Consider the following 57239-nt stretch of genomic DNA (forward strand, 5'->3'; position numbering starts at 1 on the left):
AGAGCCCGTATATAAGCACGCATCTTATGCTATGACATCGCAAAACTATTGAACAATACGAGGAGTCCATATAAGCGTCAGTAATGGCGCGATATTGAGCACTCTTTATCGCTGAATGACTTAAGCTCCTACTTATTGAGTATTCGCAGTAAAGCACCAGTGATAACGCACGCTTCATCGCGGAATAAATTCCTCGCCTAAGATTTGTTGAATAACGCTCTTAAATTCGCTATTCCTTTTTGCCCTTTCTCTTGTTTTTGCTCTTTGGTTTGCGTTTGTTGGCCGTTTTTTTCCCATACCACATCATCCTGTGGTAGCTCATGCAGGAAACGACTTGGCTCAGGGCGCAGTGACTCACCATATTGACGACGTTCACGGCACAAGGTGAAGGTCAGCTCTTGTTGAGCCCGAGTGATCCCAACATAAGCGAGGCGACGCTCTTCTTCGATATTGTCTTCATCAATGCTGGTTTGATGGGGCAAAAAGCCTTCTTCCATGCCTATCATAAACACAAACGGGAATTCTAAGCCTTTTGAAGCATGTAACGTCATCAGTTGCACTTGATCAGCTTCGTCCTCGCCTTCGTTGCGCTCCATCATGTCGCGCAGCATTAAACGGTTAACCACTTGCGGCAAGGTGAACGGCTCTTCTAAGTCATCGCCTTCTAACCAACCAGTGACCCAGCGAAATAGCTCGGATACGTTTTTCATGCGCATTTCCGCCGCTTTGGGGCTAGGGCTGGTTTCGTAAAGCCAATCTTCATAATGAATTGTACGTACCATATCACGTACCGCATCCACCGCACTGCCACGCTCGGCTTGATCTTTAAGCTCCACTAACCAGCGGCTAAAGTTGCGCACCGACTGCAGGCCGCGCCCGGTTAAGGTTTGCTCTAGCCCTAATTCAAAGGTAGCAGCAAACAAGCTGATGTTACGTAGGTTGGCATAGTTACCTAGCTTCTCTAACGTGGCAGGGCCGATTTCTCGGCGTGGTACATTTACGATGCGCAAAAAGGCATTGTCATCATCATGGTTCGCTAACAAGCGCAGGTAGGCCAACATGTCTTTAATTTCTACCCGTGAGAAGAACGAAGTACCACCACTTATTTTGTAAGGGATGCGGTTGGTCATCATGGCTTTTTCTAAAACGCGGCTTTGATGATTACCCCGATACAACACCGCATAGTCTTTAAAGTTGGTGTTGTTCATAAATTTGTGGCCCATTAACTCCGCCACCACACGCTCTGACTCATGCTCTTCATCTTTGGCATACAGCACTCGTAGTGGCTCGCCGTAATGCAACTCACTAAACAGTGCCTTTTCATATTCGTGAGGATTATTGGCGATCAAGATATTGGCTGATTTGAGAATTCGCTGGGTCGAGCGGTAATTCTGCTCTAATTTAATCAAACGCAAATTGGGGTAATCGGTTTTCAGCAGCACCAAGTTTTGCGGCCTTGCCCCGCGCCATGAATAAATTGATTGGTCATCGTCGCCCACCACGGTAAAGCGCGCGCGCTCACCTACCAGTAATTTAACCAATTCATATTGGCTGGTATTGGTATCTTGATACTCATCCACCAGCAGGTATTGAATTTTTTGCTGCCAGCGTAACCGCACTTCTTCTTTAAACTTAAGCAACATGGTTGGCATTAAGATCAAGTCATCAAAATCGAGTGCATTATAAGCCGTTAGATGACGCTGATATTTTTCATAGGCTTGAGCAAAGATGATTTGATCGGCGCCGCGCGCTAGTTTGATCGCCTGCGGCGGTAAGATCAGATCGTTTTTCCAGTTAGATATTTGCGTAACCAATTGCGACAGCAAGTCTTTGTCCTCTTTCAGCTCTTTCTCGGTCAGCTCTTTAAGTAGCGCAAGTGAGTCTTGATCGTCAAACAACGAAAAACCCGGCTTAATTCCAATCACCTTGTGTTCTTTACGAATAATATCTAAGCCAAGGGTATGAAAGGTCGACACCATTACACCTTTAGCGGCTTTTTTGCCTAAGGTTTGCGCCACTCGCTCTTTCATTTCACGCGCGGCTTTATTAGTAAAGGTGACGGCTGCAATGGTCTTTGGATTGTAGTTACACTGCTGTACGAGATAAGCAATTTTATTGGTGATCACCCGTGTTTTGCCACTGCCCGCACCGGCTAATACTAAACAAGGGCCTGAGATATATTTAACCGCCTCATCTTGGCGTGGATTCATTTGCATAATCGTCCCCCCGTAGGAGCGGTATTTATACCGCGAATGCTCTTAAATATCGCAGCATAAATGCTGCACCTTGTATGTTGAACTTGTTGATTCGTGTTTTTTGTAGGAGCAGAGTATTAAACAGCATCGGGCACACTACAGTGAGATGCACCGTTATAGAATTCTGTTAGTAGGAACGGTATTTATAACGCGGATGTGCTTAAACATCGCAGCATAAATGCTGCTCCTACATTTATTAAGCAACACTAGGCACACCGCTATGAAATTTAAAATCGGTATCTGGGCTAGTAATCAGCTCCGCTTCCGCTTGACCTATTAAGGCAACCCGCTCGCTAATGTCATCTGGTGAGATTTGCTGCGCCAAGGTTAAGTAATCTTGATAGTGGCGCGCTTCAGAGCGCAATAGTGAGATATAAAATTTATTCATATCGTCATCAAGGTGTGGCGCAAGCTTAGCAAAACGCTCACAAGAGCGAGCTTCAATGTAAGCACCAATAATCAACTTGTCCACCAATGCTTGGGGTTCGTAAGTACGCACTTGCTTAAGTAAGCCTTTAGCGTAACGACCAGCGCGGATATTTTCGTAAGGGATCCCGCGCGCATCCATGATTTCTAGCACTTGGTAAAAATGATGCAACTCTTCTTTAATCAGTAGCACCATTTTGTCGATCAAATCTTGGCTATAAGGAGAATCACTTTTTGCCATGATGCTTTTAGAGATGTTGCTCTTTCCTTTCAAACTGGCTAAGTCACCTTTTTTACGATAAGCAAAATCTTCATAAGGACTAAACCAATCTAATAAAGTCTGAGCACTTTCAGGTGTCACCGCGTATTTACGAATCAAAAACATCGCCGACTGCCCTGCTTTTAGTTCACACATTAAGTGGTCGACTAATAGTACTGTTAGGTTTTCAGCTTTTACCGCTTCTTCTACCCAAGCATCCGGAGTGGTGCAGTGTAAAAACTGATGGATCGGCTCTAATAACTGTTCAACTTCGCTCACGGCGCACTCCAACTAGGTCACGAAAATTTTCGCAGAGGGTAGCATATTTGCTAATTTGAAGCGAAAACAACAGACGTGAAAAGTCACTTACAACAGCACACAACACCATACTATGGCATGAGATAATAATATTGCAGATCACAAAACTGTCATACTTGGTGCTTACCATGCGCGCTGTATCTTAAACCACAAGGAAGTAAGCAAATGAAGCTACCAAAATTATTATTAGGCTCTTTAATAGGCCAATGCTTGATTGCTGGGTTGTTGGTATTAACTTTTATCAAAGGGGCTAATAACTTAGAAGCACAACAAACTAATGTTCAGCGCTATCAAGAAATCAAGGCCAAAATTGCCATTGATATTAAACAAACCGTGATTGACTACCTTAATACAGGTGACGCGACTATCTTAGCCAAGGCAGAGGCACAGCTTGAGGTGCTAGAAAACTCTTTACGCCAAATTAATAATGAGAAAACCGCCAGTATTATCTATCAAGTGGCGTTACTACGACTCGATCTAAGCCAAAAATACCGCGCTGCTGGTAAGTTAGGTAACAATGCTCAAGCTGTACTGGTAAACGCTGAGCGCGAATTAGCAGACAACGTCAAACTACTCGCTGAATACGGTGAAAAAGCCATGGATATAAACCCTGGCGTAGCAATGCAATATCAAATGCTAGCAGCGGAAATGGCACAATCTGCCCATGTATTAAGTTTATTGCGCAGCCAATACCTCAATAGCCGCAGTGAGAAAACACAAAGCAGCATTGCCTTTCAGTTATCACAATTAAAAACACAAGTGAAACATACCCAAGGGTTAAGCCCATTAGGCTTAATGGATACCGTTAATGACAGCGACGATTTCTTTGGTACCGATGACAGCGAGATCGCGAGAGATCAAATTATTACTATTACCGATAACCTGAATAGCTTAATTCAACGCTATCCAAAAGAGATTGATTACACCCAGCAGCAGCTGGCACAAACTCAAGTGCTAAAAGATGAATTACTTACGCGCACCAATCAAGTTGCGTTAAATATAAAATCTATTGAACACAACCTATTTGGCGTAAAATCTAATGCTTTTATTAATACGCAATACACCCTTTATATTCTAATAGCCCTTTCGGTATTAATGGCTATCGCGCACTTTATTAGCCAGCACCACCTGTTTCACCGCCCACTTAACCGCTTTCATACGGCCTTACGTAGACAAGCCGAGAACGGTGGTGTGTTTAGTATCGAGCAGCACAACTTTAGAGGTGACATCAGCCAATTAGTGGCCGACTATAACCGACTGGTAGAACAGACAAAAACAAAAATGTCGCGATTAAAACTGCTGTATCAAACCACTTAAGCTCTGACTCTTTCGCTTCACACTTGCCGCCAGTATCAATATTGACGATACTGGCGTTTTTGGATGAGATTTCTCGATGCCATTAGAGCTTTGGTTTACATTATTTCTTATTTGCTGTTTAGGTGCCGCTAGCCCCGGCCCCAGCCTCGCCCTAGTCATGCGCAACACCCTTTCTTTTGGTCGTCACGCAGGTATTAAGACAGCGTTTAGTCACGCCTTAGGGGTAGGTATTTGGGCCATATTGAGTATCTCAGGGGTCGCATTGCTGATGATCAACACGCCGAGTTTGTTTAATTTAGTGAAGCTCGCCGGTGGTTTATTCTTACTCTATTTAGGCTGGAAAACTTGGTGTAGCGTGAAACACACCACTAAAATTGAAGCCGGAGTTGTACAGCAGCCAAGCCCGTCACCTTGGTCAGACGGCTTTATGATGGCGCTACTCAGTCCCAAAATTGCGTTATTTTTTATTGCCTTATTTAGTCAATTTGTGAGTGCAGAAAATGGCTTAACCAGTCAGATTATTATTTTTGTTACTGTCGCTGGCGTTGACTTTCTTTGGTACTTACTAATTGCTTGTGTTATCGGGCAACCTATAGTGGTGAAGTATTTAGAACAACAGCAGAAACTAATAGCGGTCAGCACTGCGCTAGTACTGACCTTATTTGCTGCTTACATGGTGGTTGACTCAAGCTTACTATTGCTAAGTGCCAGTTAAACTGATTCAGGCCCTTTGCCATGCTTTTTATAAGGCTTTAAAAAACTGCCTGCGGGGGCCGGCTCAATATCAAATTGTGGTTTATGACGTTTAACCACACTACCGCTATTAATTCCGACAATAGAGTGAGTCAATCCCACTTTTGTTTTCATAAAGGAACCGCTAGGCGGCGCGTTTAATGCGGCAATATCTTGTGGCTTTCCCGTGCCTGATAAACTTGGTGCACTATATCCACCAACGGATGCCGACGCTCCCGAGCTTCTAAAATAACTTTTAGCCATCATTATTTCCCTTTGCTTGTTGATACATGGCACGACTAACAACCAAAATAATTAGATCGTAAACAATTGTTATGAACAATCGTTGTCAACAAATGTTGTAAACCTAAGCTAACCCAGTTGTATTGCGTATTATCAATATTGATTCAGTTGTACCTCTAACGGGAACATACTGACGAGTGCCGTATCATGTTGTGCTCATTATTTGTTCAGGTAGAACAAATCCAGACTAGCACCATCTTATCAAAAAGTAAAAGAAGTCGCTTTATTTACAATAGCTTAACAAAAAAACCACAAAGCATAACTGCCATTTTTTGCGATTATAATCAGCTGAATTTTAAAGACTAACTAAGTAAAACGAAAACCTCACCTTGTTTCGATTACGTATAAACGTTAATCGATTGCTTAAAAAACAACCTTTCATTAACTTTAGTTGGTGAGATTCAACTTTCTCAAAAGCATGGATGTTTAAAACTATCAAACTTACAAACATTAACTTGATAGTTTAAAACATAATTAGGTATGCTCAACACCAGATAATCTGATAGAAATAGAGGTAGGCATGTCGTTAGCTGTTTTTCCACAACCTAAATATTGGCAACCTCAGGCAGGGGTATTTGCGCTACCTAGCCAATGGCCTGAGCAAGCGCTCAACTGCAGTAGTTTATTCCCGAGTTGGGTAGAGGAAACATTAAATGTCGCCCTATCGCCGCAACAGTTTGAAATTTCTATTTCACCTACCCTAGTAAAAGTGCGTTATGGCTGTACTCAAGGGCGGCTCTATGCACTCTATACGTTAAAGCAACTATGCCAACATGGTTCCGACTTGCCCTGTGGTCAGATTATTGATGCGCCAGACTACCCTGAGCGCGGTATTTTGTTAGATATTAGCCGCGATAAAATCCCGTCGTTAACGCATTTATTTTCACTGATTGATCTCTGGTCTGAATTACGCATCAATCAGCTGCAACTGTATACCGAACACACTTTCGCTTGGTCGCAACATCAAACCGTGTGGGCAGACAAATCCCCCATGACAGCAGAAGAAATCCAGCAAGTAGACCAGTACTGTCAAAGCAAAGGCATAGAGTTAATCATTAACGTGGCCACCTTTGGTCATATGGAGCGCTGGCTCGCCCACCCTGAATATAAACATTTAGCCGAGCAGACCACTGGCTTTTATGATCAACGCGGTGATTTTCGTCCTTTTTCTTTTGGCCTTAATCCCGTTAGTGATGAGTCGGTTAACTTTGTTAGCGGCCTAATTGATGAACTGGTGCCGAACTTTACCAGTCAAACCATCAATATTAACTTTGATGAAACCATGGACTTAGGCGTCAGTGCCAGTAAAGCCGCCTGTGAGGCGAGCAGTAAAGGGCAAGTGTACGTTGACTATCTTAACAAGATCCTCAAATTGACCAGAGCCAAAGGGCTACACACGCAGATATTCAGTGACATGCTGTTTCAATATCCCGATATCTTGGCGCAATTACCGAGCAACTTGACCTTACTTAACTGGGGCTATGAGGCTGATCACCCTTATGACGAGGAGCATCAGCAGCTCGCTAAAACCGGATTACCCTTCCAAGTTGTGGTATCAACTTGTTGCTTTGCCTCTGTTTCTGGCCGCTGGCAAAATACCAAAACCCATATGTTACGCGCGGCCAAATCTGGCTTACGATTTGGCGCAACAGGTTATCAAATATCAGAATGGGGCGATATGGGCCATGCCCAACAAGATATTTTCCCTTATGCTGGCTACCTATACGGCGCGGGTTTGGCTTGGAATATAGAGCAAAATGAGCAAGCCGATATAACATTCTGGCTCAATCATTTTGTTTGCCAAGGTGACGAACAAGCCGCGTTCTGGGCACTGCGCTTGCAAGATATCTATTTAGATTTAGGCATTGATACACCTAATGCCTGCTTTCTTGGCCCGCTATTGTTTGATCAAAAATTTCGCCGCCACCTGCGCCGCTCAGAAAATTTAACTGATGCGGGATTCGATCGTGCGCAATCGCAACTAACGCTTTGCTTAGAGGATCTAGCAAAAAGCACCACAACCGCTATTCGTGAACAGCTGATTTTTACCGCTAAATTACTCCATCATGGCGTGTTACTCGGCAAGCAAATGTTGCTGCAACACACCCGCACCATTGAAGAATTTGATTCTGCCAGCAAGCAAGTATTAGCAGCGGACTTAGCGCCATTATTGCCCCAATATAAAGCCTTATGGCTGGCAACCAATCGCGCAGGCGGTTTAGCAGATAGCGTTGGCCGATTGGAATACTTGCACGGCCTTTATACCCAATCAACTTGAAGATGCATGTTTCAGAGCGCCACCGTGTTTCCAATACTAGGCGCGCTAATGCAGGAATGTAGGCACCTTTTAAATTAGCGTAACAACGTAGTGGATACACGGTGGCGCTCCCAAGGGGCAAGTTTTACAGGCGTTTATGCCGCGTGATTGATTTTGATAAGGGGAAAGCCATTACCTGCAATCAATGCCTTGCCTAAACGCCTGTAAACTCTTGCTGAAATCAAGCATCTCCAGGTTAATTGGGTATATACCGCTGGTAATTAGTCGAGTCGGTTTACTGAATTGCGACCATGCTGAAATGGTGCGTTTGCTAGTAAAATGTCTTTTTCAGGGACGAAAAAGCCAAGCCTACACGGATGTACTTGCGGCGATTTTGCGAAAAAACACACTGTTTCCATGGGCTGAAGGAATGGAGTTAATAGCCGTAGAAAATCGTTTACTACGGCTATTGATTGTTCTTAGTGAATATAAATTAACCACCAAGGTATGCTTTGCGTACTTTCTCATTGGTGAGTAGGTTAGCGCCAGTATCTTCCAGTACAATTCGACCATTTTCAATTACATAGCCGCGATCAGACAAACGTAATGCTTGGTTAGCATTTTGCTCAACCAAAAATACCGTAATGCCTTTTTCACGCAGTTTTTCAATGATATCGAAAATTTGTTGGATAATAATTGGCGCTAAACCCAGCGAAGGCTCATCCAAAAACAACAGCCTAGGCTTGCTCATTAACGCCCGCCCCATCGCCAGCATTTGTTGCTCACCGCCCGACATAGTGCCAGCACGTTGATGCTTACGCTCTAACAAACGTGGAAACAGCTCGTATACCTCTTGCTCCAAACGCGCAAATTCCGCTTTATCATCAAGAAAAAAGCCGCCCATATGCAGATTTTCTTCTACTGTTAAGCGAGCAAAAATACGCCGCCCTTCCGGCACAATAGCAATGTCTTTACGCATAATTCGCGAAGTCGATTGCTGATGAATAGGCTCACCTTCAAAAAGGATCTCACCATTGCTGGCTTTCGGGTCGCCACAAATAGTCATTAACAGCGTGGTTTTACCCGCACCATTAGCACCGATTAAACTAACAATTTCACCCGCTCCTACACTGATATTCACATCATGCAGGGCTTGGATCTGACCATAATGGGCCGATACATTTTTAAGCTCTAACATTAAAACTCCCCTAGATAAGCTTTGATCACATCAGGGTTGGATTGAATTTCTTTCGGCGTCCCATTGGCAAGTGGACAACCTTGGTTCACCACATAAATACGGTCAGAAATTCCCATCACTAACTTCATGTCATGCTCAATTAATAATATCGAGATCTTATGCTGATCGCGTAATTCCACAATTAGCTCATCTAGCTCATCGGTCTCAGCAGGGTTTAACCCAGCTGCTGGCTCATCTAACATCAGAAGGCTAGGCTGTGTCATCATGCAGCGAGCAATTTCTAAACGACGCTGCTGGCCATAAGCAAGATTACCCGCTTGGCGGTTAGCAAATTCGGCTAAACCAATGCGCTCCAACCAATTAGCCGCGCGCTCAATCCCCTCTGCTTCCGCTTTTTTAAAGCTTTTGGTCTTAAATAACCCAGAGAGAAAATTAGTATTCAGGTGACGATGCTGTGCCACCAGTAAATTTTCTACCACAGTCATATCTTTAAACAAGCGCACATGCTGAAAAGTGCGCACCATGCCCTTGCGAGAAATGACATGACCCGGTAATTGTTGCACAGGCTCACCACGATAAATTACCTGCCCAGCTGTTGGCTTATAAAAGCCAGTTAAGCAGTTAAACACCGTGGTTTTACCGGCGCCATTGGGGCCGATGACAGAAATAATTTCCTGTTCATTAACTTCTAAAGCAACATTGTTCACAGCCAATAAGCCGCCAAAGCGCATAGTTAGGCCTGAAACCTCTAATAATTTATTATCCATTGCGCATCTCCATTTTTGGACGGGTCATGGGTAATAAACCTTGTGGACGCCAAATCATCATAAATACCATCATTAAACCAAACATCAGCATGCGGTATTCATTAAACTCACGCGCCATTTCCGGCAAAATAGTCATAATAATTGCCGCTAAGATCACGCCAATTTGTGAGCCCATGCCACCTAACACCACAATGGCTAAAATAATGGCAGATTCAATAAAGGTGAAAGATTCTGGGCTAATGAAACCTTGTCGAGCAGCAAAAAAGCTTCCCGCAAAGCCAGCGAAAGCCGCACCAATAGTAAAGGCTGATAGCTTAATAATGGTTGGGTTTAAGCCCAGTGAACGACAGGCTATTTCATCTTCGCGTAAGGCTTCCCAAGCACGACCAATGGGCATGCGTAATAAACGGTTAATCACAAACACCGTTAATACCACCAGCAGCACTGCAGCAAGATACACAAATATCACTTTATAAGTTGAACTGTAATCGATACCAAAAAAATCGTGGAATAGTGTTGCCTCGTCACTCGACGGCCGGCGGTTAAACTCTAAACCAAATAAGGTTGGCTTATCAATTTGGCTGATGCCATTGGGGCCACCGGTAAGATCGGTCATATTGTTTAACATGATGCGAATAATTTCGCCAAAACCTAGCGTAACAATGGCAAGATAATCGCCCCTTAGCCGCAGTACCGGAAAACCCAGTAAAAAGCCAAACAAGGCCGCTAAACAACCTGCAATCGGCAATGCCGTCCAAAAGCCAACACCAAAGTAAGTATTTAATATACCGTAGGTATAAGCGCCAACGGCATAAAAGCCGACGTAACCTAAATCAAGTAAACCGGCTAAGCCCACCACAACATTGAGGCCTAAACCTAACATCACATAGATCAGCGTTAAAGTGGCTAAGTCAACCGCACCGCGCGAGGCCACAAATGGCCAAATCAACAGGCCAGCCAGTGCCGCAATAGTCAAAAAGCGATATAAAGTTGGCTTCTCTTCAGGCGCAGGTAATTTAAAACCTGAATCTTGGCCCTTACTTTTAATACCGCTAAACACACGGCTGATCGGCGCTTTAAATAGCTGAGTGAAAAACACCAAAATAACACCGACAATTACCCAAGTGGTATGGGCCGCATCATTTAAAATAATCCGCAGACCATCGGGTTGATTATCAAGTTGTAGCCCTAACAGCCAACTGGTTAAAATCAGCATTACCACCGAAGCAATAAGCGCATCAATAAAACTGGATTTGCTCATACTTTTTCAACCTCCGGCTTACCTAGAATGCCGGTTGGCATAAACAACAATACAAAACACAGCAGACCAAAGGACACCACATCTTTGTATTCAGAGCTAAAGTAGCCCGCCGTAATCGCTTCGGTGATCCCAAGAATGAGGCCACCCAGAACAGCTCCGGGAATGCTGCCGATACCACCCAATACCGCAGCAGTAAACGCTTTTAGTCCCGCCATAAAGCCAAGATAAGGATTAATGACACCGTAATACATACTTAGTAATACACCCGCCACGGCGGCCAATGCAGCGCCAATAACAAACGTAATGGAAATGACTTTATTGGTATTGATACCCAATAGATTGGCCATACCTATGTCTTCAGCACACGCGCGACAAGCACGGCCCATTTTTGATTTAGAAATAAAAGCTGTCAGTACCGTCATGGAAATGAAAGTCACGACAAATATCACCACTTGCATGTAAGACAGGGTGACATTAAAAGCATCGGCAGGGCCAATGGTCCAACCGCCGGTGATTAAACTCGGCATAGCAATATCGCGTGAACCTTGCGCTAAACGGACAAAGTTTTGCAAAAATATCGACATACCAATGGCGGAAATAAGCGGAATTAGACGGTTACCACCACGTAAGGGTCGATAAGCAACCCGTTCAATGCTCCAGCCATAAGCACTGGTGATCATGATACTCAAGGCAAAAGCCGCGATAAGCAGCAAAACTAAGCTATCGATACCTAACATGGCGAGACCTGCAAGCACAAAAAAAGCAGCATAGCTGCCTATCATGTACACCTCACCGTGAGCGAAGTTGATCATACCGATAATGCCATACACCATGGTATAACCAATGGCGATCAAGGCATAAGTACTGCCAATAGTGACACCATTTAAAATCTGTTGAAGAAAGTAATAAAACTGCTCAGACATAATGTCCTCAACTTAACAAACTAAGCCAGGCTTAACTGGCTTAGTGATAAAGCCGAGCAGAGCTCGGCTGGGAGTTTAACTTATTGATTTTGCGTTGAGGTGCCATCTTTATGCCAAGTGAACACACCAAATTCAAAACCCTTTAAGTCACCCTTACTATCCCACTGCAAATCGCCCATTACGGTTTTAGCAACGTTGCCACGTAAGTATTCCGCTAGCTCAAATGGATCTTCTTTACCTGCTTTCATACCTTGTGCCATCGCTTGAATGGCGGCATAACCAGTCCATACAAACGGGCCTGTCGCGTCTTCACCTTTCGCGACAATGTGGTCAACCACCGCTTTGTTAGCAGGATCCAAATCGTACTTCTTCGGTAATGTCACTAATAAACCTTCAGAAGCTTCACCCGCAATGGAGGAAATATCTTTGTTACCTACGCCCTCAGGTCCCATGAATGTGGCATCTAAGCCTTTTTCTTTCGATTGACGCAGCAATAAACCTAGCTCAGGGTGGTAGCCACCGTAATAAACAAAGTCAACATCTAGCTTTTTCAATTTAGCAATGATCGCTGAAAAATCTTTATCGCCCGCAGTGATACCTTCAAACGCCACCACTGGAACATTTGCAGCTTCAAGCCCTACTTTCACCGACGAAGCGATACCTTCACCGTATTGCTGCTTATCATGAATAACCGCTACTTTTTTCGGCTTCACATGCTCAACAATATACTTGGCAGCGGTTGGCCCTTGGTCACTGTCTAATCCTATAGTACGGAAAACTAATTCATAACCTCGACCCGTGATTTCAGGACTGGTTGAAGCGGCGGTAATGAGCAGGATACCTTCATCTTCATAAATATCTGACGCTGGCTGGGTGGCACTGGAACATAAGTGACCTAATACGTATTGTGCACCGTCGTTAACAATTTTATTTGCAACAGCAACCGCTTGCTTAGGATCACAAGCATCATCATAAATAACGGCTTCTAATTGTTTTCCGTTGATGCCACCAGCTTTATTAATCATTTCGATGGCGGCATTACCACCGGTAAATTGCATATCACCATACTGCGCCACAGGCCCTGTTACAGGGCCCGCCATGGCTATTTTAATTGTATCGGCAGCATTGGCTAAGGCCGAAGAGCCCAATAATGCTATTGAAACGGCGACGCCAGCTGCGGTTTTAGTCCACTTATTCATTCAACCCTTCTCCATCAATTTTGAATTCATTATTATTTAGTAACAAACTGATTACGCCTTTTTAGTGTGGCCAGTCAGCTTCAACCTAACCTTTTTAACACCTTGAATATTAGATGAACAAATCCAACTACGTAAAATTTGTTGCGGATCAGATCTTTAATTGCGACATTTTGAGCTTAAAAAACTATCAATATCAGTCAATAAATCCACACAAAAAAGAATTTGTCGATTTACATTTTATTAACAAAGCAATCAAGCAAGATAAAAAACCAAAAGTAAATTTTTAATCAGCGTCAAAACGGGTCATAACATTTAGTGCACAAAATTAAATACAGCCCTGTATGCAGATGATATATTTGCGGAACGCTGTATTTATAATCAATAAAACTATCAATGGTGGCTGATATGTGGCAGAAATTTGTTTTACTAATATTCGCTCTAACCTGCCTTAATGCATGCTCACCTACGCCAGCAAAAATTGCTTTGTCTGTACCTGACTTAAGCAATCCCTACTTTCAAACCATCGCAACAAGTGCCAAAGCATACAGTCAAGCCCGGGGTTATCAGTTGGTATTGATCCACAGTAATGGCAGCAGCCATACTGAGTTTGAACAAGCCGTTGCCGCTAAGAAACAAGGAGCACAAGTGCTGATTATTGTGCCCAGTAAAGCCGATGGTTCGATCAAAACGATCCAATATGCAAACCAAGTTAATTGGCCCGTGATCAGCTTGGATCGCAATGTTAATGGTGGACAAGTCGTGCAACACATTAGCTCTGATAATTATATGGGCGGTAAAATGGCGGCAGAGTTTTTACTAGCGATGACCAAACGACAAGGTTCGCTATTAGAGCTTACTGGTCCCAGCGATATCTCCGTGACGCTGGACCGCAGCCAAGGTTTTGCAGATGTACTTGGAGCTTACCAACTTCCCAGCAGCATTAAAGCTGATGCAGGTTTTAACCAACAAAAAGCGCGGCAAGTCACCGCAGAGATGTTAGCGCAACACCGCCATATTAGCGGTATCTTTGCCCATAATGATGAAATGGCATTAGGCGCAGCGGCTTTATCCCAGACAAAAAATATTACCATTATTGGTTTTGATGGCACAAAATCGGGCCTCAGAGGCATTGCACAAAACGTCTACGATGCAACCTTAGTGCAACAGCCCGAAGTAATGATAACCACCGCCATTAACAGCGCGGTTAACATTATTAATGGTGCAAGACCAGTCCCTTACCTCAAAATTCCATTACGCCTGCATACAAATTCCCCCCCTAATAATAAGTGACAGCAAGCCGCAGCGATAAAACACAGTTCGGATTTGCCCTTAACAGTGATAGAATTTACCTTTAAACACATCTTTCGTTTCATATAGATAGGTAGGGACTGATGATTATTGTCACAGGCGGCGCTGGCTTTATCGGCAGTAACATAATTAAAGCACTGAATTTAGCTGGATATCACGACATCTTAGTAGTAGACGATCTCACCGATGGCACTAAGTTTGTGAATTTGGTTGATTTAGAAATCGCTGATTATATGGACAAGGATGAATTTATCTCTTTAATTATTTCAGGTGAAGAGCTAGGCCCCATTGAAGCGATGTTCCATCAAGGTGCATGTTCATCCACGACTGAGTGGGATGGCAAAATGATGATGGACAATAATTACGCTTACTCAAAAGACTTACTGCATTATTGTTTAGATCGGGAAATCCCCTTCTTATATGCCTCATCAGCCGCAACTTATGGCAATGGTGAAACCTTTATCGAAGAGCGTCAATACGAAGCACCGTTGAATGTATACGGTTATTCAAAATTTCAATTTGATCAATATGTCCGCCAAATTTTGCCAGAGGCCAACTCACAGATCGTTGGATTTCGCTACTTCAATGTTTACGGCCCACGTGAGCAACATAAAGGCAGCATGGCGAGCGTGGCATTTCACTTAAACAACCAAGTAAAGGCGGGTGAAAACCCAAAACTGTTTAAAGGTACGCAAGGCTATGCTGACGGCGGTCAAACTCGTGACTTCCTTTACGTTGGCGATGTTGCAACGGCAAACCTTTGGTTTATGGACAATCCTGAACATTCTGGAATTTTCAATTTAGGGACAGGAAAAGCTGAACCATTTAAAGCAGTGGCGGAAGCCGTAATAAGACATCATGGTAAAGGCGAAATTGAATATATTGATTTTCCCGATCATCTTGTTGGCCGTTATCAGAACTTTACCCAAGCAGATCTCACTAAGCTGCGTTCGACTGGCTTTGATCTTCAATTCAAAACAGTGGCAGAAGGCGTTGCCGAATATCTTTCAATCATCAATAACTAAACGAACTAGCATGCAAACTGAATTTGACCCAAAAGCGCATAACCCACAATTTCATAAGGGTATGCTAAAGCCGACATATTGGGGAACTTGGCTAAATGTGCTCCTACTCGTTTTAATTAGCTTACTGCCCTATTTTGTTCGTCGCACATTGGTATCTGTACTAGCTCGAGTCGCATTGAAGATAAATAGCAAAGCGAACAAACGAGCACGAGTAAATTTGTCGATGTGCTTCCCTGAAAAGAGTCAAGCCGAGCGCGAAGCCATTTTATTGAAAAGCTTGTTGGTTGGGGGAAACTATTTGTTAGCCTTCCCGAGGTTAAGTCTGCATGATAATAACTGGTTAGAGAAACACACTAACATTGTCGGATTAAATAACTTAACCCAATACACAGACAACAAAGAAAATGTGATTTTATTGATCCCACACACTTGGGCGTTAGATATCCCCGGAGTTATTTTTGCGTCACGGCAGATCCCAACAACGGCAATGGCAAAAAAACAAAAAAATGAGGTGATGGACTGGCTAATCAACCGACAACGTATCCGTTATGGAGGTTATGTATATGAACGTTCGCAAGGAATTAAGCCTTTTCTACGCTCTATAAAACAAGGTTACCTTGGCTGCTACCTACCTGATGAAGACCTAGGCGCAGAAAACAGTGTATTTGTGGACTTTTTTGCCACACAAAAAGCCACCATTAAAGGGTTAGGTAAGTTATCTAAACTCACCAAAGCCAAAGTTGTACCTGTATTTTCTATGTTTAATTTAGCGACTGGTCAGTTTGAGCTTGATATTTTACCCGCCTTAACCCCCTTTCCTAACGACAGTGAAGAGCAAGATGCTCGCATGATGAACGCTTGCATTGAAAACTATGTTAACGAACATCCCGAGCAATATATGTGGATTTTACGTCTGTTAAAAACTCGGCCAAATAATGGCGAAAATCCTTATAATCAATAAGATGAAATTAATGAAGTCAAAAGTTCACTTGCTAGTAACCATACTGACCTGCCTGTTTCCCATCATTTGCTTAAGCTTTGGTAAAGGCTATAACTATGGCGCAACACCATTATTTCTGTGCGCTATTTTTTTGCTAAAAGAAACAAGAATCGCCTTGAGTGTACCTCAAGTCAAACTAATCAGCTTAGTCTTTGGCGGTTATTTTTTGGTGTTTGTATTAGCAATGCTGGTGCACGGTGAATCTGCCAGCTATATCGACCAAACCAGTCGCATTGTTATGGCTCTGCCCGTGTTATTATTGCTAATTTGTTACCCGCCGAAGCTAAAATGGCTAATGGTTAGCTTTATGATTGGCTCAATTATCGCTGGTTGTATTGCACTTTATCAAACTCAAGTACAATTGATGCCAAGGGCATTTGAACGCTTCGGTCCAGTGGGCAATACGTGGTGGCACAAGGGCTATATGCCGATACAAAGCGGCAATATAGCAATGACTCTTGGTATTATTTCCCTTTGTTTTGTTTTGTATTTTCATAAAACGAAGCAAACTACATGGGTAATAGTAGGCTCGCTAGGAGCGCTATTCGGCATGCTGGCTAGCTTTTTATCTGGCTCACGCGGTGGCTGGGTTTTACTGCCGGTAGCCCTCATTTATTTAGTTTTAAGTAATACGAAATTCTCACTTAAAACGTTGACGGGAGCCGCTGTTTTACTCATTTTATTAATTGGCTGCGCAGCATCTAATAACGCTGTCCGAGAACATTTAAGAATTAATGAAGCTATAAATAATATTTCGCAATACACCGATGGCGATAAAAACACTTCAGTTGGCGTTCGATTTGAGCTGTGGAAAAGTGCGGCTATTACGATTCAACAATATCCAATATTTGGACTGAGTGAGGCGCAGCGAATAGCAGAGCGTGAGCAACAAGTAGCAGCAGGTATAATTGAACTTTATATCGGCGCAGAAACCTATCACGCACACAATGAATATCTTGAAGCACTGTCGCTGCGGGGACTGTTTGGCTTAGTTGGCCTTATTGCCATGCTAGTAACGCCCATTTTTATTTTTATGAAAAACAAAAACGCATCTCACCCCGAGCTCAGCGCGGTTAATCAGGCGGGCATCGCTGCAAGTATCATGTTTATAGGTTATGGTTTGACCCAAGTTTTTCTTGGTCATAACTCAGGTATGATTTTTTACTCGTTTATTATGGTTACTTTACTAGCCCTGAGTATTCGACTAAAACAAAATAACTCTCAACTAACAGGACAACTATGAAAATCCTCGTCGCGAGCTCATATCTACATGCTTGGAATAGTGTTCGCCCTGAAGCTGAAATGTTTATTGAAATGGTCAAGCAAGGCCATACTGTTACGGTATTAACGCAAGGCAGCGCGGACTACAACCAGCGCTTTAATGATTGTGGCGTTAAAACACTGGATTGCTATCCCAATAAAAAAATATCTATTAAAACCATTAAAGCGATGCGTAAAGAACTGCTAGCGGGTAATTACGATATTTTTTATGCCTTTAATTCTAAGACAATCCCCAACGCGATTTTGGCCAGTATCGGACTTAAGGTAAAGGTTGTAACCTATCGCGGTACAACGGGGGGGCTATATCGCCATGATCCTAGCGCCTACCTTACTCATTTAAATCCGAGAGTTGATGGTATTGTTTGTGTGTCTGACGCAGTGCGCCAAGATGTACGCCAGCGTGTTTGGGGAATTCAAGATAATGTCGTCACCATATATAAAGGCCACCAATTAGCATGGTATCAGGTTGAACCAACCCCGCGCAGTGAGTTTGGTTTGACCGATCAACATGTTATTGCTGTGTGTGCAGCTCATGTACGGCCGAGCAAGGGTATTTCGGTACTGATCCAAGCCTGCCAACAAGTAAACAATCCAGATTTCCATTTATTGCTAGTTGGCAGTGGCTTTGAGCCACATTTAGATGAAATTGCAGCCAGCCCAATGGCAAAGCGGATCCACCTAGTGGGCCATCGTCAGGATGTCCCTTCCATTATGGCCATGGCTGATTTTCAGGTACAGCCTTCCATTAGCGGTGAGGGCCTACCGCGCACCATTATTGAAGCGATGGCAAATGGCACCACGTCTGTGGTAACTACCACCGGCGGCTCACCGGAGTTAGTGGATGATGGTAAAACCGGTTATGTCGTGCCTACCAAAGACGCCATAGCTTTTGGTCAAGCGATGAATAAGTTAGCCAATGACAGAGCCCAAATTACCGCATTCAGCCAAGCCGCAAAAAAAAAATTAGATAATGAATTCAATGCCAAACAAACAGTGCAACACCATATCGATTTTTTCCAGCGTTTGTTAGGCTAACTATATAGTCAAAGGCCTCATCGCTAGTGCTTTAGATGCTATGGAGGCATTAAGGAATAAGTAATGAAGAAGCTCGTTGTAGATTTAGATGGCACCATCACCTTAGGTGATACCAATGATTACCCTAACGTTTCGCCGAATTTAGACGTGATTAAACAATTACGTAGCTATAAAGAACAAGGGTTTAGTATTTGTATTCACACAGCGCGTAATATGCGCACCCATCAAGGCAATGTTGGCTTAATCAACATTCATACTTTACCTATCATCACCGCGTGGTTAGACAAACATGATGTACCTTATGATGAAGTCATCGTTGGCAAACCTTGGTGTGGTCATGAAGGCTTTTACATTGACGACCGTTCGGTACGCCCCTCTGAATTTGCGAGTATGAGCTTTGCCGAAATAGAAGCCCTATTAGCCAAGGAAAAAGCATGTTCCTAATTATGTCGGCGGCTTATATCAGCCAAGAGCTTGAATCTGAGTTTGGTACCATTCCGCCTGCATTTTTACCACTAGGCAATAAGCGCCTGTTTCAACATCAAGTTAACAGCGCGCCAAAGGGCAAGCGGGTTTTTCTCACCGTACCTGAAAGCTATACCATTAATAATTTTGACCGCAACTGGTTACACCAACGTAACGTAACCATTTTAGCTATCCCCGATAATATTTCTCTGGGCGCCTCTTTAATTTCAGCCCTTAACTTGGTCGGCCACAACTTAGATGAACCTTTATCCATTTTGTTTGGTGACACCCTGATACCTGAATTACCTTCGGGTGAAGATATTGTTGCCATCAGTGAAGTAGAAAATAGCTACAACTGGGCGGTGGTCACTCACGATGAAACTGAACTACTCAAAACCAACCAAATTCGTAGCGAACTAGACAGCGCCAATGTAGTCAGTGGCTATTTTAAATGTAGCCAACCAAAAGTGTTAATTAAAGCCCTCATTCAAGCTCATTGGGATTTCAACGGCGGAATGAATTTATACCATGCTCAAGTTGGCCTGACGACGGTTCGCATCGACAACTGGCTTGACTTTGGCCATGTCAACACTTACTACCGATCTAAAGCAAAATACACCACGCAGCGCGCCTTTAATGAGCTGACCATCACGCCGCGTTGGATTGAAAAATCGAGCTGCAAAAGTATAAAAATCCAAGCTGAAGCCCATTGGTTTAAACAGCTGCCGCCAATGATGCGCACTTTTACGCCACAGTTTTTAGGTGCAACTCATGATAAAAATGCTGAAAGCTGTGCCTATCGTCTCGAGTATTTACACCACACTGCGCTCAATGAGCTTTACGTGTTTTCAGCCCTACCAGACATGGTTTGGCGGCGCATCATTAACGGCTGTTTGCATTTTATTGATGAATGCTTGTTACACCCTGCTCCATCACAGCGACCCGTATCGAACTTAGCCTCTTTATTTACGGAAAAAACGCAATCACGATTAACGCAGTATTGCAAAGCGCAGCAACTCGACCCAGAAGCAAAGTGGCAATATAACCAAAGCCTCACTTTATCTCTAACTGAATTGAATCAATTAAGCCAAAATTATTTGCCTAAAGCACAACACCTCAGTTCAGTCATGCATGGCGACTTTTGTTTCAGTAATATTCTGTATGACTTTCGCACCAATAGCATAAAAACCATTGATCCTCGAGGCTTAAACCAGCAACAAGAGCTGACTATTTTTGGTGACGTACGCTACGACTTAGCTAAATTGAGTCATTCTATTATTGGTTTGTATGATTGGATTATCGCCGGATATTTCAATTTAACTCTCAATGAACACATGATTGATTTTGAGCTGTTACAACCCAAAGAGCTGAAAGCCACGCAGCAGTTTTTTATGATCCAAGTTGAGCAAAAGTATGGCCTGACACGCGCGGAAATCTACGCCATGCAAATCCAGCTATTTCTCTCAATGCTGCCATTACATAGTGATGATAAAAATCGGCAAAATGCCCTGTTAGCCAATGCATTCCGGCTATATCAGCTGTTAGCCGAAGAAAACTCATAATCAGTCGAACCAAAAAGTGCAACGTTACAGTCAAATATTAGCGAAGGACAGCAAATGATAGTGATTCCAATGGCGGGCTTAAGCTCACGCTTTTTCAAAGCCGGCTACCAACAACCTAAGTATATGTTGATGGCACATGAACAAACCTTATTTGCTCATGCCATCAATAGCTTTAAAGCTTATTTTGCTAGTGAAACATTTTTGTTTATCGTCCGTGATTTCTATCAAACACGTGATTTTGTCGAGCAGCAAGCAAAAGAATTAGGCATCCAAAACATCATTATTGTCGAGCTTAACGAAGCGACTCGTGGCCAAGCTGAAACCGTCACCCTAGGCTTAGCGCAACTTGACCAACAGTCTGGTCCCATAACTATATTCAATATTGATACCTTTCGACCCAACTTTTTATTTCCTGCCATTCAGACTCAATGTGATGGCTATTTAGAAGTGTTTCGCGGCTCAGGTGATAATTGGTCTTTTGCCAAACCAATTAACGAACAATCCACTCAAGTGATTGAAACAGCTGAAAAGCGCCCTATTTCTGACTTATGCAGTACCGGCCTTTACTATTTTGCTGAGATGCAAGATTACCTTAGTGCCTATCATCATTATGCTGCGCTGCCGCAAGGCCAATGGGAAAAGGGTGAGCTTTATATTGCGCCTTTGTACAATTATTTAATTGCACAAGGCAAAGCAATTCATTACCACCTTATTGAGCGCCGCGAGGTTATTTTTTGCGGAGTACCAGCAGAATATGATGCCTTTAAAGAGACAAGCCTATGAGCCAATTTGAACATATTAGTGTCATTGTGCAAGGGCCAGTGCAAAACACGCCTGACCGAACCCACCATGAAGCAGGGATCACCCAGCGTTGTTTATCCAGTATCCGTACATTTTTACCCGGAGCACGGATCATTCTCTCTACTTGGACTAATCAAGATCTAACAGGATTGGAATACGATGAACTCGTCATTAGTGACGATCCTGGCCAAAACACCGATGGCTTTTGTCCAAAAAATTATTACCGACAAATAACCTCAAGCAAAGCGGGTCTATCACGCGTAACCACACCTTACGCGGTGAAGTTGCGCACTGACAATTTCTTAATTGGTAATGAGTTTGTCGCCCTGCAACAACAATACCCCGCGAATAATCCAGCTGATAAGTTGTTTACCGAAAAAGTAGTCATCAATGCTAACCTGTTTCGCAAAAGCTCTCATGGCCGTGATGTGATCATGAGCCCAAGTGATTTTTTCTATTTTGGCAGAACTGAAGACCTGAACAAAATCTGGCAACAACCGCCTTTTTTAGAGCAAAGCTTTGCCCAGCAGCTGCTAGAGAAACACCGCCGTAAACAAGGAAAGTTCCCCCTCGAAGCCGAACAAGCCTACTGCCAAATTTGGTTACGCCGCCTCACCGAGCAAGCGCCGCTCATGGCTCACCGATTTGACCATCGCGCCCCTGACTTACTATTTTGGCAGCGCTTTCTAGCCAGCAATATCGTCATTGTAGAGCCGGAGATAATGGGATTAGGCCTACGGAAAATATCTCAGCGAAAGTTTAAACGTGCCAATGAGTTTAGCCACATTGATTGGCTTAAATTGTATAAAACCCACTGTGATTCAACTGTTCACATTCCATTTACCCTAGAACAGTTACGTCTGTCTCTAGTAAGGTTAGTCAAAAACTGTCGGCCCATAAAGTGATGAAGTCAAAACGAATACTCTTTGTTGTACATAATCTAAAAGGTGGTGGCGTGCAAAAAATCACCCTAGATACGGCTCGATACCATACCGAGATAGGTAACCAAGTCAGCATATTGGCCTTGGAAAAAGGAATTGACTTAAGCATTGATTTTCCTTGTGATTATCAACAGCTAAACATCCACAAAGCCATGCTATTCCGTCCTTGGTTGGCGATATTCTATGGCTTTTACAAGCTGTTGCTACGCAATATATTTCCTCATAGTGAGTTTATTTGGGATCGATTTTTTTACACTGGTATGGTTAATCGCTTTTTACATAACCAAGCAAGTTTTGATGCGATTTTCGTTAATGGCGCTCGTGCTATGAGTAGGATGAATGGGGTATCCCACCCCAACATTGTATTCAGCTTACACTTACCTAATACTTTATCCGGTAAGCCTCGTTCTATTTATTACAACTTTTTATTTAGATCTTTATTTAAGGGTAAACGAGTATTTTGTGTTTCAAAATTTATAGAAAATGAAATCCGAGACAAAGCCAAGCAGTTAGAATTTGAACTGAAGAACATTTCAACCATACACAACCCCTGTGATCAGAAAAAAATTCAAGCACTTGGCAAAGGAGCCTTTGATTACGATAGTAAGTTTATTCTCGGTGTGGGTCGTTTAAGCAAACAAAAGCGCTTTGACCTATTAATCGAAGCCTACAAACAGTCAGAAATCGATTATAAGCTGGTTATATTAGGCCAGGGAAATCAAGAGAAAAAACTTAGAGAATTAATTAAGCACTTAAAGCTAGAAAACAAAGTAGAACTAGCCGGATTTGATAACAACCCTTTCCGCTGGATGAAACACGCTGAATTTTTTGTTCTAAGCTCTGATCTTGAAGGCTGGGGGCTCGTGCTAAATGAAGCAATTGCGGTTGGAACGCCCGTTATTTCAACTGATTGCGGGCCAATAACCGAAGTACTTACAGGGTCACTCGCTAACGGAATTGTGCCAAAAAACAACATAGATGCATTAGCCCACAAAATAGCTGAATTTACGGTAGCTCCTATAGTGCCACCAGGAAATGCATTAGATAGACTAAGTTTTGCAAATATAATCCAACAACAAATGGCCTTAGCCGAAGCAGACTAACGCCCTTTTTCCAACAGCCACAGCCCAACGTACTTATTAAAGTTAACTTGGGCGTAGGTCATGGCCATAATAAAACCGACGCTGCCATCTAAGAAACCGCGGCGTAAAAAATAAATATGAAAAAAAGTCCAACTGGCGCGCAGTAATGCCAGCAATAAGCCATGAGACTTTTTGCCCTTACGATGATATTTCTGCGCCCCTAGCCAAGCGTACTGCGCCGCTTTATCAAGGCCATGACCGTAATCACGATGGGTGTAATGGAGTAAAAAACCTTTTAATGTGCCAGTACTGCCCGCTGCTGGAATAACCGTTTCATGAACCTCATCGGGTGTGTATGCAGCACCTTCACGCTTAAACAAACGCAGCACCGAACGTGCACTGCGACCGTATTTTAAGGTTTTGCCGTACAAGGTAACGCCCCAAGGTAAACGATAAGCCGTGTGTTTAATAGTCGGTTGCGCCAACAAGTTCGATAAGGCTTGTGCCATGGTATCATCAAGGGCTTCATCAGCATCAATAGAAAGCACCCAGTCACAACTCGCTTGCGCTAATGCACGCTGTTTTTGCTTACCAAAGCCGGGCCAATCTGTGCTTGTCACGTTGTCGGTATAACGATGGCATATTTCTACCGTGCTATCAGTCGAGCCACTATCGAGCACAATGATTTCGTCGGCAACCTTAGCAACAGACTGAAGGCAACGTTCAACACGATCGGCTTCATTTTTGGTGATTAAAATAACAGACAGGGTATGTTTACTCATGAGTTACCATTTCCAATAATTAAGTTTTTGGCGCATTTGAAAGTTACGATAGACATTCTTTGGCTTTTTATCCTGCCAGCCACGCTGCAAAATATCACTCACGACTTTCAATACACGAGGAGCCGATTGCCCATCTAAATAAGGTGTCACACTTGGACCATACTGCGCTATCGCGGCTAATAATTCATGACTAGGATTTAGCCCCAGCTCAATTGCATCGGCTAATTTTTCCGGCTCGGTGATATTAATAAAACAAGCCTGAGGATCACGGTTGTTCACTGTCACGACAGGCTTGTTCAGCAACAGAAACTCCTGAAATACCGAAGAGTTATCACATACCATTAAGTCAGCACGATGCTGCAATGGGATCACTTGGTCGTTCTCGAAAAAGCTCAGATTAGCATTTTCTAACGCGCGATATTTGGCCACCGTAGTGTGATCCATTTTTGGATGCAAAGTGATAAGCCAATGCCATTGGTCAGACTGGCTTAGCAATTTTATTTGCTCATACACGGCTTCTGCACACGATAGAGTAGGACTAAAGGTTGAGGCAAATAATATTTGCGGCCTAGGCCAAGTTTGTTCACATTGGTAATTAAACAGACTGTCTAGTTTCAGCCAGCCGGTTTCTTGTACTTGAAAGTAACCACGTTTATTGGCCTGTGCTTGCAAGGTGGCACTGCGCTCATGACCCTCGGTGCAATACAGATCGAACAGACCACGTTCAGGGTAAACATTACCGCGTTTACTCTCATTTAAACCATGAAAAACCTGTACTTTAAGACCTGGGATAAAGGCTGGCACGCGGTCACCCGGAACAAATACAGCGTCGGCCTGATAGTTAACAGCGGCGGCCACATCAACCAAAGCCACTTCATCATCCGCTAAAAACGTCGGTGACACTTCATCACCCACCAACAGCCAAGCTACCTCATTACCTTCCGCTTTTGCCACTTGTTGTAAAGGCCGCAAAATAGCAAAGGAATAATTCTGCTCGATATAGAATAAAAATCGGTAGGGCCCAGATGTACCATTAATCGTCTTTATCATGAATTTTCAAATACACCCATTCAATGCAAGCAAGTGGCCAAATCATATCAGAAAAAACCACTAGAGCGAGCCGTTACTCGTTGCTCTGTACCCAAACTACTTGGAGTTGCAGGTAGACGGCACGCTCGTCCACCCCATGAGCATAGATAAACGATGTGATAGGGGTGAATGAGCTTAGCCAACACTGGTGCGGCTTCAAGTAGAAAGGGGATAAACTATTTAGCTAATAGACGTTTAGGTATAAACTCAACTTTCAAAGCCCTTTTTCTTGGTGATCCAGTGTTAATTCGTATTCTCTATACTTTGATCTTGTTACTTGCCGCCCCTTTGCTGCTATTTGGTTTATACCAATCCAAACCGAACAAGCCCAAGTTTGGCGCAAGATGGAAAGAGCATTTTGGTTTAACACCGACACTCACAAATGCCCAGCCAGTTATTTGGTTACATGCCGTGTCAGTCGGCGAGTCTCTTGCTGCTATTCCAGTGCTTCGCGCGCTAAAGCAAGGCTACCCTGATTACCAAATCGTGGTGACTACTACCACCAGTACAGGCGCAGCGCAAATTGCAAAGCTCGGCGATCTCGTCAGCCATCGCTATATGCCTATCGACCTACCCGTTTGTATTAACGGCTTTATCCGCAACATTAAGCCCAGTTGCTTGCTGATCATGGAAACAGAGCTATGGCCCAACACGCTTGCCAGCGCTAAAGCGGCAGGCATACCCGTTTGCATCGTTAACGCTCGATTATCTGTGCGATCTGCTGGCCGTTATGGCAAGTTTCAATGGGTATTTAATGAAATATCACGCCACATAGATCACCTGTTTTGCGTGGCCCAAAGTGATGCTGATCGCTTTAAACAACTCGGATTAACCGCGCAACAAGTCAGTGTTACCGGCTCAATAAAAAACGATATTCAAATAAACTCAAGTGTTACTGAACAAGCGCAAACATTACGCCATCAGCTTGGCGCTACGCGCCCTGTTTGGGTCGCAGCCAGTACCCATAAAGGCGAAGATGAGCAAGTGCTAGATGCATTTAAGGCCGTACTTAAAACCTTACCTGATAGCTTGTTGATTTTAGTACCGCGCCACCCTGAACGTTTTGATGCGATGGCACAACTTTGCCAAGATATGGGGTTCAGTGTGCAGCGGCGCAGCCAAGGGTTTAATCCCACTCAACCATGTCAAGTGTATTTAGCCGATAGCATGGGCGAAATGCTACTTATGCTCGCCGCAGCCGATGCCACGTTTATGGGCGGCAGTTTAATTGGTGATGCGGTGGGAGGCCATAACATGCTAGAGCCTGCTGCATTGGCAAAACCGACGATTACTGGGCCAAGCTATTATAATTTTACCGAAATCGCCGAACAATTACGTCAAGCACAAGGGTTGTGGGTCTGTCAAAACAGCGAACAACTGGCGGCGCAAATGACGCAGCTGTTATCCGATCAGGGATTAGCGCAGCAAGTGGGCCAAGCCGCATTACAAGTGGTAAAGCAAAACCAAGGCGCAGTAGCGAAAACCGTACAAGGCTTATCCGCTTATCTCGAGATGTCGAAAGGTCAGCCTTGATAACCCGCCATCAGCGCTTGCCAGTCAGCCTGATTAAAGTGAATTTTACGCTTGCCGACTTCTTTATGAAACGATCGCAGTAAGCGATCTAAATTCCCCTGTTGCCAAGCTTTACCTTTTTGCTCATAGCACTTATCAAAGTCAATGAGCCAAACTTGGCCTTGCTCATCAAACAAAATATTGTGCGCATTTAAGTCAGTATGATTCACCTGCAACTGATGCATTTTTGCCACTGTTTGGCCAATTTGCTGCCACACGCTTTCGGGTAACCCTTGCTTAATTAACAACCCGACTAAATCTTGTGCATTGGGCACTTTTTCAACCAGAATATCGGCGTGATAAGTTAGGCCACGTTTAATGGCGCGAGCAGCCACCGGACGCGGGACATTGACGCCACCCTGCGCTAGTTTTTGTAATAGCATTAACTCTTGATAGCTGCGGGTTTGCTGCCAACCGGTAAACCAATAAGCATCGGCCACCAGCTTGCCAAATAAACCACCGCGGCGATAATGACGCAGTGCCATATCAACTTTTTCACCACGAACAAACCAAGTAGTGCCGCGGCCTTGCGCCGAACCTATCAGCGCATTTTGCTGTTGCCAAAAATCAGCGTCAAAACACAGCACGGGATCTTCTTTGAGTAATGTTTCATCAAACCAAACTTGGCCTTGGGGAAGTGTAAGGTGCTGCATTCATCCTGTCCCTTTTGTCACAATATCAATTAACGATTAAGGGGGCATTTTACAATTAACTGAGCAAGCTGCATAATTCTGTCTTCAATCAATTTCATCTCCCATTTATAGCGAGACTGGTCCATGGCTTTGTTTACTGCTGCGCCCAATTCTTTATGTGTTTTACGTTTGTCAGCGATTGGCGATGTGTGCCACGCGATTAGCGTGATCCAAGCCATTCAAGATTATTGGCCCAGCACTAAAATCACTTGGGTCTGTGGCAAAATTGAAGCGCAATTAATCGGTGACTTACCGGGCATTGATGTGGTCATCTTTGATAAAAAAGCAGGCTTTGCTGGCATGCGTCAAGTTTGGTCTAAGCTAAAAAATCAGCGTTTTGACGCCCTGTTACACATGCAGCTTGCCTTACGCGCCAGTATGTTGTCGTTAGGAATTAAGGCGAAATACCGCGTTGGTTTTAGTAAAGATCGCAGCAAAGAGGGGCAGTGGTTAGTCACCAATCGCCATTTGCCAAGCTCCAACAGCATACATGTACTGGACAACTTTGCCGAATTCGCGCGTTATTTGGGTGTGCCATTTGAATCACCACAGTGGAACATTCCGCTTGGCGAAGCCGAACTCGATTTTGCTAAGGGCTATTGCCAAGGCAAAAAAACCTTAGTGATTTCACCTGCGGCCAGTAAAGATGAACGTAACTGGCTCACCGACCGCTACGCCACCCTTGCCGATTATGCTACTGAACAAGGTTTACAAGTGATCTTATGTGGCTCACCGGCTCCGCGAGAGCTAAAACTGGCACAAGCTATTAGCGATCTGTGCCAGCAGCCCATTATCAACTTAACAGGTAAAACCTCATTAAAGCAGCTAACTGCCGTGTTGGCCGCTGCTGATGTGGTGATAGCGCCCGACTCGGGTCCAGCTCATTTAGCCACCACACAAGGCACCACAGTGATCGGTTTATATGGTCATAGCAATCCTAAGCGCACCGGCCCTTACAACGATTTAGATAAAGTAGTAAGTGTTTATGAGCAGCATGTGGTTCAGCAACAGCAAAAGCCTATCGAGCAATTAGCCTGGGCAACTCGGGTGAAAGGCGATCATGTGATGCAAGATATCACCCTAGCAGCGGTGCAAGCCGAGCTAGATAAGGTAATCAGTCAGTTATAAATGCAAGCTAGACTTATTAGTAGCGGTAAAATCCAAATGAAGGAAGCGTATAGTTATTCGCAACATATCTTTTTCAGGGATGAAAAAGTTAAGCATACAAGGATGTACTTGCTGCGGTGTTGCGAAGAAATAGTCGCTTCCTGAACTTACTTATTATCATCTCCTACAATCGCCCGGTCACTAGCGGGCTATCTAAAATTCTTTTCACATCAAATATCACGCAACCATTGGGATTTGACAACCCCTTATAGTCCGCTTCAGACAGCGCCATGATTTGACGATGAGACACAGTGAGCACCAAAGCGTCATATTGCTGTTCGGGTAACTCTGTGTGTAATTCAATGCCATATAAACGCTGCGCTTCTTCCGGATCGGCCCATGGATCAAACACTGCCACGTTAACGTCCATGGTTTTCAGCTCATTGATCACATCAATCACTTTGGTATTGCGTAAATCGGGGCAATTTTCCTTAAAGGTCAGCCCCATAATCAACACCTTAGATTGACTCACTTGGATTTTTTGTTTGAGCATCAAACGCACCACACGATCGGCAATGTAAATGCCCATGTCATCGTTTAAGCGTCGTCCCGCGAGAATCATTTCAGGGTGATAGCCCAGCTCCTGAGCTTTATAGGTTAAATAATAAGGGTCAACACCAATACAATGCCCACCGACTAAACCTGGATGAAAATGTAAAAAGTTCCACTTAGTCGCCGCAGCATCCAGCACTTCTTCAGTGTTAATACCGATTTTATCGAAGATCAGTGCTAACTCATTAATGAGGGCAATATTGACATCACGCTGGGTGTTTTCGATGACTTTCGCCGCTTCAGCCACCTTAATCGAACTGGCTTTGTAGGTACCTGCCATGATCACCTTGCCATACATGGCATCAACAATCTCTGCCACATCAGGGGTAGAGCCCGAGGTTACTTTAACAATACTGGTTAAGGTGTGCTCTTTATCACCCGGATTAATCCGCTCTGGACTGTAACCACAATAGAAGTCCTGATTAAATACCAAGCCTGAACCTGCCTCTAATAGCGGCACACACACCTCTTCAGTTGCGCCGGGGAAAACAGTGCTTTCATACACCACAATATCGCCACGCTTTAATACCTTAGCTACGGTTTCTGACGCGCCCACTAAGGGAGATAGATCAGGTTGATGATGCTTATCGATGGGAGTTGGAACGGAAACGATAAAAAACTGACAGCCAGCCATGTCTTGGGGATCAGAGCTAAACATGGCTTGGCTCGCTTGCAGTTGCTCGGTAGTGGCTTCCAGTGTGCGGTCACGGCCTTGGCGCAGCTCAGCTACGCGCTGAGCATTAATATCGAAACCCACTGTGGCAAAATGCTTAGCAAATTCGAGGGTCAAAGGTAAGCCGACATAACCTAAACCAAGCACGGCCACTTTTTGGGGCATTTGCAAACTGGACATATTCACTCCCTTGAATGCGATGATTCGCCTTCAGAAAGCTTAGTACAGAGTGCTCGGATTAATTAGATATCAGGTGAAATAATATCGCCTGCCAAGTAATCGCAAAACGCTTAGATGCAATCAATGGCTAGGTAGCACAACCTCAGCTAACGCAGCAGAGCTTAATGGACTACTTTCAGCACTGATTAATAGGGTTTTATCATTCTTCCATAGTAGCCCTTCCCACTGCGAGTACTCAGGCAACTGATAATATTTGGCATGGCTCAAATCCACTTCGCCGCCAACGACATCAAAAATCCAAATAAAAGCATGGCCAAACAAGCGCTGTTTACTGTAACCCAGCAAAGCTAGCTGTCCCGAAGGCTGGTGATAGTCTACCGCGGTGATCAAGCCTTGCACCGGTAACGTTTGCTGGGCCTTTAGCAACTGGGGCGATGTCCCAAATTCAGCTTGATATAACTGAGTTTGCTGATCTTGCCAGTTCTTTGAAAACAACCACAACTGATTGTCCACCATAGTAATTGCTTCGCAATCATAGTTATGCTCATAAGCTTCAAGATCGGCAGTTTGCTTCTCTAGCTTAATATTGATGCGATCACTGCTTAAACGCGAACCATTAGGGGCAATATCGATTTCATGCCAAGGTACTTGGTAAATTTGAAAGGTGTCGCGCTTACCACTGTTGTTGCCGCAATCAGCAATATAAAGATAGGTGTCATCTTGGGCTAGAGATTCCCAATCACGGTTAACCGCGTCGGTCACTTTAAGCTTGGTTTCAATAAACTGGTTACTTAAATTTAGCTTGTATAAAAAAGCACCATCGCCGCTGTCATTAATGGTCCAAAGCTTGCCATAACGCATTGCTAAACCCGATGTTTCACTCACATCACTAGGTAATGAAGCCAGCACAGTAAACTTCACTTGCTGCTCAGTTAAAGTGCTAATTTGCATATCACCAGAAACTGGAGCGACAGCTTGTATTTCTTGCGTTACCTCTGCTTCATCGTTCCACACTGACGGTACACTGCAACCACTTAGAAGGGTAAAACTTGAGCATAAAACTAGATTAACCACCCAGTTATAACGAGAAAAGAAACACAGCCTTGTTAACACTTCAACCTTCCTTATTTATTTAAAATCAGTTATACCCTAAGCCAAAACAACCCTAAGGAGCCTGTTCAGCAAGTGTGGCTTGAGTATATACTAACGCGAATCATAGCCGTTTCAGATGACAACAGGAATATCTCGACATGACAGTACGCGTAATTTATCCAGGCACTTTTGATCCCGTCACTAATGGTCACATAGAACTGATTGAACGTGCCTGTAAAATGTTTGGAACTGTGATCATCAGCATAGCTGCTAGCCCAAGTAAGCAGCCAATGTTTGATTTAGCCGAGCGGGTTGCCTTATTACAACAGGCAACAGAGCATTTAGATAATGTGCAAATTGTTGGCTTTAAGGGCTTACTCGCCGATTTTGCCAAGCAGCATGACGCTCAAGTAATGATCCGTGGCGTACGGGGCAGCAACGATTTTGATTATGAACTGCAATTAGCTAACATGAACCGTAAGCTCAATCCTGATCTTGAAACCGTAATCTTCACGCCAAGCCCTGAAAATAGTGCAATTTCTTCTACCTTGGTAAAAGAAATTGCCAAGCATGGTGGCGATGTAAAAGATCTTGTCCCCGCATCAGTTAAGCAAGCCTTACAAAATAAAATAACCTCAGTTTTGCTTAAGCCTATTACGAATGGATAAAGTATATTTTTACTGCACAATTTAAGTTTTCAGGGATGAAAACACAAAACGTATAGGGATATATTAACCGCGTTTTTGCAGAAGAAATATACTATTTTGCTTATCCAGAACTCGGGTTAAAAATAGTACATAGGGAATCCCACATTATTCGACGTTAGCAAAAGTTAACGCTGACACTGAGCGCAAAATACGGTGCTACGTTGGCCTAAGCGGATCTCTTGTAAGGTGTTACCACAATGTGTACAAGGCAACCCGGCGCGACCATATACCGCCAGTTGTTGCACAAAATAGCCCGGTTTACCATCGGCTTTAGTAAAATCTTTAAGGGTAGTACCGCCTTGAGTAATCGCCTCTGCGAGCACGGTTTTAATATGTTCAGTCAATATTTGATAGCGTGCTTTAGAAATATTACCCGCGGCGCGCTTAGGGTGAATACCACTACGAAATAAGCTTTCATTAGCATAAATATTACCTACACCTACAACATTGGCATTATCCATAATAAACTGCTTCACCGCAGTTTTACGGCCACGTGAGCGTTCAAACAGGGTCTCATCGCTAAAGTCGGTGGTTAATGGCTCAGGCCCCAGCTTGGCTAGCAATGGATGTAATTCAGGCTCGCCTTTCACCCATAAGCAAGCGCCAAAACGGCGCGGATCATGTAGCCGCAACAATTGGCCACTGTTTAACACAATATCGATATGATCGTGTTTTTGTACCTCACTGCCAACTGGGAGGACGCGCAAATTGCCCGACATGCCTAAATGTAAAATAATGCTGCCCACTTGCGTGCGCAATAAAATATATTTAGCGCGGCGCTCTACTCGCTCAATCACTTGAGCGCAAGCCTCTTGAATCGAGTCTGGCACCGGCCAGCGCATTCTTGGCTCACGAACAATAACTTGCTTAATGGTCGCCCCTGTTAAAAACGGGGCGATGCCTTGACGGCTTACTTCAACTTCGGGTAACTCAGGCATGATAGGCTCTTTGGGTCATAAAACGGCATGGAATAAAGGGTATGATACGTAAACAAGTAAGCGTCGGTTTAGGTTAAGCTTTCACTTATTTCGGCAACAGCTTATGAATATTAAGCTCATCCAACTGCAATAACTGTGACTGCCAATTACTGATCACTAAACCACTGTCTAACTGGTAAAGCGTCAAGCTGACCGGCTCGTCCACACCTGCTAACCAAAATTGATAAACTTGACTGTATTGGCTAACAGGCAACTGTCCTTGGGCTAATTCTAGGGTGTTAAGAGGCTCAGACAACCAAGCATTCATCATTGTGTTAAGCTGTTCAGGCGCAAGGCCAATATCAGGGCGGCTCCGCCAACTGCGACCAATACGTTCAATGGTATAATCTGGCCCTTGCATCGTTAAAATCATGCCGTGACTGGGTAATAAAGTGGCTTGCTTAGGAGTGGATATATCTTCGTGAAGCATGCGCTTATGGCTGAAATTAAAGATAAAGATCATACCAAGCACAGCAAAGATTAATACGTTATTCCACGCTTTTTTACTTAATTTCATTATGCCTCCTAAACCTATGTTGCGATCATAATGCAGTCGCACCAAGATGCAAGCACTACTAAGTAGGAGGGCGTCGCTTGTTACTTTATCGCTTTCATTATTAGCTCAGGGATCCGCTGCAAGGGTAACTGTATATCGACACCGCCAAGCTTTACCGCCTCTTTTGGCATGCCATAAACCACGCAGGTTTTTTCATCTTGTGCTGCGGTATAAGCGCCCGCGTCGTGCATTTCTTTTAGCCCTCTGGCGCCATCATCGCCCATACCCGTCATAATAATGCCCACCGCATTAGCGCCAGCCGCCTTTGCGACAGAACGAAATAACACATCAACAGAAGGGCGATGCCGACTAACCAATGGACCATCTTTCAACTCCACTCGATATTGTGCGCCACTGCGAATTAGCAACATATGTTTGCCACCATTAGCGATTAACACCTGACCGGGAACAACGCGATCATTATGCTCAGCTTCCTTCACATTCATCTGGCACAAAGAATTTAAGCGACCAGCAAAAGCCGCAGTAAAATTCTCAGGCATATGTTGCACCACCACGATACCGGGCGCAGTGCGAGGTAAATTCACTAACACCGCCTCTAACGCTTGTGTTCCACCGGTCGAAGTGCCAATGGCAATCACTTTATCGGTCGTTTCAGACATGGGTTTATTCGCGCAAGGAGCAATAACCGCATCAGCACTCAGCTTAGATGTAACGGGAAGTGCACTAGGGGCTCTGGCCCTGCCACCAACCTTTGCCATCGCAGCGGCCTTGATAGCGTCAATCATCATCGCCCTTTGCTCTTGTAAAAAGCCTTTTAGTCCAGCCTTAGGCTTAGTGATCACGTCAATGGCCCCAGCGGCCAGAGCTTGCATCGTCGCATCAGCTCCTTTGCCCGCAAGGGTTGAACAAATCACCACTGGCGTTGGCCTTTCTGCCATGATTTTTTTCAAAAATGTAATGCCATCCATACGAGGCATTTCAATATCCAGAACAATCACGTCAGGCCACTGACTGGCCATTTTTTTCATCGCAAAAATAGGATCAGAAGCCGCGCCTATGACTTTAATGCCAGCAGCGCCATCTAACTGCTGGGTCAGCACTTGGCGCACGACAGCAGAATCGTCGACGATTAATACGTTAATGGCCAATTGAACTCCATAAATTACCAAAATTTCACATGTTGAATAGCGTGACCACTTTTCAGTTGAGATAGCTCTTTGTTAAAGTAGCGGCGCTCCTCTGCGGCAACTTGTTGCTCGACACTGGTTGCAATCCGTTTCATAAAAACGGAGTAGTCATCGCCGACAAAATGAATCATTCGGCCATGATCGCCGCCTAAATGATGCGCCTGTAGCGGTATTCCTTCGTTAGCTAAAAAGTCCATAATAAACTGGCTATTTGCACTTCCAACGGCAAAAAAACTGTGCCCTGAACAACCAAGATTTATCACATTACCGCCACCAAATACTTTTGCTTGCAATAAACTACGCTGCGCGCCTTTATGCAACATGCCATTGATTAATAGCTCCATTGCATGCACACCGTAACGCCCTGCTTGTGATTCCATAATAGGCTGATGGGAGCCACTCTGGCGACTTGCTAATAAGAAGTGATTCATACCAAAAACGCGATTAATGGGATCCCATAAACAAGCGGCAACGCAAGAGCCAAGTAGCGTGGAGATAACATCACGGTTGGCACTGACATAAAATTCTCCGGGGTCAATGACAACACGCTCACCTCCTTGAATTTTATATCTTTTCATATCACTCTTTCTTTCGGTGAATAGAAGGTTTAAGCATGGTTAATTTATCGGTAATACCGTGCAAAGTCTCTGAATGACTAGTAATTAAATAGCCACCGGGTTTAAGCTTTTGAATCAATTTATCAATGACCATTGTTTTAACGGCTTGGTCAAAATAAATCATGACATTACGAACAAATATCACATCAAACAAACCAATATTGGGTAAGGTTTTAGTTAAATTTATTTGCTCAAATTGACAGCAATTCCTTAGCTTACTGTCCACTAAAAAAGTGCCCTCTTGCTCACGTACCCCACGCAAGCAATACTTGTGTAGAAACTCTTGATTCATGCTGCCCATGCGACTGAGCGGATAAACCCCGCGCCTACAACTTGCAAGCATTTTAGTACTGATATCTGAGCCTAAAACATACCAAGGTTTGCCTGTTAAATATTTCGCCAAAACCATCGCTAAGGTATAAACTTCCTCTCCTGATGAACAAGCTGCACTCCAAATTCTAAGCTCATCACCTTGCCACGGCTTAATAAGTTGATCGACTAAAAAGTCAAAGTGCTGGGGCTCACGAAAAAAATACGTTTCATTGGTCGTCAACAAATCTACCATTATTTGAAATTCGTCTGGCGACTGTTTGCTATGGATAAGGGCATAATATTCATCAAAACGCTTTAGCCCATAATGAACCAAGCGTTTAGTTAAACGCGACATCACCAAGTTCTTTTTACCGGGCGCCATAGAAATACCAGCGACCTCATATATCAATGTTTTAAATTGATAAAACTCCTTATCGGTAATAGGCCGAACTTGGAAAGGATTGCGCTCTGCTATTTCACATGCTTGATTCACGGTCTTTAAATTTTCCTAAGCAATTAATTTTTAAACACAAAAAGAAGACTGAGCCGCGACAATCTGTTCAGATAGCTCCTCAACACACAAAACCTTTTCTTTGTTAAGTAAAATGACAAAATCTTCTTCATAACGACCAATTTGGCTAATAAATTTGCTGTCAATATCCGTACCAAAGTCTGGTGGCTTTTGTCTATTCTGCTCAGGAATAGTTAAAATCTCATTCACCTGCTCAACGAGAATTCCCATGGTTTGCGTCTCATCGTGAAATGCCAAGCTAACCAAAACAATACAGCTCTTTTTGGTTAGCTTAATAATATGAGAGCCTAGTCTTGCTCCTAAATCGACCACAGGAACCACATTACCGCGTAAATTAATGACTCCTCTAATACTATTTTGTGTCATTGGTACCCGAGTCATTGAGCTCACCTCAATGATCTCTTTCACATCTAAAATACCAATGGCCATTAGCTTTCCCAACACTGAGAAGGTCAAGTATTGATAAGCGCCATCCGCCACCCCATCTCCTAAGTAGTGGTCTTGCTTATTTACCGCCATCGCCAATTCATTCATTTTGATAGCCTCTTAAAAGCGCTCAAAGTTCTTTTCGTTAAACGCCAACTCTAAACCGCCACCCGATGAATTTCTGGGTTTAGTCGCTACTGACTTAGTGGCTGCTGGAGCAGACCAATTATCTTGCCCTTTCCCCGCAGCTTGTGCCGATGACAACTTAAAAAATGCAACAGCTTGCTGCAGTCCATTCGCCTGCGCACTTAACTCCTCTGCCGTAGCTGCTAATTCCTCTGAGGAGGCCGCATTTTGTTGCGTCGCTTTATCCAACTGAGACATCGCGCTATTAATTTGGCCCACGCCTGACGATTGCTCTTCTGACGCAGCTGAAATTTCTTGCACTAAATCTGCTGTTTTACTTATGCTAGGCACAATTTCTTCTAATAAGCGCCCAGCTTCTTCTGCGATAGAAACACTATTTGTTGCTAGTGCGTTGATTTCCTGAGCAGTTACACGACTGTTCTCTGCCAGTTTACGTACTTCAGCCGCCACCACAGTAAAGCCTTTACCATGCTCACCCGCTCTAGCTGCCTCAATGGCGGCATTCAAAGAAAGCAGGTTCGTTTTGTATGCAATATCTTCAATCAAACCAATTTTGTTGGCGATCTCTTTCATGGCGTGCACAGTACGATTAACCGCTTCACCACCTTTGGTCGCCTCTTCAGCAGCCTTAGTGGCCATACTATCGGTCACACGAGCATTGTCTGTATTTTGCTGCACCGATGCATTGAGCTCTTCTACCGAGGCAGTTGTTTCTTCAACACTGGCTGCTTGCTCGGTCGCTGCTTGGCTAATCGTTTGCGCTGTGGCACTCACCTCTTGAGACGCGCTCACTAAATTGTCGGCATTGCCTCTCACTTGTTGAATAACACCGCTAATATGGTCAACCATATCCATCATGGCTTTATATACACCCGTGGCATTAGCTTGATTATTAAATTTAATATCTAAGTTACCGTCCGCGATTTCACGTGCAATCGCTTCCATATCTCGTGGCTCGCCGCCTAGCGGTTTTTTAATCAACCGAACCAAAAACCAAGATAACAGTATGCTAAATAAGGTCGCTAATACCGACACCCACATAATCAGCGAAATAGTATTTTCATTCTGAGCTTTAACTTGAGGACCTAACGCTTCTTGATCTGCTTGTACCGATAATTTTACTTCTTCTGATGCCTTTGCCACTTTTGGACCAATTGCATCAAGCTCATTTTTGATAACATTATTACGCGCGATCATTAACTCATTTACTTTGTTTAGTCCTTCTACATAAATATCCCGTTGCTGCATAAATTCTGTAAACAACCTTCTCCGCTCGGGATTTTGTAAATTTTCATCTAATACTTTCGCTCTAGCGATGGCATTCTTATCCATCTCTTCTAGCGCTCGATCCATATCAGCTTTACTGGCTGAAGCTAAATATTTAGCTGAATATAACCGACCCAGTAAAACCGATTCTTGGGTGTCTCCTGCATAAAAAGCCGCGTCAGGATCTTGATCTCTATGGGCTGAGTCCATGATAGAACTCATTAACTGCTGCATTGCATTCCCCGACGGCACCAGCGTCGACTTTTCAATTTCTTTTAGCTCAGACATAAGCACAACCGCTTTATCAAACGCTTTGTTGTAATTGCCAATTTCATTGGCAATAAAAGCAACGTTTTCAGCTCGCTCTGGCTTTTTAATTTCACTCTGCGCTTCTTTGGTATATTCCAAAAGTTTTTCGTAGCGCTCTTTAAAAGAAGCAATTGTTTGGTCAGTGTGATTAATAGTGTAATCTTTCGCAAACAAGCGAACCAATAGCATATTAGCTTCCACTCGACTGGCAAGATTAGAATCGATTGCTAACTCGCGATATTCATTAAACCCATTCATAGACTTTTTCAAGCCGATAAATGCAGAGAATGAAACCCCAACCAGTAATAACATTACCAACGCATAGCCTAGGCTTATTTGATAACTTAGCTTTAAGTTTTTGAACATATCTCTCTCCTTTTTAAGAGTTGTTCCAACTAAAAATCACTTTATTTTGGTCTTAATTAATTTCCATCAAGGATTTAATTTGGCCTGATGACAGTATATTATCGACCTCTAAAATAATGACGAAGACTTCATTTAATTTCCCCATGGCTTGGATATAATCAGCATTATTACTGTCTCCTACTTGAGGTGCCGACTGAATACTATTGTGATCAAATTCAACAATTTCTTTAACTGCATCCACTAAAAGGCCAATAGCTTGATTGCCTCCAGATGGAGGGTTAACATCAACTAATACAATACAACTTTTATCACTTAGCTTGCTCATGACTCCTTTCGCCGTTTTTAACGAAAAATCAACTACCGGCACAGCTGCCCCTCGCAAATTAATCACACCTCGAATAAATTCTGGCATCCTAGGAATAAACGTTATCTCACTTACTTCAATAATTTCATTTACTGCCAATATATTTACGGCGAGGGTTTCATTAGCCACAGAGAAGGTTAAATACTGGGTAACAGTTTCAATATACTGTTGATGAAATTCTTCATGCTCAATGCCATAGCCGGTAATAAGTTCTGCCATGAGTTATCCCCTACCTAAACCGATTCAAGTGTTTTTACATCAGTTGTTTTAGCACTCGCTAAACCAATTAAACCTTGTACATCTAATATCAATGCGATCTCACCACTACCCAATACAGTGGCCCCACTTACGCCTTTTAATCCTTGAAAAACTTTACCTAGAGGCTTTATAACCGTCTGTAATTCACCAAATAATCGATCGACAACAATACCCGCCTTTGCCCTACCTGCTTTAACGATAACTAAGCTTTCTCTACCGCGATGGCTTTGCTGATAGTTAACGCCAAAAAATTCACTCAACTTTATGTAGGGCATAACTTGACCGCGCAAGTTCACATAATGACTGTTTTTATCGAGGTGCCATTCATCGGTGTTCATTTCCACACATTCCTCAACCATGCTTAATGGAATGACAAAGCGCTCTTGCTCCACCCCAACCATAAAGCCTTCTATTATGGCGAGTGTTAAAGGAAGGTGAATCGTCACTAACGTGCCCTTACCCCGCTCGCTATCCACTTCAATCGTTCCACGTAAAGCATCGATATTGCGTTTAACCACATCCATACCTACGCCACGTCCAGAAATATTACTGGCGGTATCTTTAGTGGTCAGCCCTGGTTCAAAAATCAATCTTAATATTTCTCGCTGACTTAATTCCTGCCCAGCATTAATCAGCCCTTTTTCTTCGGCTTTTTTACGTATTTTATCGGTGTCTAAACCAGCACCATCATCTGCTATTTGAATAACAATATGACCTGAGTCATGTAATGCATTTAGGCGCAGCACTCCTTTTCTGGGCTTACCTTGCGCCACTCTTTCATCCGGAGTCTCAAAACCATGATCGAGAGAGTTTCTAACTAAGTGTGTAAGGGGGTCGTTAATTTTTTCAACAACTGTTTTATCTAGCTCTGCTTCACCGCCAGTAATAACTAGCTCAACATCTTTATTTAAATCTTTACTGACATCGCGAACGACTCGACGAAAACGTGAAAAGGTTTCACCAATTTGCACCATGCGTAACTGCAAAGCATGATCGCGGATATTTTCCACTAAACCTTCAACACCACTTACTACCTCTTGCACATCTGCGAGATCATGCTTTTCAACTAAAAGCTTTACAGCGGCATTAGAAATAACCAACTCGCCAACAAGGTTAATCAGCTGACCAAGACGATTTGCATCTACTCGAATGTATTGCGTTTCTTGAGCGATCTTTTCTCGTATAATTTCTTGCTTTGCAACTGCCTTTTCGACAACGTCTTTACTAACAACATGTTGCTCGACTAAAATTTCACCTAATGGTTTAATCTCTTTTGTTGCACCATCATTAAGAACGCCGTTTTGGAGCTGCAATGCACTGTTCAACTCTTGCTCTGTTAATGCACCCACTTGGATCAATAACTCACCAAGCTTATTGAGTTCCTCACCTGTTAATTCTTCCAATAATGCCAAATATTTTTCTAGCTCAGAGTGCGGCGGCACAATACGTAGTTCGCAATCATCTAGGGCAAACTCAAAAACTGACTTTATTTCTTCTTTATTGGCCGAGCTTGATAGTGCAATTCTAAAGGAGAGATAGCATGATTCAGGATCCATGTCCTCCCAGCAGGGGAAGTCGTGAGTAAAAGTAATTATCTCAATTATTTCACCCATTCTTTTTAAATAATTAATAAATGATAAAGGGTCAAGCCCATTTCTTAAGGCATCCGGTTTAAAGTCTAATGAAATAACCCAGTGATCCTCTGAAGGACTTCTTTTATCACTGACTTCGATTTTTTCATTAGTATTAGTAACCGTAAGTTCACTTGGCTGCTCTGGAGTTAATTCATTTAATAGCTTTTTCCCCGCTTCTTGAAGCGTTTCAGAAATATCTTCCTGCTCTCCTGAAATAAACTCCACCAAATTAGCGGTGTGATCTTTACACTTTAATAATAGGGCGATGAGATCAGGATCAACTGAACGTAAGCCATTACGAACATTATCCATTACCGATTCAACAGGATGAGTAAAAGCTACGATGGCATCAAAACCAAAAATCCCCGCAGCTCCTTTTATTGTGTGTATGGCTCGAAATACACTATTTAAATGTTCGGCATCATTCGGGACTTGCTCCATTTCGAGCAAAGCATTTTCCATTTGCTCAAGTAGCTCTTCAGATTCTTGGATAAATATCTTTTTAGTATCATCAAGCATATTAAAATTCCTTTGCTGGCAATACGATGGGATCACCAAATAAGGCTTCAAGATTCAGGGTCTCTAATACATCAATCACTTGACGATTATGTTTAATAAATCGCAGTGTTTTTCCTTTTTTCTTTGCTTGTTGATGTAACAAAATCAATATTTGTATACCAGCACTGTCAATATCCGATACACACTCTAATGAAATCTCCAACTCGTCTTGTTTTGATAACACATCTTGCAACTCCTGCTTCATCATTGCCGCGGTATATATAGTTAACTCGTCGTTAATTTCTAAAAAGTGGGCACCGTTATGCTCTTTAGCTTCAATACTCATCGAGTGCTCCCCTTGTTTACGGTAAAACTAACTTAGCCACAGCATCTAACATTTGCGGTGGTTGAAATGGCTTAACAACCCATGCTTTTGCTCCTGCTGCACGTCCTTCTGCCATTTTTCCCTGTCCCGCTTCGGTGGTTAGCATAATAACGGGCGTAAACTTATATTTTGGGTGCTGCTTCACTTCTTTCAGGAAAGAAATGCCATCCATATTGGGCATATTAACGTCACTGATAATCAGGTTAATTTTTTGACCAGACATTTTACTTAGCGCGTCTTTACCGTCACAAGCTTGAATAACATCATAGCCAGCACCTTTTAAGGCAATACCAACAACTTGTCGAATTGACACTGAGTCATCAACCACCAAAATGGTTTTAGCCATACAACCTCCTTACACACCTTTTATTAACTAAATTGCCCAAAGGGGTTTATTGGGTCCCTTAGCAACTTCTCCTTCGCACTCAACATTTAAAACATTCACCCAGAATCAGCGTGTTTTATTCTTGGACTGAAGTTCTACATGATTTGGAGATTCAGCTCTGAATACTGTTTTTTAAGTCACTCTTTCCAAATTACTTCACCCTAGTCTAATTTAAGTGAAAAAAAACTAAGGGAAGAAACATCCAAACCGACGCTAAGACTGCATACTCCACGATAAATTAAACGCCTTTGATGCCTACACCCGTCGCGACGACGGCGAGTAATAATAGAAGCTGCATTACAATTTGAACTCATGAGTGATTCTCATCAGTCAATTTAAAATAACTTTTTTATCGCGAGCATAACAAAGAGTGTAGTAAGGCTGTCACAGTTCTTCATTGTTTTATTGATTAATTCTTGACTTAAGACAAGTGGTTGGTGTTATAAACCAGCTTAGATAATGATAAAAACAACAAAAACAACCATTAATTCATGAGGATAAATAGATCGCAGAAATGACCCCTCAGCTAGAGACGAGCAAAAAATAGTTCATGGCTCATGCTAAGTCGCAGGAGATCACCTCCAGAAATATTCTGAGTTTCTAGCATTAAGCACACCAATAAAATTTTTCGTGACCGACTGCAGCCATTGGCAAATGCGGATGATGCTTATAAGTCAGCTAGATCAACATGAGGTAGGGTTTATACCCAATCAACCTGGAGATGCTTGATTTCAGCAAGCGTTACAGGCGTTTAGGCAAGGCATTGATGCTGGTAATGGTTTTCCCCTTATCAAAATCACTTATTAGCGGTCATTTATTTTGGGAGGGACAGATCTTTAGCTAGGGAAATAATTGGCCTAATTAAGCCACTTAAACCAATCAACACTTGAAGCTGTGTGCTGAAAGAAATCTCGGATATAAAAAAGCCCAGCTAGGCTGGGCTTTTTAAAAAGAGAAGAATCAATTACTTGATCTTGCCTTCTTTGTACATTACGTGCTTGCGAACTACAGGATCAAACTTTTTGATCTCGAATTTCTCAGGCATGTTACGCTTGTTCTTGTCAGTCGTGTAGAAGTGACCAGTACCAGCGCTTGAGTTCAAACGAATTTTTTCGCGACCGCCTTTAGCTGCCATAATCTATCTCCTAAACCTTCTCACCACGGGCACGGATATCAGCTAATACTGTATCAATACCTTTCTTATCGATGATACGCATACCTTTAGTAGTAGTACGTAATTTTACAAAGCGGTTTTCGCTTTCAACCCAAAAACGGTGCGTTTGTAGGTTAGGTAGAAAACGGCGTCTTGTTCTGTTTTTCGCATGTGATACGTTGTTACCTACAGCTGGACGCTTACCGGTAACTTGACATACTCTTGACATGTCACTCTTCTCCAAATATAACTTTCTTGCTCGAGCAATATTAGTGCCTCGTGTGGCCGTCGCCCGAGGCACTACGAGGGCGCATTTTATACAGTAAAGCCCATATAAGATCAACACAATGTTCAAATCTGGTCGAATTTTCAGCTAAATCCACCCTCTTTCAGCAAAAGAAGCGGTTTCGCCGTCACCAACAACTAAATGATCTAATACTCTCACATCGATCAATGCGAGGGCTGCGACCAGCCTTTCGGTGATCCGTCGATCAGCCTGACTGGGCTCGCAAATTCCCGACGGGTGATTATGCACTAAAATAATCGCCGCTGCATTCGCTGTTAACACTTGTTCTACCACTGCACGCGGATAAACCGCTGCACAGTCGATGGAGCCATGAAATAACTCGACAAAATTGAGCACCCTATGCTGATTATCGAGCAATAAAGCAGCGAACACTTCATTTTTATAATCACGCATTTTCGCCATTAAATATTGCCGAGTGGCCTGTGGGCTGGTCAACGCGTCCTCTTTTTGCATTTTTTCTTCTAAATAGCGCCGACATATTTCAACCACGGCTTGCAGCTGCACATATTTTGCCGTTCCAAGTCCCTTGCCTTGGCAAAATACCCCTTGTTGAGCATTTAAAATTGCGCGCAGCGAGCCGAAATCATTCAGTAAATGGCGAGCTAACTGCACTGCATCAAGCCCAGCGCAGCCTGTACGTAAGAAAATCGCCAATAATTCAGCGTCCGACAACGCCTGCGCCCCTTTATCCAATAACTTCTCACGCGGCCGCTCGGCTGCGGGCCATTGTTTAATACCCATTTGCTCTCCCTGCACACTAAGGTGAACGAAATCACTAATCCCTTAAATCTAGTCGATGGCTATGATCCAAGTAGGGGAAATTGGCAATTAAGTTATGCTATCGTTGCGCTTTATTTTTTCTTGGGCTGAAACATGAACCTTCATAATAAAAATATTTTATTAGGCATTTGCGGCGGCATCGCCGCTTATAAGTGCGCAGAGCTGACACGTCGACTCAAAGATCATGGCGCCAATGTCCGTGTGGTCATGACCCAGTCGGCCAAGGCCTTTATTACACCGTTGACCATGCAGGCGGTCTCTGGCAACCCAGTGTCTGATAGCCTGCTGGATCCTGCTGCTGAAGCGGGCATGGGCCACATTGAACTAGCCAAGTGGGCCGATTTGATTTTAGTCGCCCCTGCCAGTGCCAACACCATTGCGCGTTTAACAGCTGGCATTGCCGATGATTTGCTATCTACTTTATGCCTTGCCACGCCTGCGCCCATTGCTATCGCCCCCGCAATGAACCAGCAAATGTATTTAGCACCAGCAACCCAAGCTAACCTAACCACTTTAAAACAGCGTGGCACGTTGATCTGGGGGCCTGCACAAGGTCAACAGGCGTGTGGTGATGTTGGCCCTGGCCGCATGTTAGAGCCGGATGAGCTTGTCCAACATTGCCAGCAGCAACTTAACCCAAACCAAGACTATGCTGGCATTCGTGTATTAATCACCGCAGGCCCAACTCGTGAGCCAATCGACCCAGTGCGTTATTTATCCAATCACAGCTCTGGCAAAATGGGCTATGCCTTAGCCCAAGCAGCGCAACAAGCCGGTGCGACAGTCACGTTAGTGTCAGGTCCTGTTAACCTAACGCCACCAGCAGGCGTAGCAGTGGTCAATGTGATGAGCGCCCTTGAAATGCACCGCGCCGCCACATCACGCAGTGCGCAGCACGATATATTTATCGGCTGTGCGGCTGTTGCCGACTATCGCCCAGAATCAGTAGCAGATAACAAAATCAAAAAAAGTAATGATGAGCTAGTCGTAAAAATGGTAAAAAACCCTGACATTTTGGCCGATATCGCTAATAGTGAGCCGCGACCATTTTGTGTTGGCTTTGCCGCCGAAACCCAAGATGTGGAACACTACGCCAAAGACAAACTGACACGCAAAAAGTTAGACCTAATTGCCGCTAATGATGTAGCCAAAGCTGGCCAAGGATTTAACACGGAGCAAAATAGTCTCACGGTATTTTCAAAAACAGACGCCATCCATATCCCATTAGCCAGTAAACTTGACGTGGCCAATGCGTTATTGAGTTTGGTTTTGATCCATTATAAAAAATAATAAGACAGCACAAATGAAACAAATAGAATTAAAAATACTCGACCCACGCATCGGTAATGAGTTTCCGTTACCTGCTTACGCTACGCCCGGCTCGGCAGGGATGGATTTACGCGCATGTTTGGACCAAGCGGTAACATTAGCGCCCGGTGATACGCAATTGTTGCCAACAGGGCTGGCAATCCACATTAACGACACCAGTCTTGCCGCCACCATTTTGCCGCGCTCAGGCCTAGGCCACAAACACGGCATTGTGCTTGGCAACCTGGTTGGGTTAATTGATTCTGATTACCAAGGACAACTAATGGTGTCGTGCTGGAATCGCGGTAAAACCACGTTTGTCATCGAGCCTGGCGAACGTATTGCACAACTCGTTTTTGTGCCTGTAGTGCAAGCACAGTTTGAAATAGTGGATGAATTTGCTAGCAGTGAACGCGGTGAAGGTGGTTTTGGCCACTCAGGCCGTCAATAAGCGTATTGCTTAAGGTTAATTACACACAAAATTGCATCGGTAAACACGCCTTTTAGGTAACAGTTTGGGTAAAGGAACATTCATGTCAGGAACCAGTAAAACCAACCGCAAAGAGCAAATCTTACAAGCGTTAGCACAAATGCTTGAAACAGCGCCGGGACAACGGATCACGACCGCTAAGCTCGCTAAAGCCGTTGGTGTATCAGAAGCGGCTTTGTACCGCCATTTTCCTAGCAAAGCGCGTATGTTTGAAGGCTTAATCGAGTTTATTGAAGAATCGCTGCTGTCGCGAATAAACCTGATCTTAGAAGAAGAAAAAGACACGTTTAATCGTATTCATCACATACTGCACTTGCTACTTAGTTTTACCGAACGTAACCCCGGCATCACTCGTATTTTAACTGGCGATGCTTTATTGGGCGAAAACGAACGCTTACGTGAGCGCATTCAAGTATTGTTTGAAAAGCTAGAGATACAGCTCAAGCAAGTATTACGAGAAAAACGTTTACGTGACGGTAAGGGCTTCAACTTAGATGAAGGTATGTTGGCCAACCTGCTGTTGGCATTTGCTGAAGGGAAAATAAACCAATACGTGCGCACTCAATTTAAACGCAAGCCCACCGCAGATTTCGATGAACAGTGGGGCTTTATTCGCAATCAGCTACTCAACAGTTAATACCGCTATACTTAGCGGAGGGGTAGCATTGACCTTATTTAACGCAAGGTACTGCATTACCTTGCGCTCACCGAATGATTAATCTGCTTCATAACAATTATAAAAAATGATTACCTTGGCAGAACTTGTTGCCTATTGTTTATATCATTTTTTGCGCTAATATACTGGCGAAAAATAAATCCCCAACCTTCTCCAAATTTAAGGAACCATTTAAATGGACGAAATCATAAAAGAGTCTGGCTCTTGGTTGCAAAACAACCAAGGTCTACTAATTGAATACGGTGTAAACATTGCCGCTGCGGTACTGATCTTATTCTTTGGTTTTATCGCCGCTAAAATGGTTGCTGGCGGCTTAGCTAAAGTAATGGGCTCTAAAGGCCTAGACAAAACAATTGTTGATTTTGTTGCTGGTTTAGTTCGTTACGGCATCATTGCATTTGTCATCGTCGCCGCCCTTGGCCGTGTTGGCGTACAAACCGCCTCGTTCGTTGCTATTATCGGTGCCGCCGGTTTAGCGATTGGTTTAGCACTACAAGGCTCACTGTCTAACTTTGCATCTGGCGTGCTACTTATCCTATTTCGCCCTTTCAAGGCGGGTGACTACGTTGAAATTGCAGGCACTGCAGGTTCGGTAGACTCAATCCAAATCTTCTCTACCGTATTAACAACACCAGATAACAAGGTTGTTGTTGTACCTAACGCTGCGGTATTTGGTGGCAACATTGTCAACTACTCGCGCCTGCCTACCCGCCGCGTAGATATGGTGATCGGCGTTAGCTACAAAGCTGACCTAAAACAAACACAAGAAGTGCTTACTCGTATTGTAACAGCGCATGAGAAAGTGCTTAAAGACCCCGCTCCAACCATTGAAGTGGTAGCACTAGCAGATTCGTCAGTGAACTTTGTGGTTCGCCCTTGGGTAAAAACAGCAGATTACTGGGGCGTTTACTTCGACCTACATAAGCAAATCAAAATTGGCTTGGACGAAGCAGGTATCGAAATTCCATTCCCACAAATGGATGTGCATTTAAATAAAGTGGCATAAACCACCCCATGCCTGAAATAACAAAGCCCACTAACGTGGGCTTTTTTGTATTTTGGGTTATGGCCGTAATCGACTTTACTGCTGTTTGTAGATCATTGCTGACGAAGTATCATCGGTATCATGGGTTAGCGGCCCATCGGTACGACCTGCCGCAATCAGTTTATCGTCGAGTAATCCAACACTGTTAATATAGGTATTTCTGGTACCAGCAATATTAACAAATGACTTGGGATCCAAAAGCTGACCTTGCGGTAATACTTTGTAGAAGCCATCACCAGCGCTGAGCCAGCTATTACTATCAACCTGAGTAAAACCATTAATACCATAGAGGTAAAGATCTTGGTTTAACCAACTAAGCCCGCGCAGTAAGTCTTCCTTATTCAGGTCGAGAAAGTCATGAATATAGGTACGGTCTGCTAAATTGACGCGATAAAAGCTGATATCCCATTCGGTGGTATAATTATTACCGCTAGGGAATTTATCTCGACGACTATTGGCGCCGACATATAAGGTATTAGCCTTAATCAACGCATCGGCAATAACGTCACTTTCACCACTGTCGAGCAGCGTTTCAAACTCTAGCTCACCCGCGAAGTTGTAGCGTTTCAGTACAATGTGCGTATCCAGCAGTCTATCTAGATCGGGAGTAAATTTAGTTCCAAATCGATGGTTATAAGCAGCTAATGAATTCATATTGCGACTGGACAAAGTAAAGATATGCCCTTGTTCATCAACAGCAATATGACTCAGGCCACCAAAGCTACCAACATAATAATCCCAAATAGAAACCACCTGACTCCATTGCTGAGCATAGTTTTCATCAAAAAGGCTCAATTTCAAGCCTTCGTAATTATACGAAACCAATAATTTTTCTTGTTGGCAATGTAGCTCCACATTACCAATATGACTGGAATAATTAATAAAATTAGTAAATGTTACTTTATGGTTCGGCGCTGGGGGACGGGTATTTTCTTTAAGGGTAAACTCGCTGACCAGATACTCCTCCTTAGTAAAAGGAGGGAGGTAATAGTTTTCAGAATAAGGGTCGGTTAACAAGGTTTTATGCACTAATTCACCCGCACGGGTGTACTTTTCTAGCTGAAGAGCAAACTCTTTCCCTTGTGAAGAATCAGCGCTATTTTCAACATACCTGGCTAGGCTATATTCACCCGAGTCATGGATACAAATATCTGCAAAACCCCCTGAAACGACCTCTTGCCTTAATACATTCTGCTCTTTATCCATTAAAGCAAAAAAGCCTTTACTATCTTTATAGTCATCTGAAGCAAGATATTGGCCTACGATGATTGACTGACCATCATTAAACTGCACCAATTTATTAATCGACGCATTTTTGCTCTTGCTAATATCACCAATTTTAACGAGTTGGTTATTGGTAAAGCCAGCATGCTCAATAAAACTAATTTTTGTTTCAATAGGAGGTTGCTCTGGGGTTGGGGTCACCGGAGCCGGTGTTGGCGTTGGCACGCTAGGCGGATCAGATGGTTTAGTCGGATCACTTCCCCCGCCGCCGCCACCACAAGCCGACAAAGCAAAGCACAGCGTTAATAAAAACAATGGTTTCATACTTCCCTCCACAATTTAATGCCAAACAGCTGGCATAATAATGATATTGATTATCAGTTGATAAATTTACCCAAAATGCTCATTAATTGATACTTTTTGCTCTCAATCTTACAATTTCGAACAAAAAATGTGGCTGGAAAACATCAGGCATAGCGCTTGAATCAGGTTACAAGATTTATCTGTTTGGCGCTTAACGGGGAGACTTAGATCGAACTGGACGAGCGGTATCAAGACTTGATGACAGCACCTTTGCTTTGACTGAATGCCATATCCTCGCTCATGTTTAAAATGACAAAGCCCACGCTTGTGAGCTTTTTGATATATTACAAGTTAACACATCGACCTAATGCACGCGAGATGGGCCATTTCGCACCAACTCTTTGCCATTTTCATACACATCTTGCGAAACCCAACGCCCTAACAACAGCTGATGTTGGCTATCGAGCACCGCAACAAAGGGTTTACCATCGGCATTACTCGTCGCTAACGCCACCCCTGCCACATCATTCAGCCCTAAGCTGCCACTTTCTACCGCTAGCAAAAACGCTTCTAACTCAGACAAGGTTTCAATCACATTTTGGTCATCAATCATTAAACTGCTCACTCTTTCGACTCGGCTCAATCGGCAACACTATACCGATAATAGGTAGGTTTAACAGACTACTGAAAATAATTTCATCTTTTATCCTGGTAATGACGCAGAGGTTTTTGTCGATACACAACTATTCACTATCGAGTTTACTCTGCTGTAAAGGCCCTCTTAAACAATGATTGTTGTCATTTATTCATACCTCATCTGCCATATTAGGAAGGCCCCATCATCGCCTAAAAATGCTCTCGAACGTTAATAAACGGGCCACCCCCTTTAGCGCAAATGTATAGCCGGTCCCAAATCTTCTCTAAGTGTTAACTTTTCATTAAAATTAAATTACTTAATTAGCAATAAACTTACTCTATTTTGAAGCCTTTCTAACTAGCACATAATGAAACATTTGCAAAACATATAATTCAAAACTACCCGAACGGGTAGTTTATGGCTTACACGATATTGATATATTATTGACAACAAAATCTCAACATGGATATATCATGAAACTAACAAAAATTGCGAGTGCAATCCTACTGAGCTCAGCCTTAGCCGCGTGCGGCGGTAATTCTTCGAAAAGTACAAATGATGGCAACCCAGTCATCACCCCTAGCATTACACCTTCCGAGGAGCCAGCACCGGTCACTAATCAAAATATTGATGGTCAACTTGTGGTCCCCGTGAGCTTGACAACTAGCGCTCGCGCAGCAATAAAGCCTATCCAATCTCGTGATACTTCGTGTCCAGATGTTCCTGACGGCTATATGCCACTTAATGGTGCCACTGTACAGTTAAGGGATGTGGCAGGGAATACAGTGAGTGAAGATGTCATTACTGATATTTGTGGTAAATTCGTTTTTGTTGTTCCCGACAGCTTAGTTAGTAGCATAGAAAAAGTTGTCGCAAACAAAGAAGGCTTCCGACAGCTAATAAGTGATGTTGAAAACTTCTTAGCCAGCAATGCTTCAAAAGTCGTTTCAACGGTTGAGAATGATGCAAAATTTGTACTATCTGGTTTTAGAAAAACCAGCAACAACAGCATTAACTTCATTATCACTGACTCAAAATCGAAAAAAGCCGTATTAGGCTTACCTACGTCATCGTTTCAGTTCTCTCTAGACTCACAAGCTATTGCGGCGAAAAAGATTACCGGCTCACAAAATATCGCTGGTGACTCAACATCACTTGCCATTACTCTAGATGCTAGCGGTTCAATGAGTGTTCCAGTACTTGATAGCAATGGTAATTTCATTCCGGCCTCCGATTCGAATCCTCATACGCGTTACAGCCTTGTCGCCTCCTCTACTCATCAATTGATTGATATGACCAAGGCTAACGATCCTGATGCAGAAATTGCGGTTACTCTCTTCTCAACGACTATTTATTCAATGACAGACAGCACCATCGCGCAATATTTACAACTATTCGATAACAATGATACAGAGATTCAGTATTCTATAAACAGTACCACTGGATTTGTAAAAGATGTCCCAACACTGCATACACTAATTGATCTATATAATCCGCATTCAGATATCTATGACCCATACTTTACGCCTGTAGCCAGCCGCCATCCTGACCGCACCGACAATATTCACCATGCAAGTTGGTATCCTTTTGGCGGTGGAACTGCATTTTACGACAGTATTGATGCGGCTATTACACAATTAGCTAATGCTAATGTGGCAAAACCAATGATCGTTGCGCTAACCGATGGCTCTGATAATAATTCAAGCAATAGTGCAGATGATATTATTGCGAAAGCTAACCAATATAACATTCCCGTTAATATTATTGCCGCTAGCGATTCGTTTGATCAAACCAGTGTGGATGCAATGAAAAAAATTGCGAGCAACACTGGCAGTGAATACTTTGATGTTACTAACCTCGCTGATTTAGGTGGCTTCTTGTCAGGCATTTCGACTCGGGTCACTTTTAACTACAATGCAGACTTTAATGAAACCTTCGCTTCAGGCCAAAAACTAACTATCAGCTTAACTGCTAGCGATGGCAGTGTTATAACTTATCCAGAGCAGGTTATCCCATAGTAAACAATAGCTTAGTCATGACAACAAGGAGAGCAAGTGCTCTCCTTGTTATTTTTTCAGGGGCTTTCAGATCATTATCGCGATACGCTTTTAAAGACTCAATTAACGTCGCCATTTTTAGCTTTTGGCTAGCAATTCAATCTCAGCTCTACTTAAGCTTATCGTGATCAAATTGTGTATATTTTTTTTACCGTAAAGTTGTTTTCAGAGATGACAACACAAAACGCATAGAGATATATCCAGCTCGCTTTCTTGGGAAGCATACTTGCCTTTTATATTAAGACCTCCATCTTATTCAATCAACTTACATATCAAAATGATTGTTTTTTGATATTTAAAAGGTAAGATTCTGTTTTTTTACATTTTTATGACGATTATTTTAAATGGAGTAACACATGAACCACAACTTAGTCTTTAGCACCTTAGCCTTATCTTTAGCGCTTACCGCCTGTGGCGGCGGAGGTGGTGGTGGTTCAAGTGCAACCGATTCAAACCAAGGCACTAAACCTCCCAGCGTCGCAACGCCAACACCGGTGCCAGATGTCACCCCAGTAAATAGCGTACAAGTAACAGTGATCGATGATTACCTACAAAACGCTCTAGTATGGTTAGATCTCAATGGCGACTTTATTTATCAAGCCGATGAGCCTTCAGCCACCACCAATGAAATGGGCCAAGCAACGCTAACCTACCCAGAGAATATTGACTGGACCGAATACCACCTTGTCGCCAAGGCCACTGCTGGTGCCACCATTGATACCCGTACTGGACAAGCCGTCACCCGTGATTATTACTTAACCACACCGAAACAAAAATCCGTCATCACACCACTCACCTCATTAGTGCAAGGTTATGTCGAGCAAGGTGAAACCTTAGAAAATGCTGAAAAGCTTATTTGCCAGCGCGTTAACGCTGAAAACTGCCGAATTTATGATGACTATATTGCCACCAAGGCGGATCAACTATTAGGCTACTCGCGTGCTTACATGCACATCATGCCCAATGGTAATAATAGCATCGATTTCGCAATAGCCCTTGATAATGCAGCCAGTGTCGATCTTGCCATGAATAATTGGCTGAAAGACAACAATCTCAACATTAATGGCGTCAACTGGGCAGCCCTTAACATTATACAAAACAGCCTTGACCAACTCGTTTTCAGTAGCCAGTTTAGTTCGGCATATAACAATGGTCGCAATATGGTGCTGTTACAGCTAGCAGGCGAGCTGCACAGTGCCGTTGCAGACAGCATTAAACTAGGCCTCAGACAAGACTGGCAAATCGCTGAGACGAACATCGGAACCTTTAACTGTACTAACGGCGGCACCCAAACTAACACCGGCGCAATCAATTCAGCAACCCAAGGTGGCGCAGGCGCGATTGTTGAGAAAGTCGTACAAAACAATTGCTCATTTTACCAAGGTGGCGAAGTGTTTAATTCAACTAAAGACTTCCAAAGCCAGTTAACTCGTAATGCACAAGGCAAGCTACTTAGCCAAACTAACACTTTATCGTTTACAAACAACTACACCGCAGGCCTAGCCGGTATTGCTAGCACACTCAAATTAACTGGTGAAGCAAACTATCAATCAGCAGGTGCTAACTACCAAACCAGCATCAATGGCTACGCTAAGCTGAGCTACAAAGGGGAAAATTATCATTTTTCATTCAGCAACCCTACAAACCAACCTTTAGTCATAAACGGCCAAATATCATCAGGGAAAATCATTATTCGTGAAAATAACCAAACCACCGAACTGATTATTAATGAATCAGGTTGGTGGCTTGATGGTGAAAAAGTGCATAGCCCAATCAGCTACTAATTCTAAAAAGCAGCCACTCCCGTTAGGCTTACCTAAGCTAACGGGATTCAACCTATAATGATAGAGCTAATGAGATTTGGCTTAACTAAAAGCCTTAAACGGCAAACCCCTCAAGTAATAAAGCATTAACTTAACTAATAAACAATGGGTTACACAGGCAACACCGTTTAAGCTAGAGCCCCTTCAAACAACTTATCACTTTGGACGATAACAGCTCTCCCTGCTAATATTGGATAAGCTCAAACGAATATTTATTCACTTGGCTGACAGTAACAATCAGTGGCTCGTGAGTTGAAAGAATACTAGCAATGGAGAGTCGTGATGAAGTCGTTATTAATAGTCTTGGTACTAGCATTACAAGTTGGCTGTGCATCATATGACACCATGGAACAGCAACCTGAAATGAATAACCCACAAGCATGGCACGCTTATGGCGAAGAGCATGCAAATAAAGGCTTTATTCAACATTCAAAACAGGGCTTAGCAAAAAAATGGGGCGTTAGTATTAATACCCTAAATAACCAAGCGTTCAATGCTTATAACAAAGGCTACATGATTGGTAAAAAACAGTACTGCAGTCAAAATGCGACATGGTTGGGTGCAACTGGCCAAATCTATCGCGGTATCTGTGACGACATAGACCCTTTCTATCGCCAGGACTATATGAATGGCTTACGGTCTCATCTAGGTAGAATGTAACCCCTAGTTTAAATTCACTTATTACCTAAAAACACACAAGACTTAAACAAAAATCGGCCTCAGGCATAACCTGAGGCCGATAATGCAGGAAATATCAACTCGTCGACTTTTTCATTAACCGAATAGCCGAGCTAACTTATTCTTGTGCATACTCTTTAACTTGATAACGTTGACCAGCAATTTCGGTCCACCAGCCATATTGGTCAACTTCATAAACGGTTTCAACGGTGTTTTCAAAAACAGAGACTGAGCCAGAAGTAAACCGATGTTTGCCTGTTACAGGGTGAGGATATGGGTAATATAAGGTATCGGTATCTTTGCCTATTTTAAACAGATAAAGTTGGCCGTTGACGGTCAGTTTAATGATCCCTGTTGATCTAGCAGCAAAGTTTTTGTTGGCAGCATTATAGCTTGCTACGCTTTGGGCTTTAGCTTCTGTAGTGAAATCAACTCCTTCCGCGTAAGCATTGCTAGCAAGGTTATAATCGACTTGACCCGATTGCTTGAGTAAATCACCACCAAAAGCGCTATTTTGATAAGTACCTTTGTACTCAATCATGCCATTTTGCACCATGTCACGCTCTAAATACGATAAGGTACATTTATCAAATACTTCCGCGCCTGTTACCACAACCCCATCGACAGTATTAGGCACCTCACCCACTTGAAACGCTTTACCTGTGCTACCCGATTTTGCGCACGGAACTGAAATAGAAGTGCTTTGACGATTTAAGCCCATCTCTACCGCGGCAGTGGCTAATCTCTCTAAGCTGGCAGATAGCGTTACTAAGGCGATATCACGATTAGCTAAGTAATCTTCCGCCATCGCCGTATTCACTTGTGCGATACCGGCTTGGTCTAATACCACGTCAACTAGTTGCCAGTTAATACTGTCACTGTCTAATTGGTTGTCTAGCTGCCATTGAGCGAGGGCGTCATCAATTTGTTGTGCGTTATCAAGCGCTAAACTAAAGCTCACTTCACTGCTAGCGCCACTGGGCATAATATTCATGTAAGCGCGGGCATGGCCCAATTGCACATGGTCTTTATCAGCCACATAATCTTTAAATAAATCACATTGGTTTTGCCCTAAACGCTGACAAACCAAAGCTACCGCATCATCCAACAGCTGGCCTTGGTCAACATAACCTTGGGTCAAACTGGTTAATGGCGTGATCACGTTTTTCCCTTTTGGGGTGGTGAGGTAATAATCGCGCGTTACGGTTTTGCCGGTGCGCATATCCACGGTTTCACCGGCGATGGCTTTGGCCACTAAGTGATAGTCGTTAACGCTGTATTGTTCGGAGTAATCAAGGGTAGCGACCCCATTCGCGTTAGTTCTTACCGATGGCTCGTTGGCATCAAATAAAAAGTCGCCGTCTAAATCCATCCATACCAAAGCATTGCTTAAATAATCACCAACAACCGTTACATTCGTGCGTAAAGTGTTCGCTGGCGGCTCGATTGTTGGCGCAACCGTTGGGGTAATGGCTCGCTCAGCACTGCTGCCGCTAGGTGAGCCCCACCGCCACAACCGACTAAACCAGTAGCCAGCAATAGCGCAATGGGGGTTAACTTAAACGCCATACTATTTTCTTATAAAATATAGATAGCAAGATTACGGCTGGCCTTGCTCTTTAACTTGGTATTGCTCACGCATTTTTTTATGCTGCTTTAAAAAATTGTTTCTGCGCCATTCATAGTCGGCTTCATCAGTAATAACATCTTTAATCGATTCCAAGTATTCATCCACATTCAGCTCTTTTTCATAAGGGATTTTATCTAAAAATGCCTCAAAGCTATGGGCTAACAGGCAGTAGCGCTTATTAAGCCAGTAATAAATACCGCCCGCCCCCTCGCCTTTTACCTTCATTAAAAAAATATTATTGGCATGACCGTCGGCGATAGGAATGTAGTCAGGGTCTAGCCCGTAATCCAAGGTATATTCGCTATATTGCTCATTAAGGGAGTTGCGATCCCGTAATCCATTGCTGGGTTTTCCTGTCTCACGAAACGATGCAGCATAAAATACTCCTAGGCTTACACCACCTGTTTCATAAGGCATGTCACTAAAGTTATTTCCGTCTGGATCGGTTAACGGGACAGTTGCGGGGCTCAGATACGCAGCACCAAAGCGCAATAGAAAAGCCTTATAAGCATCTGGCAGGCTAGTGCCAATACGCTTCTCAAACTCTGCAATATATGTTTCATCAATAACATGACAAAAACTGGTAATTTCAAATTTAGTCACATCTAACACTCGTCTTCTCCTGTTTCTTCTAGTTGGTAATTACTATCTTTTTCAAAGTTGCAATTATCACTGAGCTGTTTGTAAATTGATTGGCTGCAAGAATGAAATGCTCCTGCATGGCCTC

General features: G+C 43.3%; 54 protein-coding genes. 23 read left to right on the top strand and 31 right to left on the bottom strand.

Going from position 1 to position 57239, the window contains the following annotated elements; translation table 11 throughout:
- Nucleotides 1–197 precede the first annotated feature (197 nt).
- Nucleotides 198–2216, bottom strand: a complete 2019-nt coding sequence (gene rep / locus Q4519_RS14070; RefSeq protein WP_303513239.1) for a DNA helicase Rep — start codon at nucleotides 2214–2216, stop codon at nucleotides 198–200.
- Nucleotides 2217–2451: 235 nt separating this feature from the next.
- Entirely contained in the window at nucleotides 2452–3219 is a 768-nt protein-coding gene (locus Q4519_RS14075) for a tRNA isopentenyl-2-thiomethyl-A-37 hydroxylase MiaE (RefSeq protein WP_232803688.1), read from the bottom strand.
- Nucleotides 3220–3423: 204 nt separating this feature from the next.
- Between Q4519_RS14075 and Q4519_RS14080 the strand changes: the two genes are divergently transcribed.
- Entirely contained in the window at nucleotides 3424–4575 is a 1152-nt protein-coding gene (locus tag Q4519_RS14080; RefSeq protein ID WP_303513244.1) for a hypothetical protein, read from the top strand.
- A gap of 76 nt (nucleotides 4576–4651) precedes the next feature.
- The gene (locus Q4519_RS14085; protein ID WP_232803686.1) at nucleotides 4652–5290 is read left to right on the top strand and encodes a LysE family translocator; all 639 of its coding nucleotides are present in this window, start codon (nucleotides 4652–4654) and stop codon (nucleotides 5288–5290) included.
- On the opposite strand, the gene Q4519_RS14090 is transcribed toward Q4519_RS14085, so the two are convergent.
- On the bottom strand, nucleotides 5287–5571 hold the full coding sequence (locus Q4519_RS14090) for a hypothetical protein (RefSeq protein WP_303513247.1): 285 nt from the start codon (nucleotides 5569–5571) through the stop codon (nucleotides 5287–5289). The two genes, Q4519_RS14085 and Q4519_RS14090, sit on opposite strands and share 4 nt — an antisense overlap.
- Before the next feature lie 559 nt (nucleotides 5572–6130).
- Here Q4519_RS14090 and Q4519_RS14095 point away from each other — a divergent pair.
- A complete protein-coding gene (locus Q4519_RS14095) occupies nucleotides 6131–7888 on the top strand; it encodes a family 20 glycosylhydrolase (protein WP_303513250.1) in 1758 nt (585 codons plus the stop codon).
- Nucleotides 7889–8360: 472 nt separating this feature from the next.
- On the opposite strand, the gene Q4519_RS14100 is transcribed toward Q4519_RS14095, so the two are convergent.
- The 5 genes from Q4519_RS14100 to Q4519_RS14120 all read right to left on the bottom strand — a co-directional run bounded on the left by Q4519_RS14100 (nucleotide 8361) and on the right by Q4519_RS14120 (nucleotide 13215).
- Nucleotides 8361–9065 carry an ABC transporter ATP-binding protein gene (locus Q4519_RS14100; protein WP_303513252.1) on the bottom strand — a complete coding sequence of 235 codons (705 nt, stop codon included), beginning with the start codon at nucleotides 9063–9065 and terminating at the stop codon, nucleotides 8361–8363.
- Nucleotides 9065–9832 carry a high-affinity branched-chain amino acid ABC transporter ATP-binding protein LivG gene (livG, locus tag Q4519_RS14105; protein ID WP_232803682.1) on the bottom strand — a complete coding sequence of 256 codons (768 nt, stop codon included), beginning with the start codon at nucleotides 9830–9832 and terminating at the stop codon, nucleotides 9065–9067. The genes Q4519_RS14100 and livG overlap by 1 nt, the downstream gene beginning before the upstream one ends.
- Complete coding sequence (locus Q4519_RS14110) at nucleotides 9825–11093, bottom strand: high-affinity branched-chain amino acid ABC transporter permease LivM (protein WP_232803681.1); 1269 nt, start codon at nucleotides 11091–11093, stop codon at nucleotides 9825–9827. Before Q4519_RS14110 ends, livG begins: the two co-directional genes overlap by 8 nt.
- Nucleotides 11090–12016 (bottom strand): high-affinity branched-chain amino acid ABC transporter permease LivH, encoded by a 927-nt coding sequence (gene livH / locus Q4519_RS14115; RefSeq protein WP_232803680.1) that lies wholly within the window; start codon nucleotides 12014–12016, stop codon nucleotides 11090–11092. Before livH ends, Q4519_RS14110 begins: the two co-directional genes overlap by 4 nt.
- Nucleotides 12017–12096: 80 nt before the next feature.
- Nucleotides 12097–13215: a branched-chain amino acid ABC transporter substrate-binding protein gene (locus Q4519_RS14120; protein WP_282561184.1), complete on the bottom strand. Its 1119-nt coding sequence runs from the start codon at nucleotides 13213–13215 to the stop codon at nucleotides 12097–12099.
- Nucleotides 13216–13620: 405 nt separating this feature from the next.
- Between Q4519_RS14120 and Q4519_RS14125 the strand changes: the two genes are divergently transcribed.
- From Q4519_RS14125 to Q4519_RS14170, 10 genes are all read left to right on the top strand, one after another.
- Complete coding sequence (locus tag Q4519_RS14125; protein ID WP_303513258.1) at nucleotides 13621–14505, top strand: substrate-binding domain-containing protein; 885 nt, start codon at nucleotides 13621–13623, stop codon at nucleotides 14503–14505.
- A gap of 101 nt (nucleotides 14506–14606) precedes the next feature.
- Nucleotides 14607–15548: an ADP-glyceromanno-heptose 6-epimerase gene (gene rfaD / locus Q4519_RS14130; protein ID WP_303513261.1), complete on the top strand. Its 942-nt coding sequence runs from the start codon at nucleotides 14607–14609 to the stop codon at nucleotides 15546–15548.
- Nucleotides 15549–15558: 10 nt separating this feature from the next.
- Nucleotides 15559–16509: a lauroyl-Kdo(2)-lipid IV(A) myristoyltransferase gene (gene lpxM, locus Q4519_RS14135; RefSeq protein WP_303513264.1), complete on the top strand. Its 951-nt coding sequence runs from the start codon at nucleotides 15559–15561 to the stop codon at nucleotides 16507–16509.
- A gap of 10 nt (nucleotides 16510–16519) precedes the next feature.
- Nucleotides 16520–17791, top strand: coding sequence for an O-antigen ligase (locus tag Q4519_RS14140; RefSeq protein WP_303513266.1), 1272 nt, complete (start codon nucleotides 16520–16522; stop codon nucleotides 17789–17791).
- Nucleotides 17788–18864, top strand: a complete 1077-nt coding sequence (locus Q4519_RS14145; RefSeq protein ID WP_303513270.1) for a glycosyltransferase family 4 protein — start codon at nucleotides 17788–17790, stop codon at nucleotides 18862–18864. The genes Q4519_RS14140 and Q4519_RS14145 overlap by 4 nt, the downstream gene beginning before the upstream one ends.
- Before the next feature lie 63 nt (nucleotides 18865–18927).
- Nucleotides 18928–19308: a capsular biosynthesis protein gene (locus tag Q4519_RS14150; RefSeq protein WP_303513272.1), complete on the top strand. Its 381-nt coding sequence runs from the start codon at nucleotides 18928–18930 to the stop codon at nucleotides 19306–19308.
- Nucleotides 19299–20891, top strand: a complete 1593-nt coding sequence (locus tag Q4519_RS14155; protein WP_303513275.1) for a capsular biosynthesis protein — start codon at nucleotides 19299–19301, stop codon at nucleotides 20889–20891. Before Q4519_RS14150 ends, Q4519_RS14155 begins: the two co-directional genes overlap by 10 nt.
- Nucleotides 20892–20945: 54 nt before the next feature.
- Complete coding sequence (locus tag Q4519_RS14160) at nucleotides 20946–21674, top strand: glycosyltransferase family 2 protein (protein WP_303513278.1); 729 nt, start codon at nucleotides 20946–20948, stop codon at nucleotides 21672–21674.
- Complete coding sequence (locus Q4519_RS14165; protein WP_303513281.1) at nucleotides 21671–22597, top strand: WavE lipopolysaccharide synthesis family protein; 927 nt, start codon at nucleotides 21671–21673, stop codon at nucleotides 22595–22597. Before Q4519_RS14160 ends, Q4519_RS14165 begins: the two co-directional genes overlap by 4 nt.
- 50 nt (nucleotides 22598–22647) lie before the next feature.
- Nucleotides 22648–23736: a glycosyltransferase gene (locus Q4519_RS14170; protein ID WP_303513283.1), complete on the top strand. Its 1089-nt coding sequence runs from the start codon at nucleotides 22648–22650 to the stop codon at nucleotides 23734–23736.
- Here Q4519_RS14170 and Q4519_RS14175 read toward each other — a convergent pair.
- Together Q4519_RS14175 and Q4519_RS14180 are read right to left on the bottom strand one after the other, a co-directional pair.
- A complete protein-coding gene (locus tag Q4519_RS14175) occupies nucleotides 23733–24497 on the bottom strand; it encodes a glycosyltransferase family 2 protein (protein ID WP_232803668.1) in 765 nt (254 codons plus the stop codon). The genes Q4519_RS14170 and Q4519_RS14175 overlap by 4 nt on opposite strands.
- Before the next feature lie 3 nt (nucleotides 24498–24500).
- Nucleotides 24501–25547 carry a CDP-glycerol glycerophosphotransferase family protein gene (locus Q4519_RS14180; protein ID WP_233051586.1) on the bottom strand — a complete coding sequence of 349 codons (1047 nt, stop codon included), beginning with the start codon at nucleotides 25545–25547 and terminating at the stop codon, nucleotides 24501–24503.
- Between the two features lie 168 nt (nucleotides 25548–25715).
- Here Q4519_RS14180 and waaA point away from each other — a divergent pair, with 168 nt between their 5' ends.
- Nucleotides 25716–27119 carry a lipid IV(A) 3-deoxy-D-manno-octulosonic acid transferase gene (gene waaA / locus Q4519_RS14185; protein WP_303513287.1) on the top strand — a complete coding sequence of 468 codons (1404 nt, stop codon included), beginning with the start codon at nucleotides 25716–25718 and terminating at the stop codon, nucleotides 27117–27119.
- Here the strand turns inward: waaA and Q4519_RS14190 are convergent.
- The gene (locus Q4519_RS14190) at nucleotides 27110–27811 is read right to left on the bottom strand and encodes a 3-deoxy-D-manno-octulosonic acid kinase (protein WP_232803665.1); all 702 of its coding nucleotides are present in this window, start codon (nucleotides 27809–27811) and stop codon (nucleotides 27110–27112) included. The two genes, waaA and Q4519_RS14190, sit on opposite strands and share 10 nt — an antisense overlap.
- A gap of 123 nt (nucleotides 27812–27934) precedes the next feature.
- Between Q4519_RS14190 and Q4519_RS14195 the strand changes: the two genes are divergently transcribed.
- Entirely contained in the window at nucleotides 27935–28978 is a 1044-nt protein-coding gene (locus tag Q4519_RS14195; protein WP_303513291.1) for a glycosyltransferase family 9 protein, read from the top strand.
- A gap of 163 nt (nucleotides 28979–29141) precedes the next feature.
- Here the strand turns inward: Q4519_RS14195 and Q4519_RS14200 are convergent, their stop codons facing one another.
- Nucleotides 29142–30422 carry a nucleotide sugar dehydrogenase gene (locus Q4519_RS14200; protein WP_232803663.1) on the bottom strand — a complete coding sequence of 427 codons (1281 nt, stop codon included), beginning with the start codon at nucleotides 30420–30422 and terminating at the stop codon, nucleotides 29142–29144.
- Between the two features lie 120 nt (nucleotides 30423–30542).
- Nucleotides 30543–31535: a hypothetical protein gene (locus Q4519_RS14205; protein ID WP_303513297.1), complete on the bottom strand. Its 993-nt coding sequence runs from the start codon at nucleotides 31533–31535 to the stop codon at nucleotides 30543–30545.
- Between the two features lie 137 nt (nucleotides 31536–31672).
- Between Q4519_RS14205 and coaD the strand changes: the two genes are divergently transcribed.
- On the top strand, nucleotides 31673–32182 hold the full coding sequence (coaD, locus tag Q4519_RS14210; RefSeq protein ID WP_232803661.1) for a pantetheine-phosphate adenylyltransferase: 510 nt from the start codon (nucleotides 31673–31675) through the stop codon (nucleotides 32180–32182).
- Nucleotides 32183–32346: 164 nt separating this feature from the next.
- Here coaD and mutM read toward each other — a convergent pair whose 3' ends face one another.
- From mutM to radC, 14 genes are all read right to left on the bottom strand, one after another.
- Nucleotides 32347–33159, bottom strand: a complete 813-nt coding sequence (gene mutM, locus Q4519_RS14215) for a bifunctional DNA-formamidopyrimidine glycosylase/DNA-(apurinic or apyrimidinic site) lyase (protein ID WP_303513302.1) — start codon at nucleotides 33157–33159, stop codon at nucleotides 32347–32349.
- An 85-nt stretch (nucleotides 33160–33244) separates the two neighbouring features.
- On the bottom strand, nucleotides 33245–33715 hold the full coding sequence (locus Q4519_RS14220; protein ID WP_232803659.1) for a hypothetical protein: 471 nt from the start codon (nucleotides 33713–33715) through the stop codon (nucleotides 33245–33247).
- An 80-nt stretch (nucleotides 33716–33795) separates the two neighbouring features.
- Complete coding sequence (locus Q4519_RS14225; protein ID WP_232803658.1) at nucleotides 33796–34863, bottom strand: chemotaxis response regulator protein-glutamate methylesterase; 1068 nt, start codon at nucleotides 34861–34863, stop codon at nucleotides 33796–33798.
- Between the two features lie 14 nt (nucleotides 34864–34877).
- On the bottom strand, nucleotides 34878–35480 hold the full coding sequence (locus Q4519_RS14230; RefSeq protein ID WP_232803657.1) for a chemotaxis protein CheD: 603 nt from the start codon (nucleotides 35478–35480) through the stop codon (nucleotides 34878–34880).
- Between the two features lies 1 nt (nucleotide 35481).
- Nucleotides 35482–36324 (bottom strand): protein-glutamate O-methyltransferase CheR, encoded by an 843-nt coding sequence (locus Q4519_RS14235; RefSeq protein WP_232803656.1) that lies wholly within the window; start codon nucleotides 36322–36324, stop codon nucleotides 35482–35484.
- Between the two features lie 30 nt (nucleotides 36325–36354).
- Nucleotides 36355–36897, bottom strand: a complete 543-nt coding sequence (locus tag Q4519_RS14240; protein ID WP_232803655.1) for a chemotaxis protein CheW — start codon at nucleotides 36895–36897, stop codon at nucleotides 36355–36357.
- Nucleotides 36898–36909: 12 nt separating this feature from the next.
- Nucleotides 36910–38877: a methyl-accepting chemotaxis protein gene (locus tag Q4519_RS14245; RefSeq protein WP_303513311.1), complete on the bottom strand. Its 1968-nt coding sequence runs from the start codon at nucleotides 38875–38877 to the stop codon at nucleotides 36910–36912.
- Nucleotides 38878–38929: 52 nt separating this feature from the next.
- Nucleotides 38930–39460, bottom strand: coding sequence for a chemotaxis protein CheW (locus Q4519_RS14250; RefSeq protein ID WP_303513314.1), 531 nt, complete (start codon nucleotides 39458–39460; stop codon nucleotides 38930–38932).
- Nucleotides 39461–39474: 14 nt separating this feature from the next.
- On the bottom strand, nucleotides 39475–41652 hold the full coding sequence (locus tag Q4519_RS14255; RefSeq protein ID WP_303513316.1) for a chemotaxis protein CheA: 2178 nt from the start codon (nucleotides 41650–41652) through the stop codon (nucleotides 39475–39477).
- A 1-nt stretch (nucleotide 41653) separates the two neighbouring features.
- A complete protein-coding gene (locus Q4519_RS14260; protein WP_232803651.1) occupies nucleotides 41654–41977 on the bottom strand; it encodes a lipid asymmetry maintenance protein MlaB in 324 nt (107 codons plus the stop codon).
- 16 nt (nucleotides 41978–41993) lie between these two features.
- On the bottom strand, nucleotides 41994–42362 hold the full coding sequence (locus Q4519_RS14265) for a response regulator (protein WP_232803650.1): 369 nt from the start codon (nucleotides 42360–42362) through the stop codon (nucleotides 41994–41996).
- Nucleotides 42363–43365: 1003 nt separating this feature from the next.
- Complete coding sequence (rpmG, locus tag Q4519_RS14270; protein WP_232801664.1) at nucleotides 43366–43536, bottom strand: 50S ribosomal protein L33; 171 nt, start codon at nucleotides 43534–43536, stop codon at nucleotides 43366–43368.
- A 10-nt stretch (nucleotides 43537–43546) separates the two neighbouring features.
- Complete coding sequence (gene rpmB / locus Q4519_RS14275) at nucleotides 43547–43783, bottom strand: 50S ribosomal protein L28 (protein ID WP_232801663.1); 237 nt, start codon at nucleotides 43781–43783, stop codon at nucleotides 43547–43549.
- A gap of 144 nt (nucleotides 43784–43927) precedes the next feature.
- Nucleotides 43928–44602 (bottom strand): DNA repair protein RadC, encoded by a 675-nt coding sequence (radC, locus tag Q4519_RS14280; RefSeq protein ID WP_232801662.1) that lies wholly within the window; start codon nucleotides 44600–44602, stop codon nucleotides 43928–43930.
- A 132-nt stretch (nucleotides 44603–44734) separates the two neighbouring features.
- Between radC and coaBC the strand changes: the two genes are divergently transcribed.
- From coaBC to mscS, 4 genes are all read left to right on the top strand, one after another.
- Nucleotides 44735–45931, top strand: a complete 1197-nt coding sequence (gene coaBC / locus Q4519_RS14285; RefSeq protein WP_303513321.1) for a bifunctional phosphopantothenoylcysteine decarboxylase/phosphopantothenate--cysteine ligase CoaBC — start codon at nucleotides 44735–44737, stop codon at nucleotides 45929–45931.
- 13 nt (nucleotides 45932–45944) lie between these two features.
- Complete coding sequence (gene dut / locus Q4519_RS14290) at nucleotides 45945–46400, top strand: dUTP diphosphatase (RefSeq protein WP_232801660.1); 456 nt, start codon at nucleotides 45945–45947, stop codon at nucleotides 46398–46400.
- 82 nt (nucleotides 46401–46482) lie between these two features.
- Nucleotides 46483–47076, top strand: a complete 594-nt coding sequence (gene slmA / locus Q4519_RS14295) for a nucleoid occlusion factor SlmA (protein ID WP_303513322.1) — start codon at nucleotides 46483–46485, stop codon at nucleotides 47074–47076.
- Nucleotides 47077–47290: 214 nt separating this feature from the next.
- The gene (mscS, locus tag Q4519_RS14300) at nucleotides 47291–48121 is read left to right on the top strand and encodes a small-conductance mechanosensitive channel MscS (protein WP_303513324.1); all 831 of its coding nucleotides are present in this window, start codon (nucleotides 47291–47293) and stop codon (nucleotides 48119–48121) included.
- Nucleotides 48122–48196: 75 nt separating this feature from the next.
- On the opposite strand, the gene Q4519_RS14305 is transcribed toward mscS, so the two are convergent.
- Together Q4519_RS14305 and Q4519_RS14310 are read right to left on the bottom strand one after the other, a co-directional pair.
- Entirely contained in the window at nucleotides 48197–49708 is a 1512-nt protein-coding gene (locus Q4519_RS14305) for a hypothetical protein (protein WP_303513326.1), read from the bottom strand.
- A 343-nt stretch (nucleotides 49709–50051) separates the two neighbouring features.
- On the bottom strand, nucleotides 50052–50300 hold the full coding sequence (locus tag Q4519_RS14310; RefSeq protein ID WP_303513328.1) for a hypothetical protein: 249 nt from the start codon (nucleotides 50298–50300) through the stop codon (nucleotides 50052–50054).
- Nucleotides 50301–50797: 497 nt separating this feature from the next.
- On the opposite strand from Q4519_RS14310, the gene Q4519_RS14315 reads away from it, so the two are divergent.
- From Q4519_RS14315 to Q4519_RS14325, 3 genes are all read left to right on the top strand, one after another.
- A complete protein-coding gene (locus Q4519_RS14315) occupies nucleotides 50798–52342 on the top strand; it encodes a hypothetical protein (RefSeq protein ID WP_303513329.1) in 1545 nt (514 codons plus the stop codon).
- A 395-nt stretch (nucleotides 52343–52737) separates the two neighbouring features.
- Nucleotides 52738–54165 carry a hypothetical protein gene (locus tag Q4519_RS14320; RefSeq protein WP_303513333.1) on the top strand — a complete coding sequence of 476 codons (1428 nt, stop codon included), beginning with the start codon at nucleotides 52738–52740 and terminating at the stop codon, nucleotides 54163–54165.
- A gap of 321 nt (nucleotides 54166–54486) precedes the next feature.
- Nucleotides 54487–54864 carry a DUF2799 domain-containing protein gene (locus Q4519_RS14325; RefSeq protein ID WP_303513335.1) on the top strand — a complete coding sequence of 126 codons (378 nt, stop codon included), beginning with the start codon at nucleotides 54487–54489 and terminating at the stop codon, nucleotides 54862–54864.
- Nucleotides 54865–55000: 136 nt separating this feature from the next.
- Here Q4519_RS14325 and Q4519_RS14330 read toward each other — a convergent pair whose 3' ends face one another.
- Both Q4519_RS14330 and Q4519_RS14335 read right to left on the bottom strand, forming a co-directional pair.
- Entirely contained in the window at nucleotides 55001–56398 is a 1398-nt protein-coding gene (locus tag Q4519_RS14330; RefSeq protein WP_303513338.1) for a hypothetical protein, read from the bottom strand.
- Between the two features lie 84 nt (nucleotides 56399–56482).
- A complete protein-coding gene (locus tag Q4519_RS14335) occupies nucleotides 56483–57124 on the bottom strand; it encodes an SMI1/KNR4 family protein (RefSeq protein WP_303513341.1) in 642 nt (213 codons plus the stop codon).
- Nucleotides 57125–57239: the final 115 nt, after the last annotated feature.

This window comes from Motilimonas sp. 1_MG-2023, from assembly GCF_030547455.1.
Taxonomy (GTDB): domain Bacteria; phylum Pseudomonadota; class Gammaproteobacteria; order Enterobacterales; family CBDFNC01; genus Motilimonas.

Coding starts and splice junctions, on each gene's coding strand:
- livG (WP_232803682.1), bottom strand. CDS start 9,832: ATGGATAATAAATTATTAGAGGTTTCAGGCCTAACTATGCGCTTTGGC.
- Q4519_RS14080 (WP_303513244.1), top strand. CDS start 3,424: ATGAAGCTACCAAAATTATTATTAGGCTCTTTAATAGGCCAATGCTTG.
- Q4519_RS14155 (WP_303513275.1), top strand. CDS start 19,299: ATGTTCCTAATTATGTCGGCGGCTTATATCAGCCAAGAGCTTGAATCT.
- Q4519_RS14110 (WP_232803681.1), bottom strand. CDS start 11,093: ATGAGCAAATCCAGTTTTATTGATGCGCTTATTGCTTCGGTGGTAATG.
- coaBC (WP_303513321.1), top strand. CDS start 44,735: ATGAACCTTCATAATAAAAATATTTTATTAGGCATTTGCGGCGGCATC.
- Q4519_RS14120 (WP_282561184.1), bottom strand. CDS start 13,215: ATGAATAAGTGGACTAAAACCGCAGCTGGCGTCGCCGTTTCAATAGCA.
- Q4519_RS14245 (WP_303513311.1), bottom strand. CDS start 38,877: ATGTTCAAAAACTTAAAGCTAAGTTATCAAATAAGCCTAGGCTATGCG.
- Q4519_RS14325 (WP_303513335.1), top strand. CDS start 54,487: ATGAAGTCGTTATTAATAGTCTTGGTACTAGCATTACAAGTTGGCTGT.
- waaA (WP_303513287.1), top strand. CDS start 25,716: ATGAGCTTAGCCAACACTGGTGCGGCTTCAAGTAGAAAGGGGATAAAC.
- Q4519_RS14320 (WP_303513333.1), top strand. CDS start 52,738: ATGAACCACAACTTAGTCTTTAGCACCTTAGCCTTATCTTTAGCGCTT.
- Q4519_RS14200 (WP_232803663.1), bottom strand. CDS start 30,422: ATGTCCAGTTTGCAAATGCCCCAAAAAGTGGCCGTGCTTGGTTTAGGT.
- Q4519_RS14240 (WP_232803655.1), bottom strand. CDS start 36,897: ATGAATGAATTGGCGATGGCGGTAAATAAGCAAGACCACTACTTAGGA.
- Q4519_RS14180 (WP_233051586.1), bottom strand. CDS start 25,547: ATGATAAAGACGATTAATGGTACATCTGGGCCCTACCGATTTTTATTC.
- Q4519_RS14310 (WP_303513328.1), bottom strand. CDS start 50,300: ATGATTGATGACCAAAATGTGATTGAAACCTTGTCTGAGTTAGAAGCG.
- Q4519_RS14305 (WP_303513326.1), bottom strand. CDS start 49,708: ATGAAACCATTGTTTTTATTAACGCTGTGCTTTGCTTTGTCGGCTTGT.
- rpmG (WP_232801664.1), bottom strand. CDS start 43,536: ATGGCAGCTAAAGGCGGTCGCGAAAAAATTCGTTTGAACTCAAGCGCT.
- Q4519_RS14250 (WP_303513314.1), bottom strand. CDS start 39,460: ATGGCAGAACTTATTACCGGCTATGGCATTGAGCATGAAGAATTTCAT.
- Q4519_RS14265 (WP_232803650.1), bottom strand. CDS start 42,362: ATGGCTAAAACCATTTTGGTGGTTGATGACTCAGTGTCAATTCGACAA.
- rpmB (WP_232801663.1), bottom strand. CDS start 43,783: ATGTCAAGAGTATGTCAAGTTACCGGTAAGCGTCCAGCTGTAGGTAAC.
- radC (WP_232801662.1), bottom strand. CDS start 44,602: ATGGGTATTAAACAATGGCCCGCAGCCGAGCGGCCGCGTGAGAAGTTA.
- lpxM (WP_303513264.1), top strand. CDS start 15,559: ATGCAAACTGAATTTGACCCAAAAGCGCATAACCCACAATTTCATAAG.
- slmA (WP_303513322.1), top strand. CDS start 46,483: ATGTCAGGAACCAGTAAAACCAACCGCAAAGAGCAAATCTTACAAGCG.
- livH (WP_232803680.1), bottom strand. CDS start 12,016: ATGTCTGAGCAGTTTTATTACTTTCTTCAACAGATTTTAAATGGTGTC.
- rfaD (WP_303513261.1), top strand. CDS start 14,607: ATGATTATTGTCACAGGCGGCGCTGGCTTTATCGGCAGTAACATAATT.
- Q4519_RS14220 (WP_232803659.1), bottom strand. CDS start 33,715: ATGAAATTAAGTAAAAAAGCGTGGAATAACGTATTAATCTTTGCTGTG.
- Q4519_RS14255 (WP_303513316.1), bottom strand. CDS start 41,652: ATGCTTGATGATACTAAAAAGATATTTATCCAAGAATCTGAAGAGCTA.
- Q4519_RS14195 (WP_303513291.1), top strand. CDS start 27,935: ATGGCTTTGTTTACTGCTGCGCCCAATTCTTTATGTGTTTTACGTTTG.
- Q4519_RS14315 (WP_303513329.1), top strand. CDS start 50,798: ATGAAACTAACAAAAATTGCGAGTGCAATCCTACTGAGCTCAGCCTTA.
- mscS (WP_303513324.1), top strand. CDS start 47,291: ATGGACGAAATCATAAAAGAGTCTGGCTCTTGGTTGCAAAACAACCAA.
- Q4519_RS14125 (WP_303513258.1), top strand. CDS start 13,621: ATGTGGCAGAAATTTGTTTTACTAATATTCGCTCTAACCTGCCTTAAT.
- Q4519_RS14190 (WP_232803665.1), bottom strand. CDS start 27,811: ATGCAGCACCTTACACTTCCCCAAGGCCAAGTTTGGTTTGATGAAACA.
- mutM (WP_303513302.1), bottom strand. CDS start 33,159: ATGCCTGAGTTACCCGAAGTTGAAGTAAGCCGTCAAGGCATCGCCCCG.
- Q4519_RS14160 (WP_303513278.1), top strand. CDS start 20,946: ATGATAGTGATTCCAATGGCGGGCTTAAGCTCACGCTTTTTCAAAGCC.
- Q4519_RS14140 (WP_303513266.1), top strand. CDS start 16,520: ATGAAGTCAAAAGTTCACTTGCTAGTAACCATACTGACCTGCCTGTTT.
- Q4519_RS14175 (WP_232803668.1), bottom strand. CDS start 24,497: ATGAGTAAACATACCCTGTCTGTTATTTTAATCACCAAAAATGAAGCC.
- Q4519_RS14165 (WP_303513281.1), top strand. CDS start 21,671: ATGAGCCAATTTGAACATATTAGTGTCATTGTGCAAGGGCCAGTGCAA.
- Q4519_RS14095 (WP_303513250.1), top strand. CDS start 6,131: ATGTCGTTAGCTGTTTTTCCACAACCTAAATATTGGCAACCTCAGGCA.
- Q4519_RS14085 (WP_232803686.1), top strand. CDS start 4,652: ATGCCATTAGAGCTTTGGTTTACATTATTTCTTATTTGCTGTTTAGGT.
- Q4519_RS14150 (WP_303513272.1), top strand. CDS start 18,928: ATGAAGAAGCTCGTTGTAGATTTAGATGGCACCATCACCTTAGGTGAT.
- Q4519_RS14100 (WP_303513252.1), bottom strand. CDS start 9,065: ATGTTAGAGCTTAAAAATGTATCGGCCCATTATGGTCAGATCCAAGCC.
- dut (WP_232801660.1), top strand. CDS start 45,945: ATGAAACAAATAGAATTAAAAATACTCGACCCACGCATCGGTAATGAG.
- rep (WP_303513239.1), bottom strand. CDS start 2,216: ATGCAAATGAATCCACGCCAAGATGAGGCGGTTAAATATATCTCAGGC.
- Q4519_RS14230 (WP_232803657.1), bottom strand. CDS start 35,480: ATGAAAAGATATAAAATTCAAGGAGGTGAGCGTGTTGTCATTGACCCC.
- coaD (WP_232803661.1), top strand. CDS start 31,673: ATGACAGTACGCGTAATTTATCCAGGCACTTTTGATCCCGTCACTAAT.
- Q4519_RS14090 (WP_303513247.1), bottom strand. CDS start 5,571: ATGGCTAAAAGTTATTTTAGAAGCTCGGGAGCGTCGGCATCCGTTGGT.
- Q4519_RS14145 (WP_303513270.1), top strand. CDS start 17,788: ATGAAAATCCTCGTCGCGAGCTCATATCTACATGCTTGGAATAGTGTT.
- Q4519_RS14260 (WP_232803651.1), bottom strand. CDS start 41,977: ATGAGTATTGAAGCTAAAGAGCATAACGGTGCCCACTTTTTAGAAATT.